Below are 53990 nucleotides of genomic sequence, written 5' to 3'. Positions count from 1 at the left end.
TCGGCGACAACCGCCGCGCCGGCGATTACTACCGGCTTGTGGACAATGGAAAACGCATCCTCTGGGGCGGCCGGATCACCACACGCGCGGCCTCCACGGCCGGCGTCGTTGCTGAACTCCGCCGCGAGATGACCGGCACCTATCCGCAGCTCTCCGGCCTCAAGACAGAACTCGCCTGGTCGGGCCTGATGTCCTATGCCCGCCACCTGATGCCACAGATTGGCGAGGTCAAGCCCGGCGTCTGGCACTGCACGGCCTTTGGCGGCCACGGGCTCAACACCACCGCGATCGGCGGCAAACTCGTGGCCGAGGCCATACTCGGCCAGGGCGATCGTTACAAGCTGTTTGCGCCATTCGGCCTGGTCTGGGCTGGAGGCGTCGCCGGCCTTGCCGTGGCGCAGCTCACCTACTGGAAACTTCAAGCACAGGACTGGTGGCGCGAACGCACTGCCTGAACCAAGGGACGCAGCGCATGCTGGCTCGACTCATTCTCACCTATCCTGATGCCATGAGGCGCCTCGGCGTGGCGCTGATTATCCTGGTGATTACGCTCGGCCTGTTCCAGCTTGGCGTCAGTTCGCATTGGCTCGGGTATATGCTGCCGTCGAGCGCGCCATGGGTGACCGATAATCCGCTCGTCAGCCGCTTTGTGTCCTCATTGCTGATCGCCTTGATTCTCGCAGCCAATTGGACGCTGCTGCGGCTCCTACCGCGCCGCTGGCAGATCATCGGCGTGTGGGTCGAACTCTTCGTCCTGCTAATGCTCTTCTTCTATTCGTTCAATCTTTCCTTCGCCTTCATCGCGAAGAAAATCGGCTTCCTCATCACCCAGGGAGTCACAACGACGCTATTCATTTCGGCGATCTCAATCGCGGTCGCCACTGTAATCGCACTGGCTGGCGCTATTGCCAAGCTCTCGCGCAACGGCGTGATCTATGGGCTTGCGACCTTTTACACTTCGCTCTTTCGCGGCCTGCCGCTGCTCATGCAGATCTACATCATTTATCTCGGCCTGCCGCAGGTCGGCTATGTCATCGGCGCGATACCGGCGGGCATCCTTGCCCTGTCGCTCTGCTATGGCGCCTATATGACCGAGATTTTCCGCGCCGGCATTGAAAGCATCGACAGGGGCCAGTCGGAAGCGGCGACCGCGCTCGGTCTCAAGCCCGGCCAGACCATGGCCTTGGTGATTCTGCCACAAGCCATGCGCATCATCATCCCGCCGACCGGCAACCAGTTTATTGCCATGCTGAAGGATTCCTCGCTCGTGTCGGTCGTTGGGGTATGGGAGATCATGTATCTCGCCCGCACCCAGGGACAGACCGAGTTCCGCCATATTGAAATGCTGATCACCGCTTCCATGATCTATTGGCTGCTTTCAATCGGGCTGGAATATACCCAATCCCGCATCGAAGAGCGGTTCGGCCGTTTCAATGTCCGCTGAGACCTCCTTCATCAGGACACTCCAATAGGCGTGCCGCCGGTATCGCCGTTCTTGCCTTGCCGGTGGCGCTGCGACCCGGCACCGCCGAATTCAATATCGGCCACGTCGCCGCCTTCGTCTCGACGGTCGTCTTCGCACATTCGCTGCTATTGTTGCGACGCGCCAAGGCTGCGGAAAGCGATAAAGCACTGATTGCGACCCTGCTGGTGGTCATGACCCCCTTGAGCCTCCTGACAGCGCTCAGCAGCACCGGCCTCTCGGCCATGGATTTCAACCATACGGGCATTGTTGTTATCGCCGGCATTTTGGGTCTTGCCGGCCACGTGCTACTGGTGCGGGCCTTCCGTGCCGGCGAGGCATCGGTCGTGGCGCCGTTTCAGTACAGGCAGATCATCTGGGGCTGCCTCCTTTTGCGGCACCGGTCGATCCCTACACGATCGCTGGCGCGCTGATCATCATTCTGTTCGGCTGGCTGGTACTCCAATAGGTATCACAGCGCCGTCGGCTTCTGTGGAAAGCCGCCGACATGGCTGCAGGTGAGCGCTGCCCGGTCTCGTCCAGCCTTGACCGCGTCCTGCAACGATCCACCGCCAACATGCACGGACAGAAATCCCGCGATGAAGCTGTCGCCGGCGCCGGTGGTGTCTACGACCTCGACCTGCATGATGCCCGTCTCTGCCCGCTCTTCAAGCGTCGCCGCCACCGACCCCTTCGCGCCCCGCGTAACCACTGCGACCCGAACACCGGCGGAAAGAAAGCGGTCGATCATCGCTTCGACCGCCGTGTCGTCCTCGCCCGCCGAGCCAAAGGCAATCGTCAGGCCCTCAATGCCGAGATTGGCCGGGCCGGCGTTGACGGAGACATCCTGCGAGACACTGACACCGGCTGCAGCGAGCGTGTGTCTCAGAGCACCGCCATCATCCAGCCAACCTATATGGACGTGGTCCATGGTCTTCAGCGCGGCGATATCTTCTTCCGATGGCCGGTAGCCAGCGCAGACGCCGAAATCCTCAAACAGAAACACGCGCTCGCCCGACGGCAGGACCTCGATGTCCGTATGGGCAGTCTTGCCTAGCCGTTCCTGCATATGCGCAACAGCAACGCCATTCTCGATCAGGGCAGTTCGCGTCCGCCGGCCATCGAGATCAGGGCCGACGGCTCCGAGATAGAATGCCTCATGGCCAAGCGTCGCGAGATGTACTGCGACATTTACCGCATTGCCGCCAACAAGTGCCTCGCCGATCGACGGCGACAGGAACTTGTCGATGCAATTGTCGCCAACCGCTGCAACGCGAAGTCTCTTCATACAGCTCATCCCCGACAATGCCGCGCCTGCCTCTAGGAGCATTCGCGGCGCGCTGTCAAACTCGCGTCAATAGTTGACCCGCTTATAGTAGCGTCGCGTGGTCAGCGGATGATTTCGCATGACTTCGAGATGCGCGCTGATGCGTTCGAGCACCGTGGCGAGCAACGCTGGCGAGACCAGCCCGCGGACCTCGGGTGAAATGCCGGGCAGCGCAAATTCGGCCGTATCGAGCACGGTCAACCGGTCGGTATATTCAGGTGCGAAATTCTCCACCCGGTCGGCCAGTGGACGCAAGGCATCCTCGCCCTTGAACAGGATGACGGAAACGCCCTCCTCGACCAGTTCCAGCGTGCCGTGGAAGAAATCGGATGCATGCACCGGCCGAGTACGGATCCACTGCATCTCCTCGAGAATGCACATGCCGTAATAGAAGGCTTGCGGCCAGACATTCCCGGCACCGGTGATGATGTGATATTCGGCTCCGGCAAGCACCCTCGCAAAAGCCTCGGCCTTCGGCTCATAAGCGCGCTTCACTTCGAGCAGTAGCGCCGGCAACCTGTCGAGTTCACCCGCGATCTGATTGTAGTTCTCGATCTCCCCGCGATGGCGCATGATCGAAAGCGCGATGAACAGCGATTGCAGATAGAAGGATTCGCAGGACGTATCGTCCTCGGCGAAGTTCACGAAGACATGATCGCCACCTTTGCCGATCGGCGTTTCCTCATGGCCGACCAGAGTGATCACCATAGCGCCGGCTTCCTTCGCCTTGGCGAGGAGTGCCACGCTTTCCCTCGTCGTGCCCGACAGCGAGGGTATGACGACGATCGATTTGCCATTCAGGTTTGCCGATCCGGTCAGGACCAGCTCGGCCGGTATGTCGAAAAAGACCGGAAACCGCGACTGGCGTAGCAGCAATTGGGCTGCCGGCTGCATCAGGATCGCAGCGCCGCCCGTTCCGAGGAAATGGATGTTTTCGGCACCGGCGGCCAGGCAATCGGCGATCACCCGGTCCAACCGTTCGCGCAGGGCCACCGCGCCGGACTGGATGCGGAGAAACCTCTGTTCGTCAAAATTCAGCATGCAAGCCTCCGTTCGCGATAGTGTCAGCGACTAACACCGACAATGTTGTAAGACAACTGACATCTTGATTTAGATGTGTCAATAACTCGACTGTGAATTTGCACTGGCTTTAGCAATACCCTTGGTTAATGCGACGCTGTCGGGGCACCAGAAATTTGTTGACCACGCTGCCAATGTCAGACAAGCACATTCAGGACGGTAGAGAGGATTGCGGTCTTGGACGAGCCCTTGCGTGACAAACAGACCCTTGTGATCAAGCTGCGCGACAGGATCCTGGATCTCATCCGCGACGCGAGCCTGAAGCCCGGTGACAAGCTGCCAACCGAGGCCGAACTTACCCAGCGCTTCAGGATTTCCCGCCCCGTCGTCCGCGAGGCTCTCAAACTCCTCGAACAAGACAACCTGATTTATGCCGAACATGGCCGCGGCCGCTTCGTTTCGCCGATGTCCGCGGTGCAAGTCGATCGGCCGATTACGGTGTTCGAGAGCGTGACCGACATGGTCCGGCACTATGGCTATGAGATAGTCAACAAGGTGCTGTCCATTGCCGAAGAAGCGCCGGATGAGCTCGTCGCAAGGCAATTGCAGATGCGGGTCTCGGATCGCGTGATCCGCATCGAACGCCTGCGGCTCCAGCGCGATGAGCCGATCATGTACTGCGTCGATTACGTGCCGCGCAGCCTCATTTCCGCTCGTCTCTACGACATCGACTGGAGCGGTTCGCTGCTCGCGCTGCTCGAGGAGCACAAGAACAAGCCACGAATGTCGGCAGCGAGCGTATCCGCCGTCGTGCTGCCGAACGACGTTGTCGAGCGCAACGATCTAAGGGACTTCGGCCCGGCTCTCCTGATCACCGAAACCTGCTTCAATGCTGCCGGCATACCGGTGATCTACGCGATTGATTATCACCGAGGCAGCCACTTCTCGTTCAGCCTGGCGAGAAAATAAGGTTCAACCGCAAAGTTTGAAGTGCAGGTTAAGAGACATCCTACTCAAAACGGTATGGGATTTTGTGACGATAGCTGCTCAAGACCTTGGCGCCGAGGACCGAAGCGTCCGCTTTCCGCTGACGAAACGGGCCCGAGCGGAACGCCCAGTCTCGTCGATTTCCTCGGTAGCAACAAAAGGCCGACGTCAGCCCGAGACGGCCACTGCTTTGCGCCCCCTTGTCGGCCACAGAGGGGATCTTTGCCTTCGCCCGGAAGCCGACATTGCGGTGACCACCTGGCGTTCATAGTCGCGCCACAACCGGCCATTCCCGCAAGTTCTGTGTGCGTCACGCCCGGCTCGCCCGAACACTCAGCCACCGATCATGGGGCCTTCCGACGCACCGACGTACCTCGCTGACGATCCAGCCGGCGTCTGTGAGTGCGGACCGCAGGGCAGGCTCGCGCCAATACGTCTCGACGTAGCGCCGAGGCGCTGCAGCACTGCCGTGTGTGGACACATCCTCGCCTTCGCCCTCTCTAACCGAGGCGTGCAGTCGGCCACCGGTCCGGGTCGCCTCGGCAAGCCGTCCAAGCACCGTGCCGAAATCCTCGCGGGCGACATGAATCAGGCAGGCACAGGCCCAGATCCCGTCATACGGCGTGCCGGGACGCTGCGGGTCGACCAAATCATCGGTCAGCGGGTCCAACAGGTCGGCTTCGAAGCCGCTTTCGCGAAGCAGTTCGACGAAACCCTTTGCAATGTCGGTGCGCCGGACGCTCATTCCCCGCTTCTCAAGCTCAAGTGCATCTCGCCCGCCACCGCTTCCGATCTCCAGCACCCTGCCCGAGCCGCCTAGCTCGGTCACGAACGCATCGATCTCTGTCGCGACCCATTCTGGCATCGCCGCGGCCTCCGCAGCGTACTCCGCCGCAACCGTATCATAGGACCGCACGGTATCCAGGTCGGTGCTCATCCTAGCGCTCCTCCTTCAAGACAAGAGGCCTGATGAGCGAGAGGCCCATCAGTCCGTTGCGCCCTTCACACTTCGGCAGTTGGTGATATCGCGGGCGATTTGCTTCCGAGCTTTAGCAGAAATGCGGCCAGAGACACCACCGACCGCGCCAATGCTGCCGGGCGGCAAGGCGCCCTCATAATGGTCATCGAGCCACCTTTCGCTGCTGCTGCAAAGCGGACATGACGCAGTGACAACGCGGGTCGCGGTTGCGCCAAAAGCCGCCATTCCGCCCCATGCGGGTGATTAGATTACGAATTCCTCGTCATACGTCTGTGGCTCGGGAACGACCGTAACCTCCACCGGCACGATCCAATTGGCCGCGTAGCTCTCGCAATCGGAACGCTGGAGCTCGGGCTGCACGCACCCCGCCCCATCGATCGCGCGACATCGCAGTATATATCGCCCCACTTCTTCAGGGGTCCACATGTACTCCCACAAGCGCCATGCAAAGGGACGTTCTGTTTCGAGGAGCCTCCCCTCGCGCCAGCCCCTGCCATCTCCGGTGCAGACCTGCACCTGCCGGATAGCAGCCTCTCCGCTCCAGGCGGCTCCGAAAATCCGGTACGGTTGGCCGGCGATGAGATGCGCCCCCTGTACGGGACGCGCGATCTGCGCTTTGACCTCCATCTCCGCAAGGGGGACCAGCGTGGGTTCCCCGAGGCTGCGCTCCCAACGGAAATAGTCGCGCGCCTGCCAGTAGCCAAGGAACGGTTCCTCCAAAACCGTGATATGCGTGATCCACTTGACCCAAGCCATGCCGAACCAGCCACCCACGACCGCGCGTAGCGGGTAGCCGTGATCGCGCGTCAACGGCTGCTCGTTCATCGAATAGGCAAGGATCGTGCTGTCAGCTATGGCCTTCTCAAGCGGTAAACTGCGCGCAAAAGCGATGGGGCCGGGAGAAGCCGTTTTCTTGTTCGTGTCGACGACGCCGCTGTCTGCGCCTATGAGCAGAACCTCAAGCGCGGTTCGCTTAACGCCCGCCATTTCTAAAATCTCGCGCAGAAGAATACCTGTCCACCCGGCATTGCCGACGGCTCCGTTCTGCCACTGCAACCCCTCCTTCGGCGGCTCATAGTAGACGCGCCCGTTCCCTGCACACTCGACGACGGCGGTGAAAGTCGTGCTCCGCATCGCCTTGATGCTGTCGAGGTCAAGTTCGATCGGCCGCTCCACCGCCCCGCCAACGCGCAATCTCCAGTCGCGCGCATTGAGGTCCGGCGACGGGAAATGGTTTCGCACGAAGAACAGCTCGGTTGGGATCAGCCAATCGGAGAGCGACGCAAACGGAAACTCGATGTTCTGTGGGGATTTTTGTCGAACTATCAGACTGGGTTGCTGTGGTGTCGGCATCGTCCTCGTCTCCCCTTTCAAGAGCACAACGTCGGCTCCCGGTCGCGCGAATTCCGGTACGATCACACCGCCCCTCGCAGTGCGTCCGTCGCATTCCGCCTTCGGGCCGCATTCTAGCACATACCGCACGTTTCTCGGATCGACCTCGAACGGCAGCAAAGGGCCCGAATGCTGCTACGGGCCTACGTCTCTTTCGCGCCCGCTTGTCGTTCAGGCACTACCGCTGGAGAAGACCAGCAATATATTGTTGGAAGGCATCTCGATCGTCTCGCGGAGATTAAGTCCAGCGGCCTCACCCACTTGTTCAAGATCAGCGATATCACGCACACCCCAGGATGGGTTGCGCTCCTTTAGAGCCGCGTCGAAAGCAGCGTTCGAGGGGGCGTTGTGTGCCCCGTCGCGCATGAACGGGCCGTAGAGAAGAAGAAGCCCACCAGCGTGAAGCAAACGGCCAGCTCCTGCGAACAATCCTAAGCTTGCCGCCCATGGCGCGATATGGATCATATTGATCGACACGATGGCGTCAAAATGCCCCGTTTGTTCGACGCCCCATTGTCCTGAGCACACATCAATATCCCGCGGTGCCAGCACATTCTTCAGCCCTGCGAATTTGATCCAGCTAGACGTACTGGTGCGGGCGTCGGCATCCGGATCGCTCGGCTGCCAGGTGAGGTTGGGCATTGCTCCCGCAAAACACACGGCGTGCTCGCCGGTCCCGCATCCAATCTCCAGCACGGCTCCACGTGTTGGAAGGACACGTTTTAGGACTGCGACGATCGGCGCCGAATTTCGCGCAACGGAAGGTGAGAACATGCGCTGGTCGGCGCTTATGTCGCGCTGTTCCAGCGCAACCGGTGAACGGTCCTTCTTCTCTGGGGGCATTGGTCTTGAATCCCCTTGGGCGATGTCTCCCACCATATAGCTGAAATGATGGGACAGAAACCAAGGATTTCGGACTTACGAAGGGGGTCGCCGGCCCGCGCGTTCGGCCGAGGGCGACCGAAGGTCCACTTCGCGTCAGATCACGCGTCCGCCAGGCTCAGGGTCTGCTTTCGAAAATCCGAGCCCGGAAGCCGACCGACGGCTTTCAGTCCCGTAGCGGTCGTCTACCCAATCCGAGCCGATGTCCGTTGTTGATGCAATCGCGAAGACGCGCGGCGCTGTAGAGATGCCGCCTTTGCACTGATCTACTTCGCGCCCGCGGAAGCTTACTCATTGTCGACCGCTTGTTGAGGACTTGAAGTCAGCTATCTCAAGCCGGAAAATATCCGGAACGTTGAGGAGCACTCGATGACGAAGCATCGCATCTATTCGGTCAGCGTCGCGAGCGTCTATCCCCACTATGTCGCCAAGGCAGAGAAGAAGGGGCGGACGAAGACGGAGGTCGATGACATCATCTGCTGGCTGACGGGGCATGGCCGGCAGAGCCTGGACGACCAATTGGCTGCGAAGACCAGCTTCGAGGATTTCTTTGCGCAAGCGCCTCAGATGAATCCTTCCCGATCGTTGATTACGGGCGTGATCTGCGGTGTCCGCGTGGAAGACATCCAGGAAACGACGATGCGGGAAATCCGCTACCTGGATAAATTGATCGACGAACTCGCCAAAGGGAAAGCGATGGAGAAAATCCTACGGAAATAGCCGGGAAACCGCGTCGCGGCAGTGCGCGATCACCCACGGCAAGCCCGCAGAATCCGGCACCGTCTCGCCCGGGAGATGGATGTTCATCGTCGCGGAGCAAGACCATCGAGCAGGAAGTCGAGGCCCTTCCTGAAAGCGCCGTCCCAATCATTGTCCAGCAGCAGACGAGAGCGCTCGATCGTCGGATAGTGCTCGCTCAGACCTGTCAGGCGCTGCTGCGCAGCCGCCCTGTCGTCGTCCGAGAGATCGAAGTTCGCCCGGGTGATGGTCGCGCCGATCACATAGTTCCAGAGCGACCAGATCGCGACGTTCAAATCCGCATCAGTGACACCGGCACCGGACAGGGTCTTGCTCAGCAGTTCCAGGCGAATGAGGATGTTCGGGCCGAGCGCCCGGCGCGGCAGCAGCGAGGCCGACCAAGGATGGCGCAGCATGCTGGCGCGCCAGTCTTCGAGCATATGAACGACGTCCCCGCGCCAGTCTCGAGACTCGACGATGTCAGACGGTCCGCGATATTCGAGCACCGAATCCAGCGCCAGATCGAAGACCTTTTCCTTGTTGTCGACGTGCCAATAGAGGCTCATCGCGCCCGAGCCGAGGCGATCGGCCAGCCGACGCATCTTCAATCCGTCGACGCCCTCGGCGTCCAGCAACTCCACCGCAGTCGCCACGATCCGTTCCAGCGAGAGAGGCGGCTCACTGCGCGGCTCCTGCCCCGACTGCGGTGACTCACTTCTCCGGCCAGACCCCTTGCTCTCACCGCCGCTGCGTTTTGCTGCCATTCGTCTTCCTTACCGATCAGACGTCGATCTAAGCCGACAATGCTGGGAATGTCGATCCTGACCGATTGACTCGTACGGCGTACGATGCAATCTAATCGTACGCTGTACGATTTGTATCATAGAGGCGATAGAGATTCATCCTGCAGGCCACGAGGATCCGTCGCACGCAGCCCTGAGAAGCCAAGAGAAAATCATGTCACCCGCGATCAAGCATTTCATTATCGGAGGATTCATCATCATGACCATCAGCGTTCCCACTGCGACGAGAGCCAATGACGATCTCAAATTGACTATCGTCAATCCAGAAAACCTCTACGACCCCTCGCCGAATGGCTACAGCACGGCGGTGATCGTGCCCCGCCAAGGCCGGCTGGCCTATATCTCCGGACAGGGCGGCCAGGATAGCGCGGGAGCCTTGTCGCCCGACTTCGCCGTCCAGGTGAAGCAGGCCTATGCGAATTTGCGCACCGCCCTCGATGCGCTCGGCGCACGGCCGGATCAGGTCGCCAAGCTGACGGTTTTCGTGGTCGATCACGATATGTCCAAGCTCGAGGTGCTGACCAGCAACGTCAAGGACATGTTCGGTGCGTCGCTGCCGGCGCAGACGCTGATTCCCGTTCCCAAGCTTGCCGTCGATGCCATGCTCTTCGAGGTCGAAGCCACCGTCGTTCTGGATTAGGAGCGGCACCGGATCGACACAATTTCGGATTTTCCCGGTGGCGTGCCAACATCTGCTGGCGTGCCGCCCTTCCCTTTTGTGAGTGGCCATTGACCAACCGCCTGCGATGTGCGCCACTCATGGCTTGTACAAGGAAAATCCCATGCTCAAGTTTCTGCTCGCCCTCTCGATGGGTGTTTTTTGCGTCTCGTCGCTTCAGGCCGGCGACATCACTCCGGTGACCAAAAGCTGCGAGCCGGGGGCAAAACAGGCGCAATGCGAGCGATGGGTCACGGATATTAAGAAAGCCGTCGAGCTGGCCTATAAAGGCGACCACGGTGCACAGGTGACCGTTGCCTTCTGCCTGTCCACAGGTTGCCATGGCGCCGTCGCCATCGACAAGGTCGCTTCCTGCAGCTGGCATCTGGTCATTGCCAATTCGGGCGTTGCGACAGTGCTCGACGCTTCCAATCTCAGGAACACCTGCCGGCCGATGACGCCGGCTGAGAAAGACCAGGCCCGCGCCTCGTCCCGCGATCTCGTCCAGAAGATCTACAAGCGCCCGATGGTCGCCACCGACCAGATGTAATCTGGTTGGGGTGCCGGCTCACGGCGCAACGTCTGCGTGAAAATAAATCTCATTGCTCTCCCGGCTTTCGCCGCTATTCTCCATCCAAAGAAAATCGGGCCAAAGAAAATCGGGCCAAAGAAAACCGGGAGGACCACTGATGATCCTGCACTGCGTATTCCTGCGGTTGAAGACCGCGATGACGAGCGAAGACAAGCAATCGCTGTTTGCGGCGATCGTCGCCCTGAAACAGGTCATTCCCGGCATATTGGATATCAAATACGGGCCGAATGTTTCGCCCGAAGGTTTGCACGGCGGGTTCGTCGACGGGTTTGCCGTGACCTTCGAAAGCGCCGAGGCCCGCGACGCCTATCTCATCCATCCCGAGCATGTGACGGTGGGCGAGCGCATCGTCTCGTCGACGGATGGAGGCCTTGCCGGCATCCTGGTCTTCGACCTTAATATGTGAGGGCCGCAGGATAGGCCTGCAGCCCTTAATCCTCAACTCGATTTCGCCATGGCGGCGGCGAGTTGATCGACATTGTACTTGAACATCTTCTCATAGGTCGGCGCCGGCCCCTTGGCGTCGGACAGGGATTCGACATAGAGCTCGCCGCCGGGCTCGGCACCGGTTGCCTTGGCGACCTGCTTGACCAGGCGCGGATCGTTGGAATTCTCGAAGAAATAAGCTTTCACATGCTCGCCGTTGATCTGCTCGATCAGCTTGGCGACGTCGGCGGCCGAGGCCTCGCTTTCGGTGGACAGACCGAGCGGGGCGAGGAAGCTGACATTATATTCGCGGCCGAAATAACCGAAGGCGTCATGGCTGGTCAGCACCTTGCGGCGATCGTCGGCCACCTTGTCGAATTTCGCATGGGCATAGGCGTTCAATTCATCCAGCGTCCTGGTGTACTTCTCGGCATTGGCCTTGAAGGCGGCGGCGTCCGTGGGATCGGCCGATGACAGCGCCTTTTCGATATTGGCGACCCAGACTTTGACGTTGACGGGGCTGTTCCAGACATGCGGATCGGTGATTTCCGCGCCGTCCTCTTCCATGGTGCGGGTGTCGATGCCTGCGGAGACGGTGACCGGTTTGCCCTTATAACCCGAGGCGGTGATCAGCCGGTCCATCCAGCCTTCCAGTCCCTCGCCGCTGACGAAGGTCACTGCAGCCGCCTTCAAATTCTTTGCATCGGCCGGCGACGGCTCGAATTCATGGGGGTCGCCATTCGGCCCGACTAGGCTCGTCACCTTGACGTGCTCGCCGCCGACCTGTTTGACGACGTCGGCAAGCACGGTGAAGGAGGCCACAACCTTCAGCGTTTCGGCGGAGGCGGGCATGGCCGACAGCGCCATCAAAGCGGGGATTGCTGCGGAGAGAAGCAGTCTGTGCAGTGTCATCGAAGGCTCCTTGGAATCAGCCCTTCAAATGCGGGCGGGGAAAGACGCGCCGGGCCAAGCCGGAGGGCGCGAAAAAAATAGAAAAACCGTAGAAGATCGCCGCGGTCATGATGATCGTCGGGCCGGAGGCGAGCTCGAGATGATAGGAGGCGATCAGGCCGAGATAGCCGGATGCGGCCGCACTGACGGCTGCTATCGCCATCATCACGGGCAGACTGCGCGACCAGAGCTGGGCGACGGCTGCCGGCAGCATCATCAGGCCGACCGCCATCAGCGTGCCGAGCGCCTGGAAGCTGGCGACGAGATTGAGCACCACGAGCAGCAGGAAGAGGAGGTGATAGACCGGCCCGCGCCCGCCGACGGCACGCAGAAAACCGGGATCGAAACATTCGGCCACCAGCGGCCGGTAGATGAAGGCGAGGATGACCAGGGTCAGCGAGGTGATCGCGCCGATCAGATAAAGGGCGGGCGCATCGATCGCCAGGATGGTGCCGAAGAGCACATGCAACAGATCGATATTGGAGCCGCGCAACGAGACGATCAGCACGCCGAGCGCCAGCGATGCGAGATAGAAGCTGGCAAAGCTCGCATCCTCCTGCAGCACGGTCATCCGGCTGACGGCGCCGGACAGCAGCGCCACCGACAGGCCGGCAATGAGACCGCCGAGGCCCATCGCCGTCAGCGACAGGGAGCCGGCGACGAGGTAACCGATCGCCGCCCCCGGCAGCACGGCATGGCTCATGGCGTCACCCATCAGGCTCATGCGCCGCAGCATCAGGAAGACGCCGACCGGCCCCGAGCCGAGCCCGAGGCAGAGGCAGGCGATGAGCGCTCGGCGCATGAAACCGTAGTCGGCAAAAGGTGCGAGGAAGAGATCGTAAGCCGTCATGCCGCCGGCGCCTCTTCGGGTGCGCAGGCATTCGCATCCTCATCCCAGCGCTCGGCCATGGCGCGGGCCTTCAGGAGATTGACGGAGGACATGACGTCTGCGGTCGCACCCCAGCCGACCAGCTCGCGGGCAAGCAGCAGGGTTTGCGGGAAATGGGCGCGGACCAGCTCGAAATCGTGCAGCACGGCAATCACCGTGCGGCCTTCGCCATGCCAGCGGGAGACGATATCGATGAGGTCCCTGGTGGTGCGGGCATCGATTGCCGTAAACGGCTCGTCGAGCAGGATGATGCCGGCATCCTGCAGCAGCAGGCGGGCAAAAAGCACGCGCTGGAACTGGCCGGCCGACAGCGAGCCGACATGGCGCCGGCCGAAGCCTTCGAGCCCGACGGCCGAGAGCGCCTCGCCTGCCCTCTTCACCTCGGTGGGCGCGATGCGGCCGAAGGCGCCGGTCTTCTTCCAGGCGCCGAGCATGACGGTATCGATCACCGAGATCGGAAAGCGCCGGTCGATCTCGGCCGCCTGCGGGAGATAGCCGAATTCAGCCCGCCCCAACCGATGCTCGACTCTGCCTTCGGCGGGGCGAAGCTCGCCCATGATCGCCTTCAGCAGCGTCGACTTCCCCGCCCCATTCGGCCCGGCGATCGCCGTCAGGCTGCCCGAGGCGAAGGCGCCGGAGACATGGTGGACGGCGGGGTGCCGGTTATAGGCGACGGTCAAATTATCAAGACGGATCAGCGGCGTCATGGCAAGACAACCGCCCAGTGGATCGCCAGCCACAGGAGCGCAATGACCAGCGCCATGCCGATTGTCCTTGAGAAAGCCGACTGTCCCAGCAGGCTGACGGAGGGGCGGTCGGGGCTCGGGGGCATGGCGCATCCTACAATGTAATAACATTACTGTTATGTTATAACGATTGCGGCGAGTTTGAGGCGGAGCCTGGCAGTTATTCACACTTGAAAGGGGCGACAATCGGCCGCCAACCCAGGCGCGCCCTCTCTCCAGCCTCATCCTGAGGTGCCCGCAGGGGCCTCGAAGGACGGGGCTGGCCACCGCCCTCGCAAATGCGGATATCGCAGGCGTCCAACCACCCGCCCCCGTGGTTCGAGACGGCCCTTCGGGCCTCCTCACCATGAGGGCTGATCGGCATACCGTGACGTTGCCCACCCTATTCCTGTGCTCGTCACAGGAACGAGCCCAGGCCTCTGGCCGCCACATGCCGAAACGACTGCGGAAATCCCGATCCTGGGCAAACCGCCCCTAGGCCCATACCCTCAGAGCCCGTTCCATCCGGTCGGCGGCGTATGTGACGATATAGGCGATCACCATGTAGATGACGACAGCGATCAGGAAGGCTTCGAGGTAGTAGAAGTTCAGCGCCGCGGTCAGTTGCGACTGCGCGAAGATGTCGACGACCTCGATCGCAAATCCCAGCGACAGCGCCTTCATGATCACCATAATGGAGTTGGCAAGATCCGGAATGGCCGCGACGATGACCTGAGGCAGCATCACCCGGCGGAACAGTTGGCTGCGCTTGTAGCCCAGGGAATAGGCCGCATCGGCCTGACCGTTGTCGAAGGAGTTGAGTGCACCCTTGACGACCTCAGCCTGGAAGGCTGCGACGCAGGCGGTCAGGGCAACGATAAGCGTGATCCAGTTCGGCGTCGAGTGACCATTATAGTCGATGGCGACGAGCGAGGTCAGGAACTGCAGCGTCGGCGGCAGGCCGTAATAGGCGAGGAAGATCACGATGACCATCGGAACGCCCTTGAAGACGACCTTGTAGGCGACGACCAGTTCCCGAAGCAGCGGGACCCGGCGATATTCAACCATCGCGAAAAGGCTGCCGACGATGGTGGAGAAGACGAAGATTCCAAGCGCCATGGCGAGCGTCACCGGGACCGCGCCAAGGATGTCCCAGAGATCGGGAAGAAGGACTTCGGAATCGAACATGTGATGACCTCCTATTCGATCAGACGCTTGCCATCATGGTGGCCTTGGCCGGTGCGGTATTGGGCGCGAATTTTGCGTTTCGCGTTTCGAAAAAGCGCACGACGATCCATGCGACAAGGCATAGCAGCGAATAGATCACCGCCAGCACAAGGTAGGTCTCGAACTGGTATTGGTTGTAGTCGCGCTCCATGACGAGATGGGCGGTCGCCATGACATCTGCGGCGCCGATGTACATCACCAGTGCGACGTTGTGGATGAGGTAGATGATCGAGTTGCCGTAGCCTGGCAGGGCGATGTGCACCGCCTGAGGCCCGACGACCCGAAGGATCTTCTGAAGGAAGCTGTATCCGAGACTATCGGCGGCGTCGTGCTGGCCGCGTTCCACGGCGAGGTAGGCCGGCCGCAGAACCTCGGAAAGATAGCCTCCATGGTAGAGGCTGAGGCCGACGATCGCCGCGACGTTCGGGGACACGAAGTCCTCGACCTCGAACAGAGCGACGACCAGCGGCAGCCCGTAGAAGGCGACGAACAGTTGCAGCACGACGGGGACGCTCCGGGCATAGGAGACGTAGAGGTCAGCCAGCTGACTGACAACCGGTATCCTGCGCACCCGGAACGTCGTCGTTATCAGGGCCAGCAGGAAGCCGGCGATCATGGCCGTGAACGTGATCGCAAGCGTCAGCGGCAGCGCCTTGAGCAGCTCGGGAATCATGATGGATAGGTCCACTTCGGAACACTCCTTGTTTCGGTCTTGGGCCTGATCGCCGATCGTTTCTCAGCGTTACTTCATGTAGGTGGTGATGTCCTCGCCGAACCATTTCTGCGAGAGCTTGGCCAGCGTGCCGTCGGCCTTGAGCTCCTTCAGAGCCTTGTCGATGTCTTCGGCGAGTGCCTTGTTCTCCTCGGAGCGATGGATCAGGACGAAGGTATTGTTGATCGCGACCGGCTCGCTCGCCTTGACGTCGAGCTTCTGCTGGTCGATGACCGTCTGCTCGCCGAGGTTCGACGGCAGAACCAGCGCGTCGTATTTGCCGTTCTCGACCTCTTTCAGGCGATCCGGATAGGGAATGCCGGCGCTGGACGCGGTGATCTCGATCTTGAAGTCGGGGTTCTTTTCCTGCCAGGCAGTGGCGAACTTGTAGATACCGCCGCCGGCCGTCACGGGCACGATCTTCTTGCCAACGAGATCCTTCATCTCGTTGATGCCGCTGTCCTTGCGGCTGTAGATCTTGATCAGGCTGGCGCCGATCGGGCTCTCCGGAATGAGGAACTGCTTTTCGCGGGCGGGCGCCCGGTAGTAGCCGCCGGTCGCGATGTCGTACTTTCCGGTGGCAAGGCCGGTCTCCTGAGCGATGTCGGCAGCACCCTCCATCACGAATTTGTACTGCGGCAGCTTGGCGTTGATCGCCTTCAGGACGTCGGGCTCGTAACCCTGCGGCTCGACCCCGATGGCACCCCAGGAGAGCGGCTTGGATTCGGCAGCCGTCGCGATCTTGATGGTACGCACGTCCTCGGCATGCGATAGGCCCGCGGCTGCGAGGGCAAAGGCAACGCCAGCGACAGCGAGGCCGAAGCTACGGCGGGAAGTCGACTTGATGGAAGACATGTCAGGCATCCTTTCTTTACTGGATGGAGTGTTCGGAATTCAGGAACTGGGCAAGGCGCGGGTTGGAGGGCGTGTCGAAGATCTCGGCAGGGCTGCCTTGAGCTGCGACGACGCCCCGATCCATGAAGACGATGCGGTTCGAGATATTCTTTGCGAACTGCATCTCGTGGGTGACGAGGAGCGAGGTGATGCCGGATGACGTGACGTCCCTGATCACCTTCAAAACCTCGCCGACGAGTTCGGGGTCGAGCGACGACGTCGGTTCGTCGAAGAGCATGACATCCGGCTTGACGGCCAGCGCACGCGCAATGCCGGTCCGCTGCAGCTGGCCGCCGGAAAGCTGGGAGGGGTAGCTGTCGATCTTGTTCGACAGGCCGACCCGCTCAAGCTCCTGCAAAGCGATCGAGCGCGCTTCGTCCTTCGACTTGCGCTGCACGACCACGAGCGGATCCATCACGTTCTGAATGACCGTCATGTTCTTGAAGACGTTGAACTGCTGGAAGACCATCGCGGTCCGCAGCCGGATCGCCTGGACCGCGGTGCTGTTCGGTTTCCGGTAATCCATCCTGACCTGATCGAAGGCGATCGTGCCCGACGCCGGCTTTGCCAGATAGTTGATGCACTTCAGCAACGTCGTCTTGCCGGTACCGCTGGGGCCGATGATCGACACCACGTCGCCCCGGTTCACCGAGAGATCGACGCCGTTCAGGACCTGCGTGTTTCCGTAGGACAGCTTTAGGTTTTTGAGCTCAAGCATTTCAGGTCGGGGTCCTTTCGGCAGATAGGTCGGAAAACGTCGCGGTCTCGTCGTCGGCCCACTCGTCTCCGAGCAGCTCGGGCGTGTCGAAGGCCTGGAGATCGGCGAAATGACGCTCGCGGTCGGCGACGAACAGCGCCCTGACGATGCCGCGCGCAAGCCGGTCTGCGCCTTCGCTGATTGCGGGAATGTCGCCCGTGAGCTTGCCGTGGCTGAGCGTCGCCGGGAAGTTGAAGCAGTGGATGCGGGCGAGCGCCGGGCAGGCGCCGGGCTCGGCCTCAAGGAACTCGAACGCCTCGCCGAGGTCGGGCGAGGTTTCAAGCTCGTCGTTTCGCATGTCCGCCGGCACGGGAAAACGGTCGCGCCAGAGGCGGATATGCGATGCGACGGCGGCGAGTTCCGGCCGGTTCGTCAGGTCGACCTTGAAGCCGGTGCCGAAGATCAGGAAATCGACGGGATAGCTGCCTTTCGGCGTCGTCACAACAATATGGTCGCCCTCCTGCTGCAATCGATCGATCGGGCTTTTCAGATGGAGATGGGCCTGCGGGAATGCGCTGACACGCAGGACGCTCGGGCGCGGAGGCGGCGTCTGCGAGCGCATGGCATAGTCGAGAAAGCGCCACTTCCAGTCATCCGGCAGACCGGCAAAGCCATGCACCACGCCCTGGCTGCCGATGCCGGTGAATTTGTTGATCCGCGGCAGGTCGGTCCTGCGCACGAACATGTCAAGCCGGGCAGCGCCGGCCTCGAGCGCGGTGGCGGCGTTGTCCATCGCCGAGGCGCCGGCTCCGACGACACCGACCCGCTTGCCGCGCAATGCGGCGAAATCGATAGGGTCGGCGGTATGAGCCCAGAACTTGCGCTCTATGTCGTCGGCGATCGAGGGTACGAAGGGCCCGCCCAGACCGTCGCGGCCCGTTGCCAGCACCACATGGCGCGCTATCATCGTTTCGGACCGGCCATCGTGATGGCAGACAACATCGAGCAGGCCGTCGCCGCGCGGACGAATGGCATTGACGGCGACCCCATTGCGCACCGGCAGGTCAAGCACGTGCCGGTACCACACGAGGTAGTCCATCCATGTCTGACGCGGCGCCCTATCGAGCGCGACCCAGGCATCGCGGCCATGCAGCGCCTCGTAATAGGCGCGAAACGTCAGCGCCGGCAGGCCCATTGCCGGTCCGGTCAGTTGTTTGGGAGAGCGAAGGGTTCGCATCCTGGCGAAGGTGACCCAGGGACCCTCGCTTCCGGCAGGCGCCTTGTCGAGAACGGTGTGGTTGGCGACGCCGAGCCGCTTCAGCATGGCGGAGGCCACGAGCCCGGCCATGCCCGCACCGATAATCACGACGTCAATGACCGCTTGGCCGTCGACGAGGCGGGGCGGAACCCAGGACTTGGCCGGCAGCTCCAGCCAGGCGAGGTCCTGGCGCAGGCGTGCTTCGAGCGCTTCGAGATTGTTCGGAAACGTCGAGAGATCGCTCATGACGGCACGTCCTCGGTCATCGGGCTACCGCCGTAGACGGTATCGGCCAAGGCTTCGACGCCACCTGCGTCGTGCAGCCGGCAACCGGGCATCGCCAGGGCCACGGCGCGCGCCGCATCGATCACGGCGGCGACCGTCGGGGTCAGCGGCATCGCGGCAGGCGAGATGGCGCCGAACAGGAAGGGGATGGTGTGGTCGAGGACGCGCATTACGATCCCCTCGAGCGGAACGCCGCAGACGGTCGCCGGCTCGACGATGGCGACGCCCAGTCCGGCCCGGACCATCGTCAGGGCGGTCAGCGAGGCGTTGACGTCGATCATCCGTTGCGGCGCCACACCCGCGCGCTCCAGGGCCTCGTCGATGCGGTGCCGCAGGCGGTAGGGATTGGCGAGCGTGATGATGCGTCGCTCGGCGAGATCGGAGAGACGCACCATGTCATCGTTGGCCAACGGATCGTTGGCGGCGAGAGCGACGACACACGACGCTTCGGCAACCCAGTGCACGTCGAGGCCGGGATGTTCCAGCGGCAGGCTTGATATCCCGAAGTCCGCCGAGCGGGCGAGCACCGCCTGCACGACATTCTCGGCCGCCAGCGCCTGCACATGGAGATGACGCGGTATCAGGTCCGGCGCGACGGCCGCGATCGCCTGGGGCAGAACGCCCGCCGCAAGTGAAGGCGTGGCCGCGATCGTCAGCGACGGCGGTTCATCGAGACCGATGGCATTCGCCCGCTCGCGGATGTGGGCGAGGCTGGCAAGATGGCGCTCCACCTCGGCGTGAAAGAGCAGACCGCGCGCGGTCGGGCTGATGCGCGGGCCGCTTCGATGCAGCAGCGCATAACCGATATCGGCTTCGAGATCCTGGATCAGCCGCGTGACCGCCGGCTGCGACCGGCCCAGCAGCCTTGCCGCCCCGGTCACGCTACCGGCGGACATCACTGCTGCGAAGGCTTCAAGTTGCCGGATATCGAAAGAGTCAGAATGCATAGTGGACATCAAACACCCTCCTTCATGTCAGTAAAGCATGACAATTCTCATTTGACGACTGGCTGTAGATAAAAAATTCACATCAAGATCTGTTTAGCATTCCAATTTGACATAATGAGAGGGCAGGCCTACCTAGAGCTTATGTCCGCGACGTATTGAGGAGCTTGTTTTGACACTCATCGAAACTCTTGCCTCTGTGAGGCCGGGTTCCGCGCTCGCGGAAGCCATGGGGAAACGCGCGGAGATCCTGCGCCTCAGTGAAGCGGCCCACGACGCTGTGCTTCTGCCACGCGATCCCGGCGGACTGTCGCACGGCCTGAGGGCGGCACTCGCCGCCCGGATGGCGCGCCACAATCGCAGCCCGGCGCTCACGGGCCACTACGACACGCTCGTTGCCCGCGCCGACGAACCGGCGACAGCCTTGCTCGCCGAGCCGAACACGAACGTGTCGGATCCGCGTACCGCCGAGATCGTTCGCCATGCCGACCGGCTCACGGTCGCGCCGCGCGATGCCACGCGCACCCATGTGGACGCATTGCGCCAAGTCGGCGTAACCGACGCCGACATCGTCCGGCTCGCAGAGCTTGCGGCTTTCGTCAATTACCAGGTGCGGGTTCTCGCCGGCCTGAAGCTGCTGGGAGAGATGCGATGAGCGAGGTCGTCCACACCTTCACCACCACGGTGCCGCGCTGGCAGCCCTACGTCGTTCCGGTCGATTTCGCGACCGCCACCGACGAGCAGCATGCAGCGATGCAGACGACGCCGTCGAACAAGGGCATCTCGCCGTATGTGCTGACCCTGGCGCACGACCCCGAGACGCTCGCGGTCCGCTCACCCCTGTTCAACCTGATCATGTACGGCAAGGACGGACTGGCAGCGAGCGAGCGTGAACTGGGTGCCGTCGCCGCCTCTGTCGTCAACCGCTGCGTCTACTGCGCCGCCGTCCATGCATCCCGGTTCAACAATTTGACAAAACGCACCGATGTCATCGACGCCGTGTTCGCCGATGGTCTCGAGGCGACGCTCGACGAGCACCTCCAGGCAATCTTCAACTTCTCGGCCCGACTGTCGACCACGCCGCCCGAGGCCGTCGCGGCCGATGCGCAGGCGTTGGCGGACGTCGGGTTCGACGAGTTGCAGGCTCTCGATCTCGTCCTCTCCTCGGCGATCTTCGGCTGGGCGAACCGTCTGATGCATACGCTCGGCGAGCCGACGAAGGACTGAAGTGTATCCTCGGGAGCGACAGCATGGATACCCGAATCCGGGTTCAGCCGCTGCTTACGCGGCGATTATTACAATGACGAGTATGTGCGTCAGGACGGTCGGTGGCTGATCTCGAAGCGCATTTCGCATTTCACATGGCGTGACACTATGGAGATGGTGGCCGGCTGACCGAGACCGCGGGTGCCGACGCGCGACCTGCGACCGCTCGAGCTCTAGCAAGCGTAGAGACGTCGGCGCGTGCCCCTCATCCGGCTGCCGCCACCGACCGGGGTCGAGCCACGGGTCTCGCCCCGTCCTTCGGACCCCCGCTCGCGGGGCGAAGGGAGATAGCCGCAGCCTCTCCGTTCCCACCTCGCTCTCGCGGGGCACGTCCCCTCGCCCCGTTTACGGGGAGAGGGTTAGGGTGAGGGGCAGATCTTGTTCGAAGCTCAGAGCTGTTCCAGCATCGCGGCAGCGCCCGAGACGGTTGCCTGGCCGGGGCTTTCCTCGACGTTGAGGGCTTTGACGACGCCGTCTTCCACCAGCATCGAATAACGTTTGGAGCGGAGGCCGAGGCCGCCGGCGGAGAGGTCGGCGTCGAGGCCGACGGCCTTGGTGAAGCCGGCATCCCAATCGGCGAGGAAATGGATCTTGCCCATGCCGCCTGACAATTGCGCCCAGGCGCCCATCACGTGCCAGTCGTTGACGGAGACGACGGCGATGTCGTCGACGCCCTTGCCAAGGATGGTATCTCGGTTTTCGAGATAACCCGGGAGGTGGTTCAGCGAGCAGGTGGGCGTGAACGCGCCCGGCACGGCAAAGAGCACGACGCGCTTGCCGGCGAAGAGCCGATCGGTGGTGATTTCGACCGGGCCGTCAGCCGTCTTTTCCTTGAAGGTGGCGGCAGGAAGCTTGTCGCCGATCGCGATGGTCATGGTCTTCTCCTTGGTTCCGGCTTTGGGAGTTCTGGCTTTGGGTTCTGCTTGGCAGCGGCCGCCGCAGGGGATCTGCGGCGACTATAAGACCCGGTCATTGAAAGGCAAGAGTGGTCTCCATCGCCCTTTCGCCATCGATGACCAGCACGCTCCAGCGCTTGCCGGATAGGTCGTAATTCTCAGGCAGTTTGCCGATAGATACATCGACCTTGAAGGTGGCGCCGTCGCGCTTGCCGCCGATCTGCTTGGTGAAGGCATGGCCGCTCGGGCCGGTGACGATGATATCGGGCGCGCCGTTCCCCTCGCCCGGCCCCCCGCTCGGCAGAGCCAGGGTCAGCGACAGCGTCTTCCTGTCGGGCGACATCGCATGCGCCGTCACGTCGAAATCCGGCGACGGCGGCTTCGGCAGCTTCGCATCGGCGGCCTGAAGGATTGACTCCTCCTGCGGGTGCGACTGGATGGCGGGGCCAAGCTTCAGCTGAAAATTCGCCTGGAAGGGAATGCAGATATCTTTGCAGATGCCGATGAAGGCGGAAGCGTCGATTGCCACCGGGCCTTTGCCGGCCGCCGTCAGCGACAGCGGCAGCGTCACCGGTGCGTCATAGGCGATATCCTCGACCGTGCCGTTGAAAAAATGCTTCGGAACGGGATAGGCGATGGCATCGAGGCTGACCCCGCTCTCCGCCGCGATGGTGATCTGCGGCGGAATGCCATTGCCGCCGGGCTCTCTCCAATAGGTGATCCAGCCGGGTTTCGGCTCGATCTGAAGGGCGGCGCGGATTTTGCCGCCGGCATCGGGCGCGAGCGCCACCAGGCGCATGCGGCCGCCCTCGTTGTCCGCCCAGGCGCTCATTTCAGCGTGGGCGGAATAAAACGGCACAAGGGCTGCGACCACCGACACAAGCGCGATTAAAAGCCCGCGCGGGCCTGAGGAAATAATCATCATGGAACAAAGGTTTACCGAAACTGCTGTTTGGCCGCCAGAAGTCGCGGCGATTTAAATCTTCATTTTCAGTTGATTGATGTGTGACATTGGCCCATGTTTCTCTTGTCGAGGCCTTGGTGCGGTCTAGCAGCAGGAGGAACGATGTCCTTATCGACGCTGAAGAACAGACGGGAACGTGGCTTCTTCGATGGCCAGTTCCTCATCGCCATGCCGGGCATGGAAGACCGCAATTTTGCGCGCACCGTGATTTATATCTGCGCGCATTCGGATGCCGGCGCCATGGGCTTCGTCATCAACCGTCCGCAGAGCCTCACCTTCACCGATGTGCTGCTGCATCTCGACATGATCAAGCAGGAAGATTCGATCGTGCTGCCGAAGCGGGCGCGCGACTTCCCGATCCAGACCGGCGGCCCGGTGGAAAGCGGCCGCGGCTTCGTGCTGCATTCGGACGATTATGCCAGCGACTCCTCGATCCCCGTCAGCGACGACATTTGCCTGACGGCGACGCTCGACATCGTTCGCGCCATCTCCAAGGGCGCCGGACCGACACGGGCGACAATGCTGCTCGGCTATTCCTCCTGGGCGGCCGGCCAGCTCGAAAACGAGGTCGTCAACAATGGCTGGCTCACCTGCCCGGCCAATGAGGAATTGATCTTCGACCGCAGCCTCGACGACAAATACGAGCGGGCGCTCGCCGGCATGGGCGTGACCGCTGCTATGCTGTCGGCCGAAGCCGGCCATGCTTGAGAGGCTGGCCTGACGGTCGCTGACCTGGCGGCAGCGGGAACGAATAGCCGAGAGTGACGTTTCATTCGGCGAGCATGGACAAAAAGCCCATGCCAACCAAGGAGACATCACAGATGGGTAGCACCAGCGACAAGATTTCCGGCAAGGCAAATGAAATTGCCGGCAAGACCAAGCAGGCCGTCGGCAAGGCGACGGACGATCGCGACATGAAGGCCAAGGGCGCCGTCCAGGAAGCCAAGGGCAAGGGACAGGTCGCAACCGGCAAGGTCAAGGACAAGCTCAAGGGCGCCGTCGACCGGCTCTGAGCGACAGCAATAAGACGAGCAAAGGACGCTGTGCTTCCGATTTAAGGAATGCGCAGTAGACGCTCATCCTTTATCACCATGCCTGTCGCGCCCTCACGCGGCAGGCATTTTTAGTCCGTCACCCTCATGCTCTGCAGAGATAGACCCAATGAAGCTTTTTGCCTGCGACAATTGCGATCAGGTCGTCCACTTCGACAACCGTCGATGCGTGCGCTGCAACCATCGCCTCGGCTTCCTGCCCGGCGATCTCGCCATGCATGCGCTGGAGCCGCGCGACGAGACGCTCTGGCAGCTCGTTTCCAATCCCGATCGCGAGGTCCGCTTCTGCGCCAATGCCGGCCTCGATATCTGCAACTGGCTGGTGGACGGTGACGGCGAGAGCGAATTCTGCGTTGCCTGCCGCCATAACCGGCTGGTTCCGAACACCGACACCCAGGACGGCATCGATCGCTGGCGGCGCATCAGCCAGGCGCAGCGCCATCTGTTTTATTCGCTGCTGCGCTGGAAGCTGCCGCATCCGGATCGCGCGCAAGATCCGCAAGGCGGGCTGGTCTTCGATTTCCTCGAGGATTCGATCGAGAGCAACGGTTATGTCGTGCCTGCCATGACCGGCCACGAGGAAGGCCTGATCACCATCCGCGCCGCAGAGGCCGACGATGCGACGCGCGAACAGGCGCGCAGCTCGATGAACGAACCCTATCGCACGCTGCTCGGCCATTTCCGCCACGAGGCTGGCCATTTCATCTGGAACAAGCTGGTGCGCGATCGGGGCGGCCTTGCCGATTTCCGCGCCGTCTTCGGCGACGAACGGCAGGATTATGCAGCAGCCCTGCAGACCCATTATGCCGGCGGCGCGCCCTTGGGATGGCAGGATAATTTCATCAGCGCCTATGCCGCCTCGCACCCCTGGGAGGATTTCGCCGAATGTTTCGCGCATTACCTCCATATCGTCGATACGCTCGAAACCGCGCGCGCCTTCGGCATCGCCATCGATCCGAGCGGCCATGAGGAAATATCAGGCGAGGTGGATTTCATCCCTTACCGGGCAAGAAGCGCCGAACAGCTGGTCAGCGCCTGGGTGCCGCTCAGCATCGCGATCAACGCCATCCAGCGCAGCATGGGCCAGCCCGACTCCTACCCCTTCGTGCTGTCTTCGCCTGTTGTGGCAAAGCTCGAATATCTGCACCGGCTGATCCAGGGCGCAGCGACGGCGCCGCAGCAGCAGCAGGCGGCTTGAATGAGGTTCGGGCCGCGCTGCTCGCCCCTCTTCTCCCCAGCGGTGGCCCGAAGGGTCGGATGAGGGGGCCACACGGCACGCCATCCATTGCCCTTCGCTTCCGCTCGGTGCATTCGCGGCTTCGCCGCTCACCCCCTCAACCGCCTGCCGGCACCGACCGGGGTCGAGCCACAGGTCTCGACCCGTCCTTCGGACCCCCGCTGGGGAGAAGAGACGTGTGGCGGCGCCGTATTCCTCTCTCATCCGTCAAGAGCTCAAGGAAACGGCCGCTACTTAAACGAAACCGCCTTGCCTTTCTTGAAAGGCTCCATGCCCTTCCGAGCGAGTTCGTCGGCGCGTTCGTTTTCCGGGTGGCCGGCGTGGCCCTTGACCCAGTGCAGTGTCACCTTGTGGCGGTCGCGGGCCGCCTCCAGCGCCTGCCAGAGCTCGGCATTCTTCACCGGCTTCTTGTCTGATGTCTTCCAGCCGTTTTTCTTCCAGCCGAAAATCCACTTGGAGATACCGTCCTTGACATAGGCGCTGTCGGTATAGAGATCGACCTCGCAAGGGCTCTTCAGGGCCGACAGTGCCGAGATTGCCGCCAGGAGCTCCATGCGATTGTTGGTCGTGTCGGCCTCGCCGCCGAAAAGCTCCTTTTCGACGTCGCCATAACGCAGCACCGCGCCCCAGCCGCCGGGGCCGGGATTGCCGGAGCATGCGCCGTCGGTAAAGATATCGACGTGCTTCATAGGCTCAATCCATATTCGGCGGGCGATTTGATCTGGCGGTGGAACCGCAGCTTGCGGAGATATTCGAGCGGGTCCTTCTTGGTGACCATGGCTCCCTCCGGCGTCGTCAGCCAGTCATAGAGCCGGGTCAGGAAGAAGCGCAGCGCGGACCCACGCGACAGTACCGCCAGGGCTGAGATTTCCGCATCGCTCAGCGGCCGAACGCTCTGGTACCCGTCGAGCATTGCCGTGCCCTTGGTGATGTTATAGGCGCCGTCCTTCTCAAAGCACCAGGCATTCAGGCAGATCGAGACGTCATAGGCGAGCAGGTCGTTGCAGGCGAAATAGAAATCGATCAGACCGGAGAGCTGGTCGCCCAGGAAGAAGACGTTGTCGGGGAAGAGGTCGGCATGGATGACGCCGGCAGGCAGGCCACTCGGCCAGGCGGCGGAGAGGAAATCGAGTTCGCTGCGGATCTCGGTCTGCAGCCCGGGCTCGACCTCGCCGGCACGCGCCTCGGATTTTTCCCACAGCCCCCGCCAGCCGTCGATCGACAGCGCATTCGCCCGCTTCAACTGGAAATCATCACCAGCCACATGCATCTCGGCCAGCGCCCTGCCGACTTCGCGGCAGTGTTTCGCCTCCGGCTTTCTCAGCCACATGCCTTCGAGGAAGGAGATCAGCGCCGCCGGACGGCCGGAGAGCGAGCCGAGCAGCGCGCCGTCGCGGCGCGGCAGCGGCAGCGGGCAGGACAGGCCGCGAGCTGCGAGATGCTGCATCAGGCCGAGGAAGAAAGGCAGATCGCTCTTTTCGACGCGCTTTTCATAGAGCGTCAGGATCAGCGGGTCCTTGGAGGTGTGAAGCAGGAAGTTGGAGTTTTCGACGCCTTCGGCGATCCCCTTGTAGGAAAGCAGCGTGCCTGCGTCATATTCCGTCAGGAACCACTTCAGATCGTCTTCGGCTATATCGGTATAGACTGCCAAGTGAGGTCTCGCCTTCATGCCTTGTTGATATTGGATTTGCCGGAGTGGACGCCAGGCCGAAGGCCGATCTAGCCGTTGACGAAGGCCATATCGGCCGCCGTCAGCTCGATATTGCGCAGTTCGCGGTTGACGAGGAAGTTTTCGGTTTCCTGCACCGTTTCGGCCAGTTCGACGCGGGCATCGAAGCGGGCGCGGAAAGCCTCAATGATCTCGTTGACGATAACCTCGGGTGCCGAGGCACCGGCGGAGAGACCGAGCGTCGAAATCGTGCCGATCTCGTCCCAGTCGAGCTCGGCGGCGCGCTGCACGAGGATCGATTTCTTCGCCCCTGCCCTCAGCGCCACTTCGACGAGGCGCTTGGAGTTGGATGAATTCGGCGCGCCGACAATGATGAAAAGATCGCAGCCCGGAGCTGCCTGCTTCACCACTTCCTGGCGGTTGGTCGTCGCATAACAGATCGAGTCCGCTGCCGGCGCCGTCAGGTTGGGGAAGCGCTCGTGCAGTCGGGTGATGACGCCGGCGGTGTCGTCGACGGACAGTGTCGTCTGGGTAACATAGCCGAGATTATTGGGGTCCGTGGGAATATAGGCGTCGGCGTCCTCGATCGTCTCGATCAGCGAAACCGACCCCTCCGGCAGCTGACCCATCGTGCCGATCACTTCGGGATGACCGGCATGGCCGATGAGGACGACATGGCGGCCGAGGCGATTGTGGCGCATTGCCTGCTTGTGGACCTTGGAGACCAGCGGGCAGGTGGCGTCGAGATAGAAGAGGTTGCGGCTTGCCGCATCCTCTGGCACGGATTTCGGCACGCCATGGGCGGAGAAGACCACCGGCTGGGCGCGATGTTCGGCCGGGATCTCGTCCAGCTCCTCGACGAAGACGGCGCCCTTGGCCTCCAGCCCTTCGACGACATAACGATTGTGGACGATCTCGTGGCGCACATAGACCGGGGCACCATAGGATTTCAGCGCCAGCACGACGATCTGGATGGCGCGGTCGACGCCGGCGCAGAAGCCGCGCGGCCCGCAGAGCCTGATCGTCAAAGGAGGTTTCGCCGCAATATTCATGTCTGTTCCGTCAAAATTCCGTACCGCGTCGGGATAAGCGACCTCTAGCCCAATATGACCGGGAATTGAAGCGATACTATTGCCGAGGCTGCGTGCCGGGTTTGCGGAACCAGGAGATCGCCACCACGGCGGTGAGCACCGCGGCCAGCCCGTACCAGGTGAAAGCATATTGCAGATGGTCGTTCGGCAGATCCACCTGGGTAACGCCGCCGATCGGCAGGCCGGCCGGATTCAGGGTGGAATCGGCATCGACGAAAAAGGGAATGACCTTCGCTTTCTCGAGGCCGACGCTCTCGGCCATGACGTCGAGATCCTTCCAGTAGAAGATGTTCTTGGCGACGTCGTTATCGGGCACCACCCAGGAAGGCTTGCCGGGAAGCTTTTCGCGCGCCAGGCCGGTGACGGTCTGCTGATCCGTCAGCTGGCCCTGCATGCGCGTTTCCGGCTCCTTGTTGTCATAGGGAACGAAGCCGCGATTGACGAAGAGAATGCGCCCGTCGGCAAGCTCCAGAGGCGTATAGACATAAAAGCCGGTCTGGCCGCGCCAGGTGGCGAAGAAGTGCCGCTCCTTGTTGTTGAAATAGCGGCCGGTGGCGGTGACCTTGCGGTATTCGATGTCGCCGCCTGCAGCCGCCATCGCCTCGATGTCGGCGAGCGGCACGGGGGCTGCTGACTGCCGCGCAGCGATATCGGCGATCAGGCCCTCTTTCCAGTGCAGGCGCTCCACCTGCCAGGTGCCCAGCGAAATCAGGATGGCAAGGGCGATCAGTACCAGGATGCCGGTCAAGACAGGCAGCCGGCGGCGCGGCGCGGCATGGTCGATATCAGTCACTCAGGCGTCCTTCGCGGGCATTATGACGGTATTGCATGGCGATCAGGATGCCTTTGAACCAGCGCAGCGTCAGCAGCGACAGGATAATCGTCAGCGGCGCGAAGAGCAGGATATGCACCCAAATCGGCGGCCCGTAATTCACCTGCAGCCACAGCACCATGCCGATGACGATGAAGCCGACGATGAGAATGACGAAGACGGCGGGTCCGTCACCGGAATCGGCAAAGGAATAATCGAGGCCGCAGGCAGCACAGCGCGGCTTCACGCCGAGCAGGCCATCGAAGAGCTTGCCCTGGCCGCAGCGCGGGCAGCAGCCCTTGATGCCGGTCTTCAGCGGATCGACGGGGGGAAAATGGGCGCTGTCCTCGTTCATGGCAATTCCTTTTAGGCGCTCCACGCTGCCTTAACTCTCCCATAAAGTATTTGCATCCCGGATGGAAAGGCCTGCGCGGTCTCCGCCGAGTGATTCGCGCCAAACAGAAGAAGAACTGATGACCGATGATAGCCATTCCGTACAGATCATTATCCTGAACGGCGCGCCGCGGAGCGGCAAATCCAGCATTGCGCGCGCAATCCAGGACGAATTCGAGGGACCGTGGATCAACCTCGGCGTCGACGGCTACAATGCCATGACACCGAAGCGTTATCTGCCGGGCATCGGACTGCGGCCAGGCGGCGAGCGGCCGGACCTGGAGGAACTGGTGCCGTTCTTTTATGCGGCGCTCTACGAATCGATCGCCATCCATGCCAGCCTGGGGCTCAATGTCATCGCCGATCTCGGCCACCATGACAGCTATTCGCAGCCGCTCGGCATCCTCGGCGATTGCGCCCGGCGACTGGAAGACTTTCCAGTGCTGTTCGTTGGCGTGCGCTGTCCGATCGAAACGATCATGCAGCGGCGCGACGTTGCCCAGGAAGGGCGCGAGACGCTTTATCTCAGCGCCACGGAGGACGTGCCCGTTCCAGAACCGGTGCAACGCTGGCAGGATGAGGTTCATCGCCCCGGCATCTACGATATGGAGGTCGATACGTCGGTGCTGACGCCGCTCGAATGCGCCGAAGCGATCCGCCACCAGTTGGATCTCGGCATTCCCGCGCCTTCGGCCTTCGAACGGATCGCCGGGGCGCGCTGAGGCGATATAAGGCGGCCACGGAGCCTTTACTTCGGCCCGATTGCCGATGGCAGCCCCTCATCCGGCTGCCGCCACCTTCTCCCCGTAAACGGGGTGAAGGGGATATGCCGCAGCGTCTCGAATCCCTCTTCTCCCCAGCGGGGAGAAGGTGCCCGTAGGGCGGATGAGGGGGCCGGCGAAGCCGGTCTTTCCAACAATATTCATGCGGATTCGAACGCATTCGCGTCGACATAGCGGATAGTTAAGATGAGAGGGCGTGCCGTGTGGCCCCCTTGCATGTTCAAACTGCATCCGTTGATGATGGGTGCGACCCCTGGGGGATGGCCATCCCCCAGGGGTCGGACGGGCGGGACCGTAACCCCCTTGGCGTGAACCGGGGATGAGCCTGGTCCGCTCGTCCTTCGCGTTTGTCCTGAACAGATAGTGGGGAGCAGGTCCCGTATGCAAGGCAAGGTATCGTCCGAACGCGCCGCGATGGCGACAGTTTATGTCGGCATCGATGTCTGTAAAGAGTGGCTGGACATTCATCTGCATCCTCTCGGCCGCAGTTTTCGGGTGACCAACGACACGGCCGGCCTGCGCCGCCTCAAGCGGGAGCTCGATGCGCTTGACCAGATGCCGCGCTCGGCGCTGCGTATCGTCATGGAAGCGACCGGCAAGTGGCATCGCGCCGTCCAGCGCTCGCTGCATGCCGATGGCTTTTACGTGTCGGTCGTCGATCCGCTGCGCGCCCGACTGTTTGCCAAAGCCTGCGGCTTTCTCGCCAAGACCGATCGGCTCGATGCGCGGTTTCTGGCCATCATGGGAGAAGCCCTCAAGCCCGCACAGACCCCACCGCCGGACCAAGCGCTGGAAACCCTGCAGGAACTGGTCAATGCCCGATCTGCCGCCAATGGTGAACGCACCGCCCTGTCCAACCGGATGAAGACGGCCGTGACCGCTTTCCTGCGCAAGGAACTGACGCGCCGGCTTGCCGCGCTCGACACCCATATCGCAAGACTGGACGCCGAGATCGAGCGCAGCATCTGCGCCGATCCCGAGATGCGCCGCCGCCTCGACATCCTCATCTCCATTCCTGGCATCGGAGCCGTCACCGCCGCAAGCCTGATCGCTGGCCTTTGCGAACTTGGCGCCTGCTCCGGCAAGCAGGCCGCCATGCTGACCGGCCTTGCGCCGATTGCCTGCGAAAGTGGCGAGCGGGCCGAACATCGCTCCATCAGGGGCGGACGCCCAGCACCCAGGAACGCCATCTACATGGCCGCCCTGTCCGCCTCTCGTCACAACCCGGACCTCGCACGCTTCGCCGCAAGGCTGAAGAAAGTCGGAAAACCCAATAAGGTCGTCCTCGTCGCCGTCATGAGAAAGCTCATCGTCCTGGCAAACACCCTCATCACCAAAAACCGCATCTGGACACCAAATCCACCTTGACACCAAACACAGATGCTCATCCGACCCTTCGGGCCACCTTCTCCCCGCTGGGGAGAAGAGGAGACATGCCGGAGCCTCTCCGTTCCTCGCCCGCCCGGATGGCGCGTCCCTCTCGTCTCCGAAAAGGTGCGGGCTGTCGCGGACCCCACCAAAAAAAAGGCGGGCACGAGGCCCGCCTTTTGTTTGACTATCGTTCCGATCAGCCGGCTGCGACGGGTGCGCCCCAGCCGCCCCAGACGTAGATGCAGAAGAACAGGAACAGCCAGACGACGTCGACGAAGTGCCAGTACCAGGCGGCCGCCTCGAAGCCGAAATGCTGCTTCGGGGTGAAGTCGCCGCGCAGCGCGCGGATCAGGCAGACACCCAGGAAGATCGTGCCGACGAGGACGTGGAAACCGTGGAAGCCGGTCGCCATGAAGAAGGTCGCGCCGTAGATCGAATTCTTGAAGGCGAAGGGCGCGTGGGCATATTCATAGGCCTGGACGGAGGAGAACAACACGCCGAGCAGCACCGTCAGCGTCAGGCCCTGAATCAGGCCTTTGCGGTCGTTGTGCAGCAGCGCGTGGTGCGCCCAGGTGACCGTTGTGCCCGACAGGAGCAGGATGACGGTGTTATAGATCGGCAGGTGCCAGGGATCGAGAACCTCGATGCCCTTCGGCGGCCAGACGCCGCCGGTATAGGCCAGGCGCGAGGCCTGGATCGCCTCGTTCGGAAACAGGCTGGCGTCGAAATAGGCCCAGAACCAGGCGACGAAGAACATCACTTCCGAAGCGATGAACATGATCATGCCGTAGCGCAGATGCAGCGAGACGACGCGGGTGTGGGCGCCCTCATGGGCTTCCTTCACCGTATCGGCCCACCAGCCGTACATCACGTAGAGAACCAGCGCGAAGCCGATATAAAAGAGCCAGGGATTGGCGAGCTCGGCACCGGCGACCTTGAACGAACCGCCGTTCAGGTAGCGCATGTAGCAGACGCCGCCGATCGCCATGAGGAAGGCGCCGAGCGAAGCGATAATCGGCCACGGGCTCGGATCGATGATGTGATAGTCGTGATTCTTCTGGTGAGCATCGGCCATGTAGTTATCCCCGGATGTCTTCCTTCACTCCGCTCCCGGCATAGCCGGAAACGAGCCTTGATCAAAGTTTCTTTTCAATCTTCTCCGCTCCACCCTCATTCGCAGCCACCGGCTTCGGACCCTCTTTCGGGTAGAACGTATATGACAGCGTAACCGTGTGGATATCCTTGGATTCCACGGCCTTGACGATTTCCGGATCGATGTAGAACACGACCGGCATGTCGAGCTTCTCGCCCGGCTTCAGGTCCGTTTCCGTAAAGCAGAAACATTGCACCTTGTTGAAATAGACGCCCGCTTCGCCCGGGGTGACGTTGAAAACCGCCTGGCCGCGCTGGGTCTCGTTCGAACGATTCTCGGCGGTGAAATTTACCTGGATCGTTTCGCCGATCTTCGGATTGACCTCGCGCTGGACCGGCTTGAATTCCCATTGCAGACCGGGGGCGACATTGGCGTCGAAGGTGACGCGCATCGTGCGGTCGAGCACGACGCTCGACACCTGGTCGACGCGCTGCGTCGTGCCGTTATAGCCGGTCACCTGGCAGAAGATGCGATAGAGCGGCACGGCGGCATAACTCATCGCGCCCATGCCGAAGACGAAGCTCAGGCACATCATCACGACGGCGCCGTTGTTGCGGCCGGGCTTTTTCGGTGCGGCGGGGTTATCGCTCATCCGGCAGTTCCCCCGCCGATCTTCACGATTGCCATCACGTAGAAGAGAACGACGAGGCCGGCAAGCACCAGCCCCAGCGCGATGTTGCGGTTGCGGCGCGACTTGAGCTGCTTTTCCGTGAGCTTGACCAATTCCATCAGAACCAACCTCCCGCATGCGAGACCAGCAGCGAGGCCAGCCGGTCGATCATCAAGGCAGAGAACACGGCGAAGAGATAGAAGATCGAAAAGCCGAAGAGCTTCTTTGCCGGGATCATCTTCAGATCGCCGTCGGGCATGCGCCAGACGGCGATGGAACAGTATATGAAGATCGCGCCGAGGGCGGCTGCGACGAGGCCATAACCGAGGCTCGCAAAGCCGAGGAAGGACGGCAAGACCGCGCAGACGGCGGTCAGCACCGCATAGGCGACGATCTGATGCTTGGTCACCCGCTCGCCGGCGACATTCGGCAGCATCGGCACGCCGACGGCCTCGTAATCGCGCATCTTGAAGAGCGCGAGCGCCCAGAAATGCGCCGGCGTCCACAGGAAGATGATGAGGAAGAGAACGGTGCTCTCGATCGTCACGCTGTTGGTCACGCAAGCCCAGCCGATCATCGGCGGGAAGGCGCCGGCAGCACCGCCGATGACGATGTTCTGCGGCGTCGAGCGCTTCAGCCACATGGTGTAGACGACGGCATAGAAGAAGATGGTGAAGGCGAGGATGCCGGCCGAGAGCCAGTTGACGGCCAGCCCGAGAATGACAACCGAGAAGCCTGACAGTACCAGGCCGAAGGCCAGCGCCTCCGACGGCGCGATGCGGCCGGCCGGGATCGGACGGTTGGCGGTGCGGCTCATGACGGCGTCGATATCGGCGTCATACCACATGTTCAGGGCGCCGGAGGCGCCGGCGCCGACGGCAATGCAGAGAATGGCGATCAGGCCGAGGACGGGATGGATGTGGCCCGGCGCCAGCACCAGACCGGCAAAGGCTGTGAAGACCACGAGCGACATCACTCGCGGCTTCAGCAATTCGAAATAATCGCGCGCACTCGCTTCCGACAATTCGCCGTCCTTTGCAAGCACCTCGTGATTGTCGATGACCGTCATCATTCCGTCCTGAATGTCTTACCATCAGGACGCCGTACCGCATGCGGCGTCCCGATGTCCGCGCAAATTACTTGATGCGCGGAAGCTGTTCCCACTGGTGATAGGGCGGCGGCGAAGGCAGCTGCCATTCGAGCGTCGTTGCACCCTCACCCCACGGATTGTCGCCGGCGACGCGCTTCCTGGCGAAGGCTTCGAAGACGCCGAAGAGGAAGATCAGCACACCGAAGGCCGAGATGTAGGAGCCGATCGAGGACACGTAGTTCCAGCCGGCAAAGGCATCCGGATAATCGATATAGCGGCGCGGCATGCCGGCGAGGCCGAGGAAGTGCTGCGGGAAGAACACCAGGTTGACGCCGATGAACATGACCCAGAAATGCAGCTTGCCGACGAACTCGTTGTACATGTAGCCGGTCATCTTCGGGAACCAGTAGTACCAGCCGGCGAAGATCGCAAAGACGGCGCCGAGCGACAGAACGTAATGGAAGTGGGCCACGACGTAATAGGTGTCATGCAGCGAGCGGTCGAGACCGGCATTGGCAAGCTGGACGCCGGTGACGCCGCCGACCGTGAACAGGAAAATGAAGCCGATTGCCCAGAGCATCGGCGTGCGGAACGAGATCGAGCCGCCCCACATCGTCGCGATCCAGGAGAAGATCTTCACGCCCGTCGGAACGGCGATGACCATCGTCGCGAAGACGAAGTAGCGCTGCGCATCGAGCGACAGGCCGACCGTGTACATGTGGTGAGCCCAGACGACGAAGCCGACGGCGCCGATCGCGACCATGGCATAGGCCATGCCGAGATAGCCGAAGATCGGCTTCTTCGAGAAAGTCGAGATGATGTGGCTGACCATGCCGAAGCCCGGCAGGATGAGGATGTAGACCTCGGGGTGACCGAAAAACCAGAACAGGTGCTGGTAGAGGATCGGGTCGCCGCCGCCTTCCGGAGAGAAGAAGGAGGTGCCGAAGTTGCGGTCGGTGAGCAGCATGGTGATGCCGCCTGCCAGAACCGGCAGCGACAGCAGCAGCAGGAAGGCGGTGATCAGCACGGACCAGGCAAACAGCGGCATCTTGTGCAGCGTCATGCCGGGAGCGCGCATGTTGAGGATCGTGGTGATGAAGTTGATCGCACCGAGGATCGACGAGGCGCCGGCAATGTGCAACGCAAAGATCGCAAGGTCGACCGCCGGTCCCGGTGTGCCGCTTGTCGCCAGCGGCGGATACATCGTCCAGCCGCCGCCCGTGCCGTAGGCGCCTGCCGGGCCTTCGACGAACATCGACAGCAGCAGCAGCGCGAAAGCGGGAACGATCAGCCAGAAGGAAATGTTGTTCAGACGCGGGAAGGCCATGTCGGGCGCGCCGATCATGATCGGCACCATCCAGTTGGCGAAACCGCCGATCATCGCCGGCATGACCATGAAGAAGATCATGATCAGCGCGTGCGCTGTGGTGAACATGTTGAACATCTGCTTGGCGCCGTCGATCGCGGCATCGCCTTCATAGCCGTAGACCATCGAGGCCAGGCCGTGGAAGATCTGAATGCCAGGCTCCTGCAGCTCCATGCGCATGGCAACCGACAGTGCGCCGCCGATGATGCCGGCAATGATCGCGAAGATCAGGTAGAGCGTGCCGATGTCCTTGTGGTTCGTCGAGAACAGCCAGCGATTGGCAAAGCTCGGCTTGTGCCCGTGATCGTGATCGTCATGCGCGTGGTCATGATGGGCGGCGTGATCGCCATGCGTGCGATCGTGATCATGAGAATGATCGTCGTGAGCGGAAGGTCCAGCCATTGTCCCGATCCCCTTAATTACTGTGCTTCGGCGACGTCGAGGGTCTTTGCGGGACCATCGGTTGCGGCCATGAGTGTCTTGTAGGCGCCGGGCAGGTCGCTGGCGGCTGCGGTCAGCCACTGCTTGTACTTGTCCTCGGAGACGACGCGGATGGCGATCGGCATGAACGCATGGTCCTTGCCGCAGAGCTCGGAACACTGGCCGTAGAACAGGCCTTCGCGTTCGGCCCTGAACCAGGTCTCGTTCAGGCGGCCCGGCACGGCATCGATCTTGACGCCGAAGGACGGCATGGCGAAGGCGTGGATGACGTCGGTCGGCGCAGAGGTCACGAGAACGCGGACCGTCTTGTTGACCGGCAGGACCAGCTCGTTGTCGACGGCGAGAAGTCTGGGATAGATCGACTTGTCTTCCTTGCCGGCGGCGGCGCGATCCTGATCCTTCAAGAGGTAGGAATCGAAAGCCAGCGGGCTTTCGCCCGAACCTTCATATTCGTAGTTCCACTGCCACTGGGTGGCGGTCGCCTTGATCGTCACGTCGGGATTTTCGGGCAGCGTCAGCTGCGCCGTCAGCAGGTTGAACGAAGGAATGGCGAGAAGAAGCAGCACCAGAACCGGCCCCACGGTCCAGGCAATCTCGATCATCGTGTTGTGGCTCGTCCTCGAGGGAACCGGGTTCGCGCTGGCGCGGAACTTGAAACAAACGACGATGAGCAGGACCAGAACGAAAAGCGTGATCGGAACGATAAACCACAGGGTATATTGTTCGAACCAGTGGATTTCCCGCATGATCGGCGTTGCCGCCGGCTGCAGCGTCGCCTGCCACGGCATGGGCTGGTCGGCATATGTGCCGGAAGCAAAAAGCAGACAGACCAGCGCGGTCAGGGCTGCATAAGCCTTCTTCATCACCTTATTATCTCCCTCGAGCGCTTGACCTGCACAATAGAACGCAGAATCCTTGCCATCTTCAGCGCTTCAAACCACAGTTTGGCATTCGCCGCAACAGGTCAGAGCAATTGTCTATGCGGCATTTTTGCTCAAAGCATAGGCAGGCTGGAACGGCAAAACATACCAAGTTTTTCATCAGCATATGAAAAATCGGCTTTCCGGCCAATCCGCGCGCGACACATTATTTCGCAAAGGTCCAATTTCCGCCGCAGTCCCCCGGTTTTCACGGGGTGGGGCTTTTCATTTTTGGTGGGCAGCTTCAACAATAGCCGCAATGATTCGATATCCAGAGGTTTCCATGGGTTTCCGTTCCCTCGCGCAGTCGCTTCTCCTGACTGCCAGCATCGCGGCCGCAGCGACGACGCCCGTTTTCGCACAGCAGCAACCCACCCCGTCGGAGGCCAAGCCGCCCGCTTCGGCGCCGGCGCCGACCCCTGCTCCGGCGCCGCAACAGCCGAGCGCCGCCAAACCGAATGTCGAACAGGTGACGCCCGGCCAGACGCAGCCGCCGGCGCCCGGCACGGTGAAATCCAATCACGGCGCATGGTCTGTCGTCTGCGACAAGCCGGCCGGGGCTTCGACCGAACAATGCGCGCTGATGCAGAATGTCATCGCCGAGGACCGGCCGGAGGTCGGGCTTTCCGTCGTTGTCTTGAAGACGGCCGACCGGAAATCGAAGATCCTGCGCGTGCTCGCGCCGCTCGGCGTGCTGCTGCCGAACGGCCTCGGGCTCAATGTCGACGGCAAGGATATCGGCCGCGCCTATTTCGTCCGCTGCTTCGCCGATGGCTGCTATGCCGAGGTCGTGCTCGAGGACGAGCTGCTCAAGACCTTCCGCAGTGGCGCCCAGGCAACCTTCATCGTCTTCCAGACCCCGGAGGAAGGCATCGGCATCCCCGTCGACCTCAAGGGCTTTGCCGAAGGTTTCGACGCTCTGCCGTGACATCAACTGCCGTCTGCCATGGCCAGCCCCTCATCCGGCTGCCGCCACCTCTCGCGGGGCACGTCCCCTCGCCCCGTTTACGGGGAGAGGGTTAGGTGAGGGGCAGAGGTTTTCGGAACCGCGCCGCCACCAGACTCCCCGTGCCCACACGGACCATGTTCAGTTCGGCAATAAGCCCAGAACCCTAATCATATTCGGAAAAGCTACAAACATATTCAGAGTGATCGCCTGCATCGACGATATAACCAGGCATCTCATCTGCGCTGCCATCACGGGGACGGGTGGGAGAGTATATTTCCAGCCTTTTTCCGGTGCGCCTTTCGATCTCATCCCTGAGCGCGGCAGCGGGCTTCAATAACAGGATGTTATAGGATGATACTGTTAGACATCCATCATTCGACTGTCCCGAAGCCGGGATTTCGAATGCGGAGTATTGATTTCCGAAGAACTCGCCCGGCTTGTTTATCACTGGCGAGGCAATCCCGGCCCCGCCCTTGCATTCCTCCCGGACGATTACATCCCCGGCCGCGATATGCTTTTGAACTTGGGCCTGTTCATATCCCCTCACGACCAGCTTCTTTTCGTCGAAGTCGAAATAGATCATTCCGTCCACCGCGAGGCATTCCTCCGGATCGGGAAAGACCTTCTCAAGCCAGTTATCGGCCGCCAGTCCCGTCACGGGAAAAAGAAGAGCGAGAACCACTCCACTCGCACCACGTGTCATCATTTCGAACAAATCGGCCCCCAAACTGATCATCTCAAAACAGCCACGCCGCCACCCAGCGCGAAACGACAAAACGCTTACATCTCTTTCGAAGGACGTTCCATCTCCCGAGATCGCGCTGCACAACAAAGAATATTCGACGGCAGGGCTTCACTCCTTGTTATATGGAGCCCTATCTAGGGAGTAAGTGCACTCCTGAACGCATGCTTGGAGCCATACCATGACCACCGATCTCCTGACGCTTTTCGATGCCGATGAAGCCACGATGCGCAAGCACGTCGCCCAGGCCCTGTCCGGCGCCGATGACGGCGAACTGTTCATCGAGCATGCGCAGGCGGAAGCACTGACCTTTGACAATGGCCGGCTCAAGGGCGGCAGCTTCAACACCGAACAGGGTTTCGGCCTGCGCGCCGTTGCCGGCGAAGCTGTGGGTTATGCCCATGCCGGCGATCTCTCGGTGGCGGCGCTGAAGCGGGCGGCCGATGCCGTCGGCGCTGTGACGCGCGGCTATTCCGGCTCCTATGCGGCAGCGCCCCAGGGCACCAATAAGAAATTCTACAGCGACGAGAACCCGATCGGCCAGCCGAGCTTCGAGGAGAAGGTCAAGGTCCTGCAGGACATCGACGCCTATCTCAGGGGCAAGGACGACAAAGTGCGGCAGGTGACGGCCTCGGTCGCCGCGAGCTGGCAGGTCGTCGACATCCTGCGGGCCGACGGACATCGTGTGCGCGACATCAGGCCGATGACGCGCATCAATATCTCGGTCATGGTCGGCGAAGGCGATCGGCAGGAGAGCGGCTCCTATGGCCACGGCGGGCGCATCGGCTTCGGCGACTTCATCGCCGAGGGCAGCTGGCAATACGGCGCCGACGAGGCGCTGCGCCAGGCGCTCGTCAATCTGGAGGCGATCGATGCACCGGCGGGCACGATGGATGTCGTGCTCGGCTCGGGCTGGCCGGGCGTGATGCTGCACGAGGCTGTTGGTCATGGGCTGGAAGGCGATTTCAACCGCAAGAAGACGTCGGCATTCGCCGGGCTTCTCGGCCAGATGGTCGCCGCTCCCGGTGTCACCGTCGTCGACGACGGAACGATCGACAATCGCCGCGGCTCGATCACCATCGACGACGAGGGTACGCCGTCTGCCTACAACGTGCTGATCGAAAACGGCAAGCTCGTCGGTTATATGCAGGATCGGCAGAATGCCCGGCTGATGGGCATGGCGCCCACCGGCAACGGCCGCCGCCAGGGCTATGCCCATGTGCCGATGCCGCGCATGACCAACACTTATATGCTCGGCGGCGACAGGACGCCCGAGGAGATCATCGCCTCGGTGAAGAAGGGCATCTACGCCGTCTCCTTCGGCGGCGGCCAGGTTGATATCACCTCCGGCAAGTTCGTCTTCGGCTGCACCGAGGCCTATCTGATCGAGAACGGCAAGGTCGGCGCGCCGATCAAGGGCGCGATGCTGATCGGCAACGGTCCAGATGCGATGAAGCGGGTGTCGATGATCGGCAACGACATGAAGCTCGATACCGGCATCGGCAATTGCGGCAAGGCCGGCCAATGGGTTCCCGTCGGCGTCGGCCAGCCGCACCTGCGCATGGATCAGGTGACGGTCGGCGGCACGCAGACCTGAGGCAGAAGGAACTGTGATGGCGGACATTGAAATCAGGACCTTCGCCGCCGATGACGCCGATGCCGTGCTTTCGGTGATCCTGCCAATCCAGCGCGAGGAGTTCGGCATCGACATCACCGCGGATGCGCAGCCGGATCTCCGGGTCATCCCGGATTTCTATCAGTCCGGCAAGGGACAGTTCTGGGTTGCCGTCCAGGATGGCGCCATCGTCGGCACCGTCGGGCTCAAGGATATCGGCAATAATCAGGCGGCGCTGCGCAAGATGTTCGTCTCAGCTGCGGTTCGCGGCCGCGAGCACGGCGTCGCGGCGCGGCTTCTCGATCGCCTCTTTGCCCATGCCCGGGATGCCGGCATTACCGATATCTTCCTCGGCACGACGGACAAGTTCGTCGCGGCGCACCGCTTCTACGAGAAGAACGGCTTTAGCGAGATTGCCAAGAGCGCCCTGCCCCGCGCCTTCCCGCTGATGGCGGTGGACAGCAAGTTCTACCGCCATAAGGTCGGCTGACTTTACCTCTGGGAAATCGTGATGCGGCTGAACACGAACAGCCTCGCCTAAAGCGACTATGCCGTCATCTGAAAAACTGCCGCACGTTTTGGCCGCCCTGCATCAGCTCTTCGACGTTTGCGCCGGCTGAAACAGCCACTTCCGTTCGATCGCGGCGGCAAGGTCGATATCGTTGCGTCGGGCGAAGAGCAGGAGGTGGCCGAGAACGTCGGCGGTCTCGTCGGCAAGGTCTTGCTGCATATCTTCCGGTGAACGCCCCTTTGCACGGCCGCGCCCCGTTAGCCGGTTCCAGGCCTGTGTCAGCTCGCCCATTTCCTCCTGTAGTTTCAGAAGGAACCAATCGGCATCACGCTCAATGCCGTTGGCGGCGACATGGGTGGAGGAAGAAATTTCGAACTGATCGGCGAGACGGCGCAGCATGGGCGTTCTCCTTTTGTTTAGGGAGGTGACGCTGATTCCCCATGATTGTCCAGACTGGGATTATGCCAATGCCGGGCGGCGATCAACCGCGATCCGGCAGCAGCATGCAGTCATAGGAGCGCTGCTTCAGCGCATCGCAGGCCGAGACGGCAGCATCCTTGCTGGCGAAACCGACGAAGCGGGCGCGATAGATCTTGTTGACCCCCTGCCCGACCGCCTCGGTGTAGGGCGAAGCAGAAAGGAGTGGCGCGCCGCCTTCCGACTTCGCCTGGGCGAGAAGCGCGCGTGCGGCGTCGGCGCTCGGAGCGGCCGAGATCTGGATCTGCCAGTCGCCATTGGTCTTCTCTGCCGATGTCTTCGGTGTCTTGCCGGCGTTCAGGATCTCGTCCATCGCGACCGGACGCTCCAGCGGCACGACGGCGTCATCGGCGTAGGCCAGGCTCTTGGCTGCGAGATCGTCGGCTTGGCGCGGAGCATTGAGCGGTACCGGAACATCCGAAGCGTCAGCGGCGGACGCGACTTCGACAGTATCTTTGGCGCCGACGCTCGCCACCAGCTTTGCGCCGCCGGAAGACGAGGCACGGCCGAGATAGCGGTCGAGCAAACCAGCCATCTTGTCGTCGCGGCTGCGGGCGGTCCGGCCGCCGAGCACGACGCCGACCACGCGGCGGTTGCCGTCTCTGACGGCGCTGACGAGGTTGAAGCCGGAGGCGTTGGTGTAACCGGTCTTGATGCCGTCCATGCCCTGGTAGCGGTACATGAGATTGTTGTGACCGCGCACGGTCCGGCCGCGGAAATTGAAACTTGCCGTCGAAAACAGCCGATATTCGTTGGGATAATTCTTCATCAAGGCGACGGCGAGCGTCGACATGTCGCGCGCTGTGGTGACCTGGCGGCCGTCCGGCAGGCCGGAGGCATTGACGAAGACGGTGCGGCTCATGCCGAGCTGGCGGGCCCTGGCCGTCATCATCCGGGCAAAACCGCTTTCCGAGCCGGCGAGCTTCTCGCCCATGGCGGAGGCGGCGTCATTGGCGGATTTGACGATCATGCCATAGACCGCCTCACGAACGGTGATCGTGCCGCCCGCCTTGACGCCAAGCTTGGTCGGCGGCCGGGCGGCGGCGTATTTCGATATCCTGATCGGAGTGTCCCAGGCGATCTTGCCGCGTTTCAATGCCTCGAAGGTGAGATAGAGCGTCATCATCTTCGTCAGCGAGGCCGGATGGTTCAGCGTATCGGCGTTTTCGGCAGCGAGAACCTTGCCTGTGCGGGCATCGAGGATCAGCGAAGCATTTCCGGCAAGGGCCGCAAGCGGCGCCGAAACGGCAAGCGTTACGGTCAAAACAGCCGCCAAAAGCTTTCTCATCCACTTTCCCTCATACGTTTGCCCTGATGCTCGGCACTTGATGCACCGGCTCTCGGTCAGACCGGCGTTTGTGTCGTAACGTGACAGAAGCCGTAAGTTTGGCGCGACTTTGAGGCAACGCCTATCATTTTTCTAGTCTTTTCATCACCTTGGTTAACAGGAAATCAAGGACATATTCCGAACAGGGATTCAGCAAGGCTTAAGTCGCACTTGCTAGTTTCCGGCAAAGGCAACGAACGGGCGCCGCATGACGGGACAATTCAAGCGACTGGCAAAACGCGCAGCGATCGGCGCCGGGCTCGAGCTTTCCTGGCTGCTCGGCTCGGCCGGGCTGATGCGCGAAGCGCGCGGGCGCGGCGTCGTCTTCACGCTGCATCATGTCCGCCCGCACATGCTAGAGGCCTTCGAACCGAATGCGCATCTCGAAATCACCCCGAGTTTTCTCGACGCGGCGCTGCAACGGCTGAGGCGGCAGGGCTATCGTTTCGTGCCGCTCGATCAGGTGCCGGCGCTGTTGGCAGAGCCCGAGGGCGCACAGCCGTTTGCGGCCTTCACCCTCGACGACGGATACGGCAACAATCTGGAACATGCGCTGCCGGTGTTCGAGCGGCATCAGGCGCCGTTCACGGTGTTCGTCGCCAAGGGTTTTGCCGAGAGCTCTCACAGTATCTGGTGGGAGACGCTGGCGATCCTCTTGCGCCAGGCGCCGGAAATCCGCTTCGATTTCGGCCGCGGCATGGAGCGCCTGGTGCTCGACAGCCTGCAGCAGCAATGGCATGCCTTCGATCGCTTCGCCTGGTATATCCACCGCTCCGACGAGGCGCGTGCCGTCGCCGCGATCGATCTGCTGGCGCGGGAAAACGGCATCGAGCCGACGGATATCGTCCGCCAATTGGTGATGGGGCCTGGCGAATTGCAATGGCTGGCCAGCCATCCGCTCGCAGCGCTTGGCGCCCATACGATCAGCCATCGCGCGCTCGCCCGGCTGCCGGAAGCCGAAGCGCGAATCGAGATGCAGGCTTCGGCGGATTACCTCGAGGCGGTGACCGGCGTCCGTCCCGAGACGATCGCCTATCCCTACGGCACGCCGGAGGCTGCGACCGCCCGCGAGGCGCGCATCGCACGCAATCTCGGCTTTACTCTCGCGGTCACCACGCAACCCGGGCTGCCGGCAGCGCGGCTCACCGGCTATCTCCCCCGCATTTCGCTCAACGGCTTCTACCAGAAGCGACGCTACGTCTCGGCGCTTGCTTCCGGCATACCGCTGAAGCTGATGGGCCGGTAAAGCCGTTACGGATACATCCGCACCTTGTCCCATTCGCCTTCCGGTGATGGCCGGCGAAATTCGACCCGATCATGCAGGCGGAATTTCTGATCTTTCCAGAATTCGATCGAGGTCGGCCGGATGCGGAAGCCCGACCAGTGGGCGGGGCGCGGAATCTCGCCGATGGCATAACGGGCGGTATATTCGGCCACCGTCTTCTCCAGCGCGAATCGGCTTTCGAGCGGACGAGATTGTTTAGAGGCCCAGGCGCCGATGCGGCTGCCGCGCGCACGTGTCTTGAAATAGGCGTCGGCTTCGGCGTCGGTGACGATCTCGACGGGACCACGCAGCCGCACTTGACGGCGCAGGCTTTTCCAGTGAAAGCACATGGCGGCCTTTTTCTGGCCAAGAATTTCGCGGCCTTTCTGGCTCTCGAAATTGGTGTAGAAGACGAAACCGTCGTCGTCGAATCCCTTCAGGAGAACCATGCGGACATTCGGAAGACCATCTTCATCGACCGTCGCCAGCGCCACCGCATTGGGGTCGTTGGGCTCGGAGGCCTCCGCTTCTTTCAGCCATTCGGCAAAGAGCTTGAAGGGCTCGCCACTTTCGGTAAAGTCACCGCTTGTTAACTCGTTTGCCGACATATTGGTTCAAATGCCCCGGATTATTCAAAACTCGCCCAGCTTTTGATAACTGGACAGGATGCAGGGTGGAAGTCATAGCAAAGTCATCTCGCTATACAAAGGGGCTGCGGCGACGCAGCAGCGCATCCTTCGTCATCGGCGTCGCGATGTTGTCGCTTTCCGGCTGCGTCGGCGGCGGCATGGATTTCCTGAGTGACGCCAAGGTCGACCGGTCGGTGGCAACCGGCACCGTGCCGCAGACGCCGCCGAGCACCGACACACTCTCCGACGAGATGACCGTGCGCAACGCCGTCACGTCGGCCGACGTGGAAAGGCTGGAGGGCCAGCCGCTTCCCTGGGCGAACGCATCGACCGGCAGTGCCGGCGTCATCGAAACGATCGTCGAGAACAACGAGTCCGGCCAGGTCTGCCGGCAGTTCCGCACGACCCGCCATTCCTATGTCGGCATCGCCAAATTCTACGGCAAGACCTGCCTCGTCGGCGGCGGCAACTGGCAGCTTCTGAGCTTCCAGCCGGAAAGTTGATCCGGCGGGAAAGTTGATCCGGCGGGAAAGCTGATCTGCCTCTGCATAATCAAATGTGTGACAGCGTCCTTTTGCGCGCCCGAAAAGACGGTAGCGCCGTCGCCGACAGGTTAACGCCCGTCCACTTTCTGCCGCGTGCTTAGCAAAGAGCTAACCATTCGCCGCAAAACACCCCACATGTCTCCACAGAAATAACAAGTGATTAGCAACTCCGCCGCAGGATCGGCGTTGAGAGTGGCTGTTCCTGCCTATGTAGCGGGCGGCGCCACCCACGTTTTATTGGACGGGGATGCTGGGCAAGGACGAGGCTTGCCGCATCGCAACACCGGCGGTTTTAACATGCGCGATCCTTATAAAATTCTGGGCGTCAAGCGCGGCGCGGCAGTAGACGAGATCAAGGCGGCTTGGCGCAACATGGCCAAATCAGCCCATCCCGACCACAATCAGGACGATCCGACAGCGACGGCCCGGTTCGCCGAGATCGGCCGCGCCTATGAAACGCTGAAGGACCCGCGCAAACGCAGCCTGTTCGACAATGCCCTGCGGATGGCCGAAGCCAAGAAGCACGAACAGACGATCATGCAGCAGCGCCAAGCCGCCCGCGAGGCGGCCGTGCGCGCCAAGGCGGCGCAGGCCAATGCCGAGCGCGTGATGGAAGAGCTGGCGCGCGCCGCCGCCCAGAAGGCTGCCGCCGACGGCTCCAGGCAACAGGCAGGTTCCGCTGAGGCGGCCGATGAGATGGTGGATCGCATTTTCGGCGCCCAGGCTCGCGCGGCTGCCGGCGGCCAGGCGCAGGGTCGCGCCCAGCAGACGCAATACCAGCAGACACAAAACGCCCAGGGCGACGCCGGCAAGCGCATGGATGGCGACGCCGCCGAGGCCGACACCAAGAGCGACGAGGAAGCGGGCGAAGCGGGGGCAAATGCCGCCGTCAACCTGTCGCTGCCGCTCAGCATCCTGACAAACCTGGTGCGCCGTTTCACCGGCGCCAGGGATACCGGCCTCGAAAGGGCGCCGGATGAGGTGACAACGGCGACCGTCACGATCGACGACGTGTTGAAGAGCGGCTGGATCACCGCGTCATTGCCGGAGGGCCGCGAAGTCGGCTTCGCGTTGCCGGCCGGCACGACCGACGGTCACGAGATCAGGCTCAAGGGACAGGGCTTCAAACTGCCGGGCATGCAGCGCGGCGACGCCGTCGTCAACATTCGCATTGCACCCGATCTGCGCTTCACGGTCGATGGTTTCGATCTGCACGCCGTGCTGCCGCTCAGCATCGAAAATGCCGTGCTCGGCACCGAGGCGCGCATCGAAGGACCGAGCGGCCCGCTGAACGTGACGATCCCGGCATGGTCGGGCTCGGACAAGACGATCCGTGTTCCCGGCCAGGGATTGCCCCGCGAAGAGGGCGGCAGAGGCGATCTCGTCGTCGAATTGCGCATTATCTTGTGGGAAAAACCCGACGACAAAATCACCGATCTCATGCGGAGCATGCGCGAAGGCCTGTTCCTATGAAATTTTAATGACATTCGCACCCTTTATTACGATCCCTAACAGTTGATGATCCCGGCCAAGCTTGAACCGATTAACGGCCTATGCCATAGGCAGGATCGATCAGAATCCTAGGGAGCGAAATATGGCTCAAGCATCCGGCCTCATGGCAGGCAAACGCGGCGTCATCATGGGTGTCGCCAACAATCGTTCGATTGCGTGGGGTATTGCCAAGGCCATTCATGCGCAGGGCGGAGAAGTCGCGCTCACCTACCAGGGCGATGCGCTGAAGAAGCGCGTCGAGCCGCTCGCCTCCGAAATCGGCGCGACGCTCGTCGGCCATTGTGACGTCGCCGACGAAGCCACCATCGACGCCGTTTTCGAAAACGTCGAAAAGCTCTGGGGCAAGATCGATTTCCTCGTGCATGCGATCGGCTTTTCCGACAAGGACGAGCTGACCGGCCGCTACGTCGACACCTCGCCCGACAATTTCACCAAGACGATGCAGATCTCCGTCTATTCCTTCACCTCCGTCGCACGCCGCGCCGAGAAGCTGATGACGGATGGCGGCGCCATGCTGACGCTGACCTATTACGGCGCCGAAAAGGTGATGCCGAACTATAACGTCATGGGCGTCGCCAAGGCCGCGCTCGAAGCCAGCGTCAAGTATCTTGCCGTCGATCTCGGCCCCCAGAACATCCGCGTCAACGCCGTTTCGGCCGGACCGATCAAGACGCTTGCCGCCTCCGGCATCGGCGATTTCCGCTATATTCTGAAGTGGAACGAATATAACGCGCCGTTGCGCCGTACCGTCACCATCGAGGAAGTCGGCGATGTCGGCCTCTATCTCCTGTCGGATCTCTCGCGCTCCGTCACCGGCGAAGTGCATCACGCCGACAGCGGCTATCATGTCATCGGCATGAAGGCGGTCGACGCGCCCGACATTTCCGTCATCAAGGACTGATTTCTCCATATGGATGCGAGACCGTGCTTATCTACGTGATCAGACACGGCCAGACCGCCTGGAATGCCGAGCGCCGCCTGCAGGGTCAGAAGGATATCCCGATGAATGCCACGGGCCTGGAACAGGCCCGGCAGAACGGCATCGCGCTTGCCGGGATTCTCGGCGACACGATCGACCAGTTCGATTTCGTCGCAAGCCCGCTCCAGCGCACGCGCGCGACGATGGAAATCATGCGCACCGCCATGGGCCTGCCGCCGCTGGCCTATCGCACCGATCCAAGGCTGGTGGAAATTTCCTTCGGCGACTGGGAAGGCTCGACGATCAAGGAGTTGAAGGCGACGCAGCGCGAGCGGGTAGCGGAGCGCAACGCCTCGAAATGGGATTTCATCCCGCCCGGCGATGATGCGGAAAGCTATGAAATCCTCTCCTGGCGCACCGGCTCTTGGCTGAACTCGGTCGATCGGCCGACGGTCTGCGTGACGCATGGCGGCGTCATCCGCACGCTGTTCCAGACAATCGCCGACCTGCCGAAAAGCACTGCTGCGGAAGGTGCGATCCCACAGGATCGGATCATCAGGATCGAAACCACGGAGCGGACGATCGTCTGGCTGTAGGCATTGCCATTGCGCCTGGATCAAGAAGCCTTCGGAAGTCCGGCCTGTTTTAGCGTTTCATTGGCCGTATGGCGGGATTTTACACCATGGTCGACCGTGAAGTGGCGGTTAGAAATCGGCTGTACCAGATTTCATGATCACCCTTTCCCGGTCGCACGTATTCGCAGCCGGCTTTCAGCAATAACTCTTTGAGTTCGCGGAGATAGCCGGCCATGCGCTCAGTAGGTCGGATTGGGGATGCGAACGAGCTGTTCGGCCATGATATGGACGGGGATTTCCGGCAGACTCGAGGTGAAGCCGTTAAGCTCGAAAAGGTCGGTTATAGCTGCCACAACTTTAGGCTCGAGGGTTTCGAGGGTGTCGGCCTCGACGGCCAGCCCTTCGATATCGTTGCTACTGGCAACCCAAACACCAGCCTCTTCATCCCAATCCGCGCGCACTATGATCGAGGCGTGCTTCATACGATCAGTCTCCATAGCGGACACGATTGTCCTACGAGGTTGCGCACCGCTGTGGGTACTACGCCGACGTGGCATAGTGTACATATGTAGTGGAATGGAAGTGAATTTTATACGCCGATCTAGGCGTTACGCTGCCTATTTGACGATATCGAGATCGTTGATGACGCGCTTGCCGTCGACCTCGGTATAGAAGACGATCACCTTCACGCCGGCTTCGAGGCCGTCGAAATTGAATTCCTCGGGCGCCTGATAGGTTTTGCCGTCATCTAGGGTCAGCACAAGGTTGGCCGTGTCGACCTTCTTGATCGTCGCCTCGACGTCGGCGCTCTCGGCAAAACCGCTCATCGGTGACAGGAAGCTTGCTGTTGCCAAAAGCGTGGCGACGACGAAACGCATGGCGACAATCCTTATAAGACGCTGCACGAGAAACTGACTGGCCACAGATAAGCTCCTGAATATGGCGAAAATTGCCCGGAAGAATGGCTTTCCCCGCCCAATTGATGAATAGGATTTTAAATATAATCAAGATGCCGTGTTAACCCGGGTTTTTACGCCTTTCCTCGCCTTCCCGGAATCGACGGCGGGCAATCGTAAATTAACCCGCGCGCCCTACAGTTGCTCGTCAACATGGGGGTTTCATTTTGTTATCCAGGCTCAGCGACAGCAAGCAGTTGCGGCGCGTGTTGAAGAATAGCCGCGTCTCGTTTGTGGTTTCGTCGCTTGTCGCCCTGGTCGTCATCGTGGTCGGCTTCGGGCTCGACCAGGCCAATACTGCGTCTCATGTGCGCGAACTTCATATCCGCACCGAAAACGAGACGAACCTGATCCGCGCCCGCGTCATGGCCGAGATCAATATGGACCTCAGCGTCGTGCGCGACCTGACGAACCTGATCTCCGTCAGCACGGCAAACGGAGAGGAGATGGAGCGCCAGATCAACTGGCTGCTGATCCAGAACCCCTCTTTCATTCATATCGCCGTCGCGCCTGATTTCATCGTCGGCGACATCCACCCGCCGCAATCCGGCAATGAGCGGATCGGCCGCGACGTGCGAGAGGCTCTGTTCTTCCGCCAGGCGATGACCGGCGCGGCCGGCGACCAGTCGGCGCGCTTCTACGGCCCGATCAGCATTGACAGCCGCGACGCCTTTGCCATCTTCTTCCCGGTTTTCGTCAGGGAGAACGGCGAACGGCGGCTCTGGGGGGCGGTCGAAGTCGCCATCGACCAGACGATGTTCTACCAGGCGACCGGGCTGATGCCGGCACGCGACCGCGAGAACCGGGAACGCTATCCGCATCTCGACCATCTGTCGATCGCCATCCGCGATATCGGCGCGGCGGCCGCGACCAATGCTGCTCTGCCGGCACCGTTCTTCGGTTCGTCCGATATCGATGACAAGCATCCGATGCGCCAGAAGATCGGCTTTGCCGGCGGCAAGTGGGAGCTTTCCGCGGTCCCCAACAGCGGCTGGGACGCGATACCCGAAAACCGCACCGAGCTGCGCCTGATCATCCTTGCCGGCGGCTTCGTCATCATCGTGCCGATCTTCTTCGCGACCCTCCTGCTCGGCGAGCGCAATCGCAACATTACCGCGCTGGAGACGCGCGAGGCAAAACTGCTGGAACTGTCGCAGCGGCTCAATCTGGCGCTGGAATCCTCGAATATCGGCATCTGGGAGCTGCAGGATGATTCGAGCAGCCTGCTCTGGGACACGCGCGCCGCGGCCCTGCACGGCAAGCCGGCTGAGGAAGGAAGCTGGGCGCTCGACGAATGGCTGGCGGCTGTCCTGCCCGAGGACCGCGACATCGCCGAAGTGCATTTTTTCAGCTGCAGCATTGCCGGTGCTGCCTGCACGGCACAATACCGCATCATGCTTGCCGACGGCGGTATCCGCCACCTGCGCTCGGTCGGCGCCTTCTATACGGATGCCGGCGGCGTCAGCAAGACGATCGGCATCGTCTGGGACGTGACAGCCGATGCGGAGATCACCGACAGGCTGCGCAAGGCCAAGGATATGAGCGAGGTCAAGAATGCCGAGCTGGAGCTGGCGCTTGAAGAGCTCTCGAGCCGCGAGGGGCAGCTCGCCGAGCTTTCCAGCCGGCTCGACCTGGCGCTCAACTCCTATCAGTGCGGCATATGGGAAGCCCGACCCGGCCTCGGCGGCTCGATCTGGAACGAGCGGATGCACGAACTCTACGGCCTCACCCCGCGCAACGGCTTCATGACCGAGGAGATCTGGCTTGGCTGCATCCACCCCGAGGATCGAGCCTTAGCGCTCGAAAGCGCACGCCACTTCAAGAAGAACGGCGATACGCACACGCTCGTCTGCCGCGTGCTGGTCGACGACGGCTCGGTGCGTTATGTGCGCTCGGTCGGCAAGGTCCACCAGACGGGGACCGGCGAGATGAAGGTCATGGGCATCGCCTTCGATGCCACCGAAGACGTGCTGATGACGATCCGGCTGAAGGCCGCCAAGGACGAGGCGGTCGCCAAGAATATCGAGCTCGAGCTTGCCAAGAACAGGATCGAGCACAACTCGCTGCACGACCCGCTGACCGCACTCGCCAACCGCCGCAAGCTCGACATCGCGCTCGAAAACCTGACCCATGACGGACGCCGAGAGCGGCAGAAATTCTCGATCCTGCATATCGATCTCGACCGCTTCAAGGACATCAACGATACGCTCGGCCATGCCGCCGGCGATGCGATGCTGGTGCACGCCTCGAAGGTGCTTGCCAAGAACGTCCGCGGCAGCGACGTCGTCGCGCGCATCGGCGGCGACGAGTTCGTCATCCTCGCCCTCGACGTCGGCGACAAGGAGATGGCGCAGCTTTCAACGCGAATCATCGAGGAGATGCGCCAGCCGATCGATTTCCAGGGCTTTTCCTGCCGCTGCGGCGTGTCGATCGGCATTGCGCTCGCCAACGGCATCCATGTCGATGCGCGCAAGATGCTGATCAACGCCGATATCGCGCTCTACCGCGCCAAGAGCATGGGCCGCAACCGCTTCGAATTCTTCAATCACAATCTCCAGGCCGATATCATCAACACCAAGCGCACCGCCGACGAGATCCTCGCCGGCATCGACAATGGCGAATTCACCGCATGGTATCAGCCGCAATTCTCGGCCCGGACGATGGAGCTGACGGGCGTCGAGGCGCTGGTGCGCTGGAACCACCCGTCCAAGGGGTGGCTCGCCCCCGACAAGTTCCTGCGCATTGCCGACGAAATCAATGTCGTGCAGATGCTCGACCGGATCGTGCTCGAAACGGCGCTGCACGACAAGATGCGCTGGACGGCGCGCGGTATTGCCGTGCCCAAAGTCTCGGTCAATGTTTCGGCGCGGCGGCTGCATGACGGCAGCCTGTTGGAATCGCTCGCCGACCTGCATATCCGTCCGGGCGAGATCTCCTTCGAACTGGTGGAATCGATCTTCCTCGACGAGAGCGAGGACGTCGTCTCGCAGAACCTCGAACGCATCAAGGCGCTCGGCATCGATATCGAGATCGACGATTTCGGCACCGGCCATACCTCGATCGTCAGCCTGTTGAAGCTGAAACCGAAGCGGCTGAAGATCGACCGCCAGCTGGTGCAGCCGATCGTCAATGCCTCGCAGGAGCGGGCACTCGTCAGCTCGATCATCGAAATCGCCCGCTCGCTCGGGGTCGAGACGGTGGCCGAAGGGGTGGAGACGGCGGCACATGCCGCACTGCTGCGCGATCTCGGCTGCGATATCCTGCAAGGTTATGCCTTCTCGCGGCCGCTCTCCTTCGACGACTTCACCGAGGAAGCCACCGGAACGGGGTGGCGGCTGGCGTCCTGATCGCTGCCTGCCGATCGCCCCCAGCCCTGACCCCTCCCCGCCTGCGCAGAGAGAATGGCGGCACAATGCACCGCCCGTCCCTGACAACGGACGGAAACAGCATTTCCTGAGCTGCCGGTTTGGCGCAAAGAAAGGCTTTTGCCTCGGCGGTTTTTTGGCCTATGAGTGTCGCGCCTTTTCAAGCAATGGCGCGGCCGGCAGCGACCGGCTTTGGCGCGCCACCGTGGGAACACATGTCGCACAATACATTCGGTCACCTTTTCCGCGTAACCACCTGGGGCGAAAGCCATGGTCCGGCGCTCGGCTGTGTCGTCGACGGCTGCCCTCCGGGGTTGCGCTTCAAGCTCGAGGACCTGCAAGTCTGGCTCGACAAGCGCAAGCCCGGGCAATCCCGCTTCGTGACGCAGCGGCGCGAGGACGATCTGGTGAAGGTGCTGTCCGGCGTCATGCTGGACGCCGATGGCGAGACGATGACGACCACCGGCACGCCGATCTCCATGCTGATCGAAAACACCGACCAGCGCTCCAAGGATTACGGCGAGATCGCCCGGCAATACCGCCCCGGCCATGCCGATTATACCTATGACCTCAAATACAGCATTCGCGACTATCGCGGCGGCGGCCGCTCCTCGGCGCGCGAAACCGCCGCGCGGGTTGCCGCCGGCGGCATCGCCCGCCTTGTCGTACCAGGCGTTACCGTGCGCGGGGCGCTGGTGCAGATCGGCAAACACAAGATCGACCGCCGCAACTGGGATTGGGGCCAGATCGATCAGAACCCGTTCTTCTCGCCCGATGCCGCGATCGTGCCGGTCTGGGAGGAGTATCTCGACGGCATCCGCAAAAACGGCTCCTCGATCGGCGCGGTCATCGAGGTGATCGCCGAAGGTGTGCCGGCCGGCCTCGGCGCGCCGATCTATGCCAAGCTCGACCAGGATATCGCCTCACTGCTGATGTCGATCAACGCGGTCAAGGGCGTCGAGATCGGCAATGGTTTTGCCGCCGCCGAAACGTCAGGCGAAGACAATGCCGACGAGATGCGCATGGGCAATGACGGCACGCCGATCTTCCTTTCCAACAATGCCGGCGGTATTCTCGGCGGCATCTCCACCGGGCAGCCGGTGGTGGCGCGTTTCGCCGTCAAGCCGACGTCCTCGATCCTGACCGAACGCCAGTCGATCGATGCGGACGGCAAGAATGTCGATATCCGCACCAAGGGCCGGCACGACCCCTGCGTCGGCATCCGCGCCGTGCCGATCGGCGAGGCGATGGTCGCCTGCGCCATCGCCGATCATTATCTTCGCGACCGCGGCCAGACCGGCCGCCTGAAATAGGAGCCTCGCCCATGTCTTATGACCAGAAGCGCGTCGTCGACGCCATCCGGGCCTTCGAGGCCGGCGAGATCGTCGTCGTCATGGACGACAATGACCGCGAGAACGAAGGCGACCTGATCGTCGCCGCGGTGCATTGCACACCCGAGAAGATGGCCTTCATCGTGCGTCACACCTCCGGCATCGTCTGCGCGCCGATGCCGAAGGAAGAGGCAAAACGCCTCAACCTCAACGCCATGGTGGCGGAAAACGATTCGGCCCATACGACGGCCTTCACCGTCTCGGTCGATTTCAAGCACGGCACGACGACCGGCATCTCCGCCGACGACCGGAC

61 protein-coding genes and 1 pseudogene (2 of these 62 cut by a window edge) are annotated in these 53990 nt (G+C 61.9%); 26 read left to right on the top strand and 36 right to left on the bottom strand.

All coding sequences use genetic code 11. From position 1 onward, the window contains the following. From N2A41_RS03540 to N2A41_RS03530, 3 genes are all read left to right on the top strand, one after another. Positions 1-455, top strand: partial view of an NAD(P)/FAD-dependent oxidoreductase gene (locus N2A41_RS03540; RefSeq protein WP_260110296.1) — the 3' end only. Its footprint begins 826 nt before the window's first position; the window shows 455 of its 1281 coding nt (coding positions 827-1281); its start codon lies beyond the left edge, outside the window; the stop codon is at positions 453-455. Between the two features lie 17 nt (positions 456-472). Further along, positions 473-1444 carry an amino acid ABC transporter permease gene (locus N2A41_RS03535; protein ID WP_260110295.1) on the top strand — a complete coding sequence of 324 codons (972 nt, stop codon included), beginning with the start codon at positions 473-475 and terminating at the stop codon, positions 1442-1444. A 62-nt stretch (positions 1445-1506) separates the two neighbouring features. After that, complete coding sequence (locus N2A41_RS03530) at positions 1507-1896, top strand: hypothetical protein (RefSeq protein WP_170258450.1); 390 nt, start codon at positions 1507-1509, stop codon at positions 1894-1896. A 38-nt stretch (positions 1897-1934) separates the two neighbouring features. Here N2A41_RS03530 and N2A41_RS03525 read toward each other — a convergent pair whose 3' ends face one another. Both N2A41_RS03525 and N2A41_RS03520 read right to left on the bottom strand, forming a co-directional pair. Continuing rightward, positions 1935-2750: a PfkB family carbohydrate kinase gene (locus tag N2A41_RS03525; protein ID WP_260110294.1), complete on the bottom strand. Its 816-nt coding sequence runs from the start codon at positions 2748-2750 to the stop codon at positions 1935-1937. A 66-nt stretch (positions 2751-2816) separates the two neighbouring features. Further along, the gene (locus N2A41_RS03520) at positions 2817-3830 is read right to left on the bottom strand and encodes an SIS domain-containing protein (protein ID WP_260110293.1); all 1014 of its coding nucleotides are present in this window, start codon (positions 3828-3830) and stop codon (positions 2817-2819) included. Positions 3831-4046: 216 nt separating this feature from the next. On the opposite strand from N2A41_RS03520, the gene N2A41_RS03515 reads away from it, so the two are divergent. After that, the gene (locus N2A41_RS03515; RefSeq protein WP_017963143.1) at positions 4047-4778 is read left to right on the top strand and encodes a GntR family transcriptional regulator; all 732 of its coding nucleotides are present in this window, start codon (positions 4047-4049) and stop codon (positions 4776-4778) included. A 328-nt stretch (positions 4779-5106) separates the two neighbouring features. On the opposite strand, the gene N2A41_RS03510 is transcribed toward N2A41_RS03515, so the two are convergent. The 3 genes from N2A41_RS03510 to N2A41_RS03500 all read right to left on the bottom strand — a co-directional run bounded on the left by N2A41_RS03510 (position 5107) and on the right by N2A41_RS03500 (position 8010). Continuing rightward, positions 5107-5733 carry a class I SAM-dependent methyltransferase gene (locus N2A41_RS03510; protein ID WP_260110292.1) on the bottom strand — a complete coding sequence of 209 codons (627 nt, stop codon included), beginning with the start codon at positions 5731-5733 and terminating at the stop codon, positions 5107-5109. Between the two features lie 285 nt (positions 5734-6018). Next, positions 6019-7128 carry a sulfite oxidase gene (locus N2A41_RS03505; RefSeq protein ID WP_260110291.1) on the bottom strand — a complete coding sequence of 370 codons (1110 nt, stop codon included), beginning with the start codon at positions 7126-7128 and terminating at the stop codon, positions 6019-6021. A gap of 210 nt (positions 7129-7338) precedes the next feature. After that, positions 7339-8010 carry a DUF938 domain-containing protein gene (locus tag N2A41_RS03500; protein WP_170258454.1) on the bottom strand — a complete coding sequence of 224 codons (672 nt, stop codon included), beginning with the start codon at positions 8008-8010 and terminating at the stop codon, positions 7339-7341. A gap of 408 nt (positions 8011-8418) precedes the next feature. Between N2A41_RS03500 and N2A41_RS03495 the strand changes: the two genes are divergently transcribed. Next, positions 8419-8769, top strand: coding sequence for a DUF2200 domain-containing protein (locus tag N2A41_RS03495; RefSeq protein ID WP_222281470.1), 351 nt, complete (start codon positions 8419-8421; stop codon positions 8767-8769). A gap of 83 nt (positions 8770-8852) precedes the next feature. On the opposite strand, the gene N2A41_RS03490 is transcribed toward N2A41_RS03495, so the two are convergent. Beyond that, the gene (locus N2A41_RS03490) at positions 8853-9551 is read right to left on the bottom strand and encodes a TetR/AcrR family transcriptional regulator (protein WP_017963138.1); all 699 of its coding nucleotides are present in this window, start codon (positions 9549-9551) and stop codon (positions 8853-8855) included. 193 nt (positions 9552-9744) lie between these two features. Here N2A41_RS03490 and N2A41_RS03485 point away from each other — a divergent pair, with 193 nt between their 5' ends. The 3 genes from N2A41_RS03485 to N2A41_RS03475 all read left to right on the top strand — a co-directional run bounded on the left by N2A41_RS03485 (position 9745) and on the right by N2A41_RS03475 (position 11246). After that, positions 9745-10230 (top strand): RidA family protein, encoded by a 486-nt coding sequence (locus tag N2A41_RS03485; RefSeq protein ID WP_017963137.1) that lies wholly within the window; start codon positions 9745-9747, stop codon positions 10228-10230. A 142-nt stretch (positions 10231-10372) separates the two neighbouring features. Further along, entirely contained in the window at positions 10373-10798 is a 426-nt protein-coding gene (locus N2A41_RS03480; protein WP_222281467.1) for a hypothetical protein, read from the top strand. Between the two features lie 139 nt (positions 10799-10937). After that, entirely contained in the window at positions 10938-11246 is a 309-nt protein-coding gene (locus N2A41_RS03475) for a Dabb family protein (RefSeq protein WP_222281466.1), read from the top strand. 32 nt (positions 11247-11278) lie between these two features. On the opposite strand, the gene N2A41_RS03470 is transcribed toward N2A41_RS03475, so the two are convergent. The 10 genes from N2A41_RS03470 to N2A41_RS03425 form a co-directional block, all read right to left on the bottom strand. Continuing rightward, positions 11279-12178, bottom strand: a complete 900-nt coding sequence (locus N2A41_RS03470) for a metal ABC transporter solute-binding protein, Zn/Mn family (RefSeq protein ID WP_260110290.1) — start codon at positions 12176-12178, stop codon at positions 11279-11281. Between the two features lie 16 nt (positions 12179-12194). Next, complete coding sequence (locus N2A41_RS03465; RefSeq protein ID WP_260110289.1) at positions 12195-13067, bottom strand: metal ABC transporter permease; 873 nt, start codon at positions 13065-13067, stop codon at positions 12195-12197. Then, entirely contained in the window at positions 13064-13813 is a 750-nt protein-coding gene (locus N2A41_RS03460; RefSeq protein WP_260110288.1) for a metal ABC transporter ATP-binding protein, read from the bottom strand. Before N2A41_RS03460 ends, N2A41_RS03465 begins: the two co-directional genes overlap by 4 nt. Next, positions 13810-13938, bottom strand: coding sequence for a hypothetical protein (locus tag N2A41_RS03455; RefSeq protein ID WP_260110287.1), 129 nt, complete (start codon positions 13936-13938; stop codon positions 13810-13812). The genes N2A41_RS03460 and N2A41_RS03455 overlap by 4 nt, the downstream gene beginning before the upstream one ends. A 388-nt stretch (positions 13939-14326) precedes the next feature. Beyond that, positions 14327-15019, bottom strand: a complete 693-nt coding sequence (locus N2A41_RS03450) for an amino acid ABC transporter permease (RefSeq protein ID WP_170282307.1) — start codon at positions 15017-15019, stop codon at positions 14327-14329. A gap of 19 nt (positions 15020-15038) precedes the next feature. Continuing rightward, complete coding sequence (locus N2A41_RS03445) at positions 15039-15746, bottom strand: amino acid ABC transporter permease (RefSeq protein WP_017963130.1); 708 nt, start codon at positions 15744-15746, stop codon at positions 15039-15041. A gap of 54 nt (positions 15747-15800) precedes the next feature. After that, a complete protein-coding gene (locus N2A41_RS03440; protein WP_260110286.1) occupies positions 15801-16625 on the bottom strand; it encodes an amino acid ABC transporter substrate-binding protein in 825 nt (274 codons plus the stop codon). 16 nt (positions 16626-16641) lie between these two features. Further along, positions 16642-17382 carry an amino acid ABC transporter ATP-binding protein gene (locus tag N2A41_RS03435; protein WP_222387123.1) on the bottom strand — a complete coding sequence of 247 codons (741 nt, stop codon included), beginning with the start codon at positions 17380-17382 and terminating at the stop codon, positions 16642-16644. A 1-nt stretch (position 17383) separates the two neighbouring features. Beyond that, entirely contained in the window at positions 17384-18865 is a 1482-nt protein-coding gene (locus N2A41_RS03430; protein WP_260110285.1) for an NAD(P)-binding domain-containing protein, read from the bottom strand. Further along, entirely contained in the window at positions 18862-19860 is a 999-nt protein-coding gene (locus N2A41_RS03425) for a LysR family transcriptional regulator (protein ID WP_222387121.1), read from the bottom strand. The genes N2A41_RS03430 and N2A41_RS03425 overlap by 4 nt, the downstream gene beginning before the upstream one ends. Positions 19861-20020: 160 nt before the next feature. Between N2A41_RS03425 and N2A41_RS03420 the strand changes: the two genes are divergently transcribed. Both N2A41_RS03420 and N2A41_RS03415 read left to right on the top strand, forming a co-directional pair. Continuing rightward, the gene (locus tag N2A41_RS03420) at positions 20021-20503 is read left to right on the top strand and encodes a CMD domain-containing protein (RefSeq protein WP_222387120.1); all 483 of its coding nucleotides are present in this window, start codon (positions 20021-20023) and stop codon (positions 20501-20503) included. Further along, positions 20500-21075 (top strand): peroxidase-related enzyme, encoded by a 576-nt coding sequence (locus tag N2A41_RS03415; protein ID WP_260110284.1) that lies wholly within the window; start codon positions 20500-20502, stop codon positions 21073-21075. The genes N2A41_RS03420 and N2A41_RS03415 overlap by 4 nt, the downstream gene beginning before the upstream one ends. Positions 21076-21503: 428 nt before the next feature. Here N2A41_RS03415 and N2A41_RS03410 read toward each other — a convergent pair whose 3' ends face one another. Both N2A41_RS03410 and N2A41_RS03405 read right to left on the bottom strand, forming a co-directional pair. Further along, complete coding sequence (locus tag N2A41_RS03410; RefSeq protein WP_260110283.1) at positions 21504-21989, bottom strand: peroxiredoxin; 486 nt, start codon at positions 21987-21989, stop codon at positions 21504-21506. Positions 21990-22083: 94 nt separating this feature from the next. Continuing rightward, positions 22084-22935, bottom strand: a complete 852-nt coding sequence (locus N2A41_RS03405; RefSeq protein WP_260110282.1) for a protein-disulfide reductase DsbD domain-containing protein — start codon at positions 22933-22935, stop codon at positions 22084-22086. A 141-nt stretch (positions 22936-23076) separates the two neighbouring features. Between N2A41_RS03405 and N2A41_RS03400 the strand changes: the two genes are divergently transcribed. From N2A41_RS03400 to N2A41_RS03390, 3 genes are all read left to right on the top strand, one after another. Further along, positions 23077-23682, top strand: coding sequence for a YqgE/AlgH family protein (locus tag N2A41_RS03400; protein WP_017963123.1), 606 nt, complete (start codon positions 23077-23079; stop codon positions 23680-23682). A gap of 113 nt (positions 23683-23795) precedes the next feature. Then, the gene (locus N2A41_RS03395; RefSeq protein ID WP_162118290.1) at positions 23796-23987 is read left to right on the top strand and encodes a CsbD family protein; all 192 of its coding nucleotides are present in this window, start codon (positions 23796-23798) and stop codon (positions 23985-23987) included. A 148-nt stretch (positions 23988-24135) separates the two neighbouring features. After that, positions 24136-25224, top strand: coding sequence for a zinc-binding metallopeptidase family protein (locus tag N2A41_RS03390; RefSeq protein WP_260110281.1), 1089 nt, complete (start codon positions 24136-24138; stop codon positions 25222-25224). A 269-nt stretch (positions 25225-25493) separates the two neighbouring features. On the opposite strand, the gene rnhA is transcribed toward N2A41_RS03390, so the two are convergent. The 5 genes from rnhA to N2A41_RS03365 form a co-directional block, all read right to left on the bottom strand. Next, on the bottom strand, positions 25494-25952 hold the full coding sequence (rnhA, locus tag N2A41_RS03385) for a ribonuclease HI (RefSeq protein WP_260110280.1): 459 nt from the start codon (positions 25950-25952) through the stop codon (positions 25494-25496). Then, positions 25949-26914 (bottom strand): homoserine kinase, encoded by a 966-nt coding sequence (locus N2A41_RS03380; RefSeq protein ID WP_260110279.1) that lies wholly within the window; start codon positions 26912-26914, stop codon positions 25949-25951. Before N2A41_RS03380 ends, rnhA begins: the two co-directional genes overlap by 4 nt. Before the next feature lie 68 nt (positions 26915-26982). Then, positions 26983-27984, bottom strand: a complete 1002-nt coding sequence (ispH, locus tag N2A41_RS03375; protein ID WP_260110278.1) for a 4-hydroxy-3-methylbut-2-enyl diphosphate reductase — start codon at positions 27982-27984, stop codon at positions 26983-26985. A gap of 76 nt (positions 27985-28060) precedes the next feature. Then, on the bottom strand, positions 28061-28816 hold the full coding sequence (locus N2A41_RS03370) for an SURF1 family protein (protein WP_260110277.1): 756 nt from the start codon (positions 28814-28816) through the stop codon (positions 28061-28063). After that, entirely contained in the window at positions 28809-29189 is a 381-nt protein-coding gene (locus N2A41_RS03365; protein WP_260110276.1) for a DUF983 domain-containing protein, read from the bottom strand. Before N2A41_RS03365 ends, N2A41_RS03370 begins: the two co-directional genes overlap by 8 nt. 118 nt (positions 29190-29307) lie before the next feature. On the opposite strand from N2A41_RS03365, the gene N2A41_RS03360 reads away from it, so the two are divergent. Beyond that, positions 29308-29949 carry a chloramphenicol phosphotransferase CPT family protein gene (locus tag N2A41_RS03360; RefSeq protein ID WP_260110275.1) on the top strand — a complete coding sequence of 214 codons (642 nt, stop codon included), beginning with the start codon at positions 29308-29310 and terminating at the stop codon, positions 29947-29949. A 441-nt stretch (positions 29950-30390) separates the two neighbouring features. Next, positions 30391-31377: an IS110 family transposase gene (locus tag N2A41_RS03355; RefSeq protein ID WP_260109230.1), complete on the top strand. Its 987-nt coding sequence runs from the start codon at positions 30391-30393 to the stop codon at positions 31375-31377. A gap of 199 nt (positions 31378-31576) precedes the next feature. Here N2A41_RS03355 and N2A41_RS03350 read toward each other — a convergent pair whose 3' ends face one another. From N2A41_RS03350 to coxB, 6 genes are all read right to left on the bottom strand, one after another. Further along, positions 31577-32455 carry a cytochrome c oxidase subunit 3 gene (locus tag N2A41_RS03350; protein ID WP_017963115.1) on the bottom strand — a complete coding sequence of 293 codons (879 nt, stop codon included), beginning with the start codon at positions 32453-32455 and terminating at the stop codon, positions 31577-31579. A 61-nt stretch (positions 32456-32516) separates the two neighbouring features. Beyond that, entirely contained in the window at positions 32517-33125 is a 609-nt protein-coding gene (locus tag N2A41_RS03345) for a cytochrome c oxidase assembly protein (RefSeq protein WP_260110274.1), read from the bottom strand. Continuing rightward, positions 33122-33262, bottom strand: a complete 141-nt coding sequence (locus N2A41_RS03340) for a hypothetical protein (protein WP_020048779.1) — start codon at positions 33260-33262, stop codon at positions 33122-33124. Before N2A41_RS03340 ends, N2A41_RS03345 begins: the two co-directional genes overlap by 4 nt. After that, positions 33262-34212, bottom strand: coding sequence for a heme o synthase (locus N2A41_RS03335; RefSeq protein ID WP_260111102.1), 951 nt, complete (start codon positions 34210-34212; stop codon positions 33262-33264). Before N2A41_RS03335 ends, N2A41_RS03340 begins: the two co-directional genes overlap by 1 nt. Positions 34213-34279: 67 nt before the next feature. Continuing rightward, positions 34280-36001, bottom strand: coding sequence for a cytochrome c oxidase subunit I (gene ctaD / locus N2A41_RS03330; protein WP_017963111.1), 1722 nt, complete (start codon positions 35999-36001; stop codon positions 34280-34282). A gap of 17 nt (positions 36002-36018) precedes the next feature. Then, positions 36019-36903: a cytochrome c oxidase subunit II gene (gene coxB / locus N2A41_RS03325; RefSeq protein WP_032985025.1), complete on the bottom strand. Its 885-nt coding sequence runs from the start codon at positions 36901-36903 to the stop codon at positions 36019-36021. Positions 36904-37219: 316 nt separating this feature from the next. On the opposite strand from coxB, the gene N2A41_RS03320 reads away from it, so the two are divergent. Continuing rightward, on the top strand, positions 37220-37888 hold the full coding sequence (locus N2A41_RS03320) for an invasion associated locus B family protein (protein WP_170258284.1): 669 nt from the start codon (positions 37220-37222) through the stop codon (positions 37886-37888). Between the two features lie 184 nt (positions 37889-38072). Here N2A41_RS03320 and N2A41_RS03315 read toward each other — a convergent pair whose 3' ends face one another. Further along, on the bottom strand, positions 38073-38645 hold the full coding sequence (locus N2A41_RS03315; protein ID WP_260110273.1) for a hypothetical protein: 573 nt from the start codon (positions 38643-38645) through the stop codon (positions 38073-38075). A 187-nt stretch (positions 38646-38832) separates the two neighbouring features. Between N2A41_RS03315 and tldD the strand changes: the two genes are divergently transcribed. After that, positions 38833-40248, top strand: coding sequence for a metalloprotease TldD (gene tldD / locus N2A41_RS03310; protein WP_260110272.1), 1416 nt, complete (start codon positions 38833-38835; stop codon positions 40246-40248). A gap of 16 nt (positions 40249-40264) precedes the next feature. Then, positions 40265-40756 (top strand): GNAT family N-acetyltransferase, encoded by a 492-nt coding sequence (locus tag N2A41_RS03305; protein WP_260110271.1) that lies wholly within the window; start codon positions 40265-40267, stop codon positions 40754-40756. A 102-nt stretch (positions 40757-40858) separates the two neighbouring features. Here N2A41_RS03305 and N2A41_RS03300 read toward each other — a convergent pair whose 3' ends face one another. Together N2A41_RS03300 and N2A41_RS03295 are read right to left on the bottom strand one after the other, a co-directional pair. Beyond that, positions 40859-41176 (bottom strand): MazG nucleotide pyrophosphohydrolase domain-containing protein, encoded by a 318-nt coding sequence (locus tag N2A41_RS03300; protein ID WP_017963106.1) that lies wholly within the window; start codon positions 41174-41176, stop codon positions 40859-40861. 82 nt (positions 41177-41258) lie between these two features. After that, a complete protein-coding gene (locus N2A41_RS03295; protein ID WP_260110270.1) occupies positions 41259-42542 on the bottom strand; it encodes a D-alanyl-D-alanine carboxypeptidase family protein in 1284 nt (427 codons plus the stop codon). 247 nt (positions 42543-42789) lie between these two features. Between N2A41_RS03295 and N2A41_RS03290 the strand changes: the two genes are divergently transcribed. Beyond that, a complete protein-coding gene (locus N2A41_RS03290; protein ID WP_260110269.1) occupies positions 42790-43827 on the top strand; it encodes a polysaccharide deacetylase family protein in 1038 nt (345 codons plus the stop codon). Positions 43828-43832: 5 nt separating this feature from the next. Here N2A41_RS03290 and pdxH read toward each other — a convergent pair whose 3' ends face one another. Further along, entirely contained in the window at positions 43833-44453 is a 621-nt protein-coding gene (gene pdxH, locus N2A41_RS03285) for a pyridoxamine 5'-phosphate oxidase (RefSeq protein ID WP_260110268.1), read from the bottom strand. Positions 44454-44518: 65 nt separating this feature from the next. Between pdxH and N2A41_RS03280 the strand changes: the two genes are divergently transcribed. The 4 genes from N2A41_RS03280 to N2A41_RS03265 all read left to right on the top strand — a co-directional run bounded on the left by N2A41_RS03280 (position 44519) and on the right by N2A41_RS03265 (position 48046). Continuing rightward, on the top strand, positions 44519-44977 hold the full coding sequence (locus tag N2A41_RS03280) for an RT0821/Lpp0805 family surface protein (protein ID WP_017963102.1): 459 nt from the start codon (positions 44519-44521) through the stop codon (positions 44975-44977). A 309-nt stretch (positions 44978-45286) separates the two neighbouring features. Then, a complete protein-coding gene (locus N2A41_RS03275) occupies positions 45287-46492 on the top strand; it encodes a J domain-containing protein (protein WP_260110267.1) in 1206 nt (401 codons plus the stop codon). Positions 46493-46613: 121 nt separating this feature from the next. Further along, the gene (gene fabI / locus N2A41_RS03270) at positions 46614-47432 is read left to right on the top strand and encodes an enoyl-ACP reductase FabI (protein WP_260110266.1); all 819 of its coding nucleotides are present in this window, start codon (positions 46614-46616) and stop codon (positions 47430-47432) included. Between the two features lie 23 nt (positions 47433-47455). Next, entirely contained in the window at positions 47456-48046 is a 591-nt protein-coding gene (locus N2A41_RS03265) for a histidine phosphatase family protein (protein ID WP_162118305.1), read from the top strand. A gap of 20 nt (positions 48047-48066) precedes the next feature. Here N2A41_RS03265 and N2A41_RS03260 read toward each other — a convergent pair. The 3 genes and pseudogenes from N2A41_RS03260 to N2A41_RS03250 all read right to left on the bottom strand — a co-directional run bounded on the left by N2A41_RS03260 (position 48067) and on the right by N2A41_RS03250 (position 48903). Beyond that, positions 48067-48260 (bottom strand): annotated as a pseudogene (locus N2A41_RS03260) (type II toxin-antitoxin system HicA family toxin). Positions 48261-48264: 4 nt separating this feature from the next. Beyond that, a complete protein-coding gene (locus N2A41_RS03255; protein WP_260110265.1) occupies positions 48265-48507 on the bottom strand; it encodes a DUF1902 domain-containing protein in 243 nt (80 codons plus the stop codon). 135 nt (positions 48508-48642) lie between these two features. Continuing rightward, positions 48643-48903 carry a DUF1344 domain-containing protein gene (locus N2A41_RS03250; protein ID WP_003569889.1) on the bottom strand — a complete coding sequence of 87 codons (261 nt, stop codon included), beginning with the start codon at positions 48901-48903 and terminating at the stop codon, positions 48643-48645. 245 nt (positions 48904-49148) lie between these two features. Here N2A41_RS03250 and N2A41_RS03245 point away from each other — a divergent pair, with 245 nt between their 5' ends. From N2A41_RS03245 to ribB, 3 genes are all read left to right on the top strand, one after another. Next, positions 49149-52328, top strand: coding sequence for a bifunctional diguanylate cyclase/phosphodiesterase (locus tag N2A41_RS03245; RefSeq protein ID WP_260110264.1), 3180 nt, complete (start codon positions 49149-49151; stop codon positions 52326-52328). A gap of 233 nt (positions 52329-52561) precedes the next feature. Then, complete coding sequence (aroC, locus tag N2A41_RS03240) at positions 52562-53659, top strand: chorismate synthase (RefSeq protein WP_222385823.1); 1098 nt, start codon at positions 52562-52564, stop codon at positions 53657-53659. 11 nt (positions 53660-53670) lie between these two features. Then, on the top strand, positions 53671-53990 hold the 5' end (the start) of the coding sequence (gene ribB / locus N2A41_RS03235; protein ID WP_260110263.1) for a 3,4-dihydroxy-2-butanone-4-phosphate synthase. The gene runs 784 nt beyond the window's last position; 320 of the gene's 1104 nt are visible here — the first part of the coding sequence; the start codon lies at positions 53671-53673; its stop codon lies beyond the right edge, outside the window.

The organism is Rhizobium sp. SRDI969 (genome assembly GCF_025152725.1).
In the GTDB taxonomy this organism is placed as follows: Bacteria; Pseudomonadota; Alphaproteobacteria; order Rhizobiales; family Rhizobiaceae; genus Rhizobium; species Rhizobium leguminosarum_I.
This window is presented reverse-complemented; position numbering and strand designations above follow the sequence as displayed.

What these genes read in the sequence shown, in the direction of transcription:
- N2A41_RS03535 (WP_260110295.1), top strand. Translation starts at nt 473, where the DNA reads ATGCTGGCTCGACTCATTCTCACCTATCCTGATGCCATGAGGCGCCTC.
- N2A41_RS03525 (WP_260110294.1), bottom strand. Translation starts at nt 2,750, where the DNA reads ATGAAGAGACTTCGCGTTGCAGCGGTTGGCGACAATTGCATCGACAAG.
- N2A41_RS03520 (WP_260110293.1), bottom strand. Translation starts at nt 3,830, where the DNA reads ATGCTGAATTTTGACGAACAGAGGTTTCTCCGCATCCAGTCCGGCGCG.
- N2A41_RS03510 (WP_260110292.1), bottom strand. Translation starts at nt 5,733, where the DNA reads ATGAGCACCGACCTGGATACCGTGCGGTCCTATGATACGGTTGCGGCG.
- N2A41_RS03505 (WP_260110291.1), bottom strand. Translation starts at nt 7,128, where the DNA reads ATGCCGACACCACAGCAACCCAGTCTGATAGTTCGACAAAAATCCCCA.
- N2A41_RS03500 (WP_170258454.1), bottom strand. Translation starts at nt 8,010, where the DNA reads ATGCCCCCAGAGAAGAAGGACCGTTCACCGGTTGCGCTGGAACAGCGC.
- N2A41_RS03495 (WP_222281470.1), top strand. Translation starts at nt 8,419, where the DNA reads ATGACGAAGCATCGCATCTATTCGGTCAGCGTCGCGAGCGTCTATCCC.
- N2A41_RS03490 (WP_017963138.1), bottom strand. Translation starts at nt 9,551, where the DNA reads ATGGCAGCAAAACGCAGCGGCGGTGAGAGCAAGGGGTCTGGCCGGAGA.
- N2A41_RS03485 (WP_017963137.1), top strand. Translation starts at nt 9,745, where the DNA reads ATGTCACCCGCGATCAAGCATTTCATTATCGGAGGATTCATCATCATG.
- N2A41_RS03480 (WP_222281467.1), top strand. Translation starts at nt 10,373, where the DNA reads ATGCTCAAGTTTCTGCTCGCCCTCTCGATGGGTGTTTTTTGCGTCTCG.
- N2A41_RS03475 (WP_222281466.1), top strand. Translation starts at nt 10,938, where the DNA reads ATGATCCTGCACTGCGTATTCCTGCGGTTGAAGACCGCGATGACGAGC.
- N2A41_RS03470 (WP_260110290.1), bottom strand. Translation starts at nt 12,178, where the DNA reads ATGACACTGCACAGACTGCTTCTCTCCGCAGCAATCCCCGCTTTGATG.
- N2A41_RS03465 (WP_260110289.1), bottom strand. Translation starts at nt 13,067, where the DNA reads ATGACGGCTTACGATCTCTTCCTCGCACCTTTTGCCGACTACGGTTTC.
- N2A41_RS03460 (WP_260110288.1), bottom strand. Translation starts at nt 13,813, where the DNA reads ATGACGCCGCTGATCCGTCTTGATAATTTGACCGTCGCCTATAACCGG.
- N2A41_RS03455 (WP_260110287.1), bottom strand. Translation starts at nt 13,938, where the DNA reads ATGCCCCCGAGCCCCGACCGCCCCTCCGTCAGCCTGCTGGGACAGTCG.
- N2A41_RS03450 (WP_170282307.1), bottom strand. Translation starts at nt 15,019, where the DNA reads ATGTTCGATTCCGAAGTCCTTCTTCCCGATCTCTGGGACATCCTTGGC.
- N2A41_RS03440 (WP_260110286.1), bottom strand. Translation starts at nt 16,625, where the DNA reads ATGTCTTCCATCAAGTCGACTTCCCGCCGTAGCTTCGGCCTCGCTGTC.
- N2A41_RS03435 (WP_222387123.1), bottom strand. Translation starts at nt 17,382, where the DNA reads ATGCTTGAGCTCAAAAACCTAAAGCTGTCCTACGGAAACACGCAGGTC.
- N2A41_RS03430 (WP_260110285.1), bottom strand. Translation starts at nt 18,865, where the DNA reads ATGAGCGATCTCTCGACGTTTCCGAACAATCTCGAAGCGCTCGAAGCA.
- N2A41_RS03425 (WP_222387121.1), bottom strand. Translation starts at nt 19,860, where the DNA reads ATGTCCACTATGCATTCTGACTCTTTCGATATCCGGCAACTTGAAGCC.
- N2A41_RS03415 (WP_260110284.1), top strand. Translation starts at nt 20,500, where the DNA reads ATGAGCGAGGTCGTCCACACCTTCACCACCACGGTGCCGCGCTGGCAG.
- N2A41_RS03410 (WP_260110283.1), bottom strand. Translation starts at nt 21,989, where the DNA reads ATGACCATCGCGATCGGCGACAAGCTTCCTGCCGCCACCTTCAAGGAA.
- N2A41_RS03405 (WP_260110282.1), bottom strand. Translation starts at nt 22,935, where the DNA reads ATGATGATTATTTCCTCAGGCCCGCGCGGGCTTTTAATCGCGCTTGTG.
- N2A41_RS03400 (WP_017963123.1), top strand. Translation starts at nt 23,077, where the DNA reads ATGTCCTTATCGACGCTGAAGAACAGACGGGAACGTGGCTTCTTCGAT.
- N2A41_RS03395 (WP_162118290.1), top strand. Translation starts at nt 23,796, where the DNA reads ATGGGTAGCACCAGCGACAAGATTTCCGGCAAGGCAAATGAAATTGCC.
- N2A41_RS03390 (WP_260110281.1), top strand. Translation starts at nt 24,136, where the DNA reads ATGAAGCTTTTTGCCTGCGACAATTGCGATCAGGTCGTCCACTTCGAC.
- rnhA (WP_260110280.1), bottom strand. Translation starts at nt 25,952, where the DNA reads ATGAAGCACGTCGATATCTTTACCGACGGCGCATGCTCCGGCAATCCC.
- ispH (WP_260110278.1), bottom strand. Translation starts at nt 27,984, where the DNA reads ATGAATATTGCGGCGAAACCTCCTTTGACGATCAGGCTCTGCGGGCCG.
- N2A41_RS03365 (WP_260110276.1), bottom strand. Translation starts at nt 29,189, where the DNA reads ATGAACGAGGACAGCGCCCATTTTCCCCCCGTCGATCCGCTGAAGACC.
- N2A41_RS03360 (WP_260110275.1), top strand. Translation starts at nt 29,308, where the DNA reads ATGACCGATGATAGCCATTCCGTACAGATCATTATCCTGAACGGCGCG.
- N2A41_RS03355 (WP_260109230.1), top strand. Translation starts at nt 30,391, where the DNA reads ATGCAAGGCAAGGTATCGTCCGAACGCGCCGCGATGGCGACAGTTTAT.
- N2A41_RS03350 (WP_017963115.1), bottom strand. Translation starts at nt 32,455, where the DNA reads ATGGCCGATGCTCACCAGAAGAATCACGACTATCACATCATCGATCCG.
- N2A41_RS03345 (WP_260110274.1), bottom strand. Translation starts at nt 33,125, where the DNA reads ATGAGCGATAACCCCGCCGCACCGAAAAAGCCCGGCCGCAACAACGGC.
- N2A41_RS03340 (WP_020048779.1), bottom strand. Translation starts at nt 33,262, where the DNA reads ATGGAATTGGTCAAGCTCACGGAAAAGCAGCTCAAGTCGCGCCGCAAC.
- N2A41_RS03335 (WP_260111102.1), bottom strand. Translation starts at nt 34,212, where the DNA reads ATGACGGTCATCGACAATCACGAGGTGCTTGCAAAGGACGGCGAATTG.
- ctaD (WP_017963111.1), bottom strand. Translation starts at nt 36,001, where the DNA reads ATGGCTGGACCTTCCGCTCACGACGATCATTCTCATGATCACGATCGC.
- coxB (WP_032985025.1), bottom strand. Translation starts at nt 36,903, where the DNA reads ATGAAGAAGGCTTATGCAGCCCTGACCGCGCTGGTCTGTCTGCTTTTT.
- N2A41_RS03320 (WP_170258284.1), top strand. Translation starts at nt 37,220, where the DNA reads ATGATTCGATATCCAGAGGTTTCCATGGGTTTCCGTTCCCTCGCGCAG.
- N2A41_RS03315 (WP_260110273.1), bottom strand. Translation starts at nt 38,645, where the DNA reads ATGATCAGTTTGGGGGCCGATTTGTTCGAAATGATGACACGTGGTGCG.
- tldD (WP_260110272.1), top strand. Translation starts at nt 38,833, where the DNA reads ATGACCACCGATCTCCTGACGCTTTTCGATGCCGATGAAGCCACGATG.
- N2A41_RS03305 (WP_260110271.1), top strand. Translation starts at nt 40,265, where the DNA reads ATGGCGGACATTGAAATCAGGACCTTCGCCGCCGATGACGCCGATGCC.
- N2A41_RS03300 (WP_017963106.1), bottom strand. Translation starts at nt 41,176, where the DNA reads ATGCTGCGCCGTCTCGCCGATCAGTTCGAAATTTCTTCCTCCACCCAT.
- N2A41_RS03295 (WP_260110270.1), bottom strand. Translation starts at nt 42,542, where the DNA reads ATGAGAAAGCTTTTGGCGGCTGTTTTGACCGTAACGCTTGCCGTTTCG.
- N2A41_RS03290 (WP_260110269.1), top strand. Translation starts at nt 42,790, where the DNA reads ATGACGGGACAATTCAAGCGACTGGCAAAACGCGCAGCGATCGGCGCC.
- pdxH (WP_260110268.1), bottom strand. Translation starts at nt 44,453, where the DNA reads ATGTCGGCAAACGAGTTAACAAGCGGTGACTTTACCGAAAGTGGCGAG.
- fabI (WP_260110266.1), top strand. Translation starts at nt 46,614, where the DNA reads ATGGCTCAAGCATCCGGCCTCATGGCAGGCAAACGCGGCGTCATCATG.
- N2A41_RS03255 (WP_260110265.1), bottom strand. Translation starts at nt 48,507, where the DNA reads ATGAAGCACGCCTCGATCATAGTGCGCGCGGATTGGGATGAAGAGGCT.
- N2A41_RS03250 (WP_003569889.1), bottom strand. Translation starts at nt 48,903, where the DNA reads ATGCGTTTCGTCGTCGCCACGCTTTTGGCAACAGCAAGCTTCCTGTCA.
- aroC (WP_222385823.1), top strand. Translation starts at nt 52,562, where the DNA reads ATGTCGCACAATACATTCGGTCACCTTTTCCGCGTAACCACCTGGGGC.